We start from the raw sequence: 57,671 nt of genomic DNA, 5'->3' as shown, positions 1-57,671 counted from the left end.
GCCACAGCATCTGGCCGAGTCCGTCGCCGGTGCCGCCGGTCGGGAACCAGCCCAGCTTCACCGCGAACAGGCCCTGCAGCAGGACGGCCGCGACGAAGGACGGGGTGCCGACGGCCACGGTGGTGGCGACCAGGATGGTCGAGTCCACGGCGCCGCCGCGGACGGCCCCGATCCAGCCGAGGAGCACGCCGACGGCGACGACCAGGAGCAGCGCCATGGTGACGAGCAGGAGGGTGGCGGGCAGCCGGTCGGCCAGCAGCCGCGACACGTCGGTGCGGTAGGTGATGGAGCGGCCGAAGTCGCCGTGGACGATCTGGCCGAGCCAGCGCAGGTACTGCAGCAGGAACGGTTCGTCCAGGTGGTACTGGTCGTTGATGGCCTTGAGCGCCTCGGGGGAGGCGGAGCGGCCCGAGAGCAGGAAGCTGGCCGGGTTGCCCGGGGCCAGGTACATCGCGCCGAAGATCACGAAGGAGGCGCCGAGGAGGGTGGCCGCCATCTCGGCCAGCCGTCGTGCGGTGAAGCGCAGGAAACTCACGTGGAAGCCCTCACGTCCGGGGGCGGGGCGGCGGCCGGGAGGACCGGCCGCCGCACGGTGGATCCGGGAGACGTCACTGGGCCGAACCCACGTCCGCCGCCCACGGGTAGTACATGTAGGAGATGGTGGTCGGGGCGCCGGTGATCCTCTTGTTGAGGAACACGGCGGTGGGCCACTCGGCGACCGGGATCCACAGCAGCTGGTCGGACGCGGTCTTCTGGAGCTGTGCTTCGAGGGTGAAGCGCTCCGCCGGGTCGGCGGCGGCGGTCGCCTTGTCGACCAGGTCGTCGTAGGCCTGGTCGCTGTAGCCGGCGAAGTTCTGGTAGGCGCCGGTCTTGAAGTTGGCCAGCAGGTCCAGCGGGTCGGTGATGGAGTCGTAGTACGTCTCCGGGAACAGGTCGATGCCCTCGCGCGCCTTCGCGTCCGTGAACAGCGCGGTGAAGGCGTTCGGCGCGATCGTCTTGAGCTGGACGTCGAGGCCGATCCTGGCGCCGGCCGACTGGACGGCGGTGGCCAGCAGCGAGACGTCCTGGCCGATGGAGCTGGTCGCGACCGTGACGGTCTTTCCGGTGGCGCCGGCCTCCTTGACCAGGGCCTTGGCCCGGTCGATGTCCGGGGCGGTCGGGGTGAGCCCCTCGAACGCCTCCTTCCTGACGTCCGGCGGCGCCGCGGCCCAGGCCGCGCGGGAGGTGAGGGAGCCGGTGGCGCTGCCGGCGCCGGCGAGTCCGGTGCGCACGAAGCCGGAGCGGTCCAGGGCCAGCGACAGTGCCTTGCGGACGCGGACGTCGCCGAGCACGCCCTTCATGTTGGTGACGTTGACGTTGACGGTGCTGAGGCCCTCGCCGAAGTAGAGGGTGCCCACGCCGCTCTTGCTCAGGCGGTCGTAGCTCTCGGTCGGGATCAGGTAGCCGCCGTCCGCCTCACCGCTGATCATGGCGTTGACGCGCGCCGAGGGGTCGGTCAGGAAGCGGAAGTCGACCTTCGCGGACTTGGCCTTGGTGCCCCAGTAGGCGTCGAAGCGCCGCAGCTGGATGGACTGGCCCTTGTTCCAGGAGCCGAGCTGGTAGGGGCCGGTGCAGTCCAGGCTGCCGGAGGTGCCGTAGTCCTTGCCGGCCGCCTCGATGCCGGCCTTGGACGCGACGACGCCCGCGGCCGTGGCCATGTACTGGTTGAACTGCGAGTCGGGCTGCTTGAGTTTGACGGTGACCTGGAGCGGGCCGCTCTTGGTGACGGTGCTGACGTTCTGGAACTGCTGGGCCCAGGCCGCCGCGTTGTCGGGGTTCATCTGCCGGCCGAGGCTGTACACCACGTCGTCGGCGGTCATCACGCCGCCGTCGTGGAAGTGCACGTCGGGCCGCAGGTCGTAGACCCAGGTGGTGGGGTCGGGGCTGGTGGTCTTCGCCGCGAGCCCGGGAGCCAGGGTCAGCTGCGGGGTCCACCGCATCAGGCTCTCGCACACGTTGGACAGGATGGTGTTCTGCGGGTAGTCGAACGCCGAGATGTAGTCGAGGGTCGGCGGCTCGGCGTACACGGCCCAACTGAACGAGTCGAGCTGGCCCTTGGCGGCCGGGGTGTCGGCGGACAGCTTGTACGCCTGGTCGCCGCTGCCTCCGTCACCGGTCTTCGGCGGCCCGGCGCAGGCGGCGACCAGGGCGAAGGCTGCCAGGGCGGCGGCCGGCAGGGCGTATCGGCGGTGCGGGGATCTGTGCTCCGGGCGCTGGCTTCGTGGCATCGAGGGTTCTTTCTTCCAGGCTCAACGGGGGTCCGGCGGGCGGGGGGAGGGGGCGGCCCCGGCAGCGGGGGTTCGCTGCCCGGGCCGCCGCGACGGGCGGGGCTGCGGGCGGGGCTACGGGTAACGGGGCGGGCGGCTCAGGCGGTGGGCACCTGCTGGGTGATGCAGTGGACACCGCCGCCGCCGTAGGCGATCACCCGGGAGCGGACCCCGACGACCTTGCGCCCGGGCAGGGCGGCCGCGATGGCGGCGAGGGCCCCCTCGTCCTCCGGGACGTCGGCGACCGGGACGACGACGCCGCCGTTGGCGATGTAGAAGTTGAGGTAGCCGACCTCGACGTCGGTGCCGTTGACCTCGACGAAGGCGCTCTGCGGCACTTCGAGGATCTCCAGCTTGCGGCCCCGGGCGTCGGTGGCGGCCGCCAGGACGGCGTGGTTGGCGCGCATGCGCTCGTAGTCGGGGTGGTCGGGGTCGGCGGGCAGCTGGACGATCACCTTGCCGGGGGCGACGAACGCGCAGACGCCGTCCACGTGGCCGTCGGTCTCGGTGTCCAGCAGACCGCCGTACGGCAGCCAGATGATCGTGCTGACGCCGAGCTTCGCGATCAGTTCGGCCTCGATCTCCTCCTTGCTCATCCCCGGGTTGCGGTTCGGGTTGAGCAGGCACTGCTCGGTGGTGATCAGCGTGCCCTCGCCGTCGACGGTGATCGCCCCGCCTTCGAGGATCATCCGGGAGTCGATGCGCTCGACGCCCAGGCGCTCCAGCAGCCGTCCGGCGATCAGGTCGTCGGTGTCGTACGGGTGGTGCTTGCCGCCCCAGGCGTTGAAGCGGAAGTCCACACCGGCCCGCCGGCCGTCCTCGCCGAGGACGAAGATCGGCCCGGAGTCGCGGAACCACGAGTCGTCGATGGGGAGTTCGACGACCTCGACGCCCTCCCCGCACAGCTCCTGCGCCTCGGCGCCCCGGCCCGGCAGCGCGACCATCGTGACCGGCTCGAACCCGGCGATCGCGCGGGCGACCTGGGCGTACTCCCGCTTGGCCTCCTCGAAGGTCTCCCCCCAGAGGTCCGACCTGGTCGGCCAGGCCATCAGGCACCCGTCGTGGGGGGTCCACTCGGCCGGCATCTGGAACGTCATGACGGATCCTTCTCTCTTGTTCTAATTTTCAGTCAGGATGGGGTCGAGAGTGGCCGACCGAGGTGGTCGGCGGGGGCCCGGCCGTAGCTCGGCCGCGCTCGGCAGAGCTCAGCCGGCGGGCGGTACGGCGGGCTGCGACTGGGTGGAGCAGTGGATGCCGCCGCCGCCGCTCGCGATGTTGTCGATGTTGAGCTGGACGACGGTGCGGTCGGGGTACTTGGCCTGGAGGATCGCGTAGGCGACCCCGTCCGCGTAGCCGTCGCCGAACTGCGGCACGAGGACGGCGCCGTTGGCGGTGTAGTAGTTGGTGTAGCTGGACAGGAAGTCCTTGCCCGTCCCCCGGATGGAGTTGCGGTCGGGGCCGGGCAGCTCCGTGATGGTCAGGCGGCGGCCCTGGGCGTCGGTGGCGTTCTGCAGGGCCTGCCTGGTCTGCTGGTAGACCGCGACCCACCGGGGGTCGGTGCCCGGGCCGGGCTGGTCCAGCATGACCTGGCCGGGGGAGATGAAGCGGGCCAGGCAGTCGATGTGGCAGTCGGTGATGTCCTGGCCGGCCAGGCCCGGGACCCAGATGACCTTGTCCAGGCCGAGCGTCGACTTCAGCGCCTGCTCGACCTGGTCCCGGGTCATGCCCGGGTTGCGGTTGGGGTTCACCAGCGAGCTCTCGGTGGCCAGCAGGGTGCCCTGCCCGTCGGTCTCCAGCGAGCCGCCCTCGCCCACGAACGGGGCCTGGACGCGGGCGATCCCGTACTGGGACAGGAGCGTGCCCGCGGCCGCGGCGTCGTTGGCGTACGGCTGGTAGTAGGGGGTGCCGCGCTTGCCCCAGCCGTTGAAGTTGGTGTCCACCCCGGCGACGGCGCCGGGCGCGACGACGAAGGTCGGGCCGAAGTCCCGGATCCACAGGTCGTCGTTCGGGATCTCCAGGACCTCGATGCCGTAGTACGCGCCGGAGCCGCAGGAGTACCGGGCGTCGGCGGCCTGCCCGGGGCGGGCCAGCACCGCGACCGGCTCGTAGCGGGAGAGCTCGTACGCGACGTTCGCGATGTCCCGGCGGACGCCCGACAGCTGGTTGCGCCAGACCGAGGACAGGGCGGGCCAGGCCATGAAGGTGCGGGTGTGCCGGTCGGTCTCGGCGGGCATCCGCAGCGTGGCGCCGGACGGCGTCGGGGCGGCGCCTGCGGCTGCTTCCGTGGCTGCGCCTGCGGTTGCGCCTGCGGTTGCGGCGGCCGCCGGCGTGGCGAACGCGGTGCCGAGGGCCGCCGCGGGCAGGGCGGCGGCGCTGAATCTGAGCAGGCTGCGACGGGTGGGAACGGGCGTGTCCAAGAGGACTCCCTTGGGGGCGGGAGGTGTGGGGTGACGCACATCTTGGCTGCAACTAAAAATTCAGTCAATACCCGATACGTACGGTATCGCGGATTCCCCTGCCGCACCGGCCTGCTGTGTGCCTGCCGAGAGCCCGCCGTGAGCCTGCGTGAGCCCCGGGCTGGGGCTACCCGCCTGGCCATACGGGAGTTGGGCCCTGAAACTTTGATCAGGAATTCCTCCACGCGAGGCCCCGGCCCGGTATGGTTCTCGCTTGTGTCGGATCGTCGAACAGAGATACTCATCGCCGCCACCCGCGTCATCGCGCGGCGTGGCGTGCGCGGGCTGCGCGTGGGCGAACTGGCCGCCGAGGCGGGGGTGTCCACCTCGCTGCTGTACTACCACTTCACCGACCGGGCCGGGCTGCTCCGCAAGACCCTGGAGTTCATCAGCGACCGGGCGGACCGCTACACCGCCGAGGGCGACTCGGCGGGGTACTCCGACGATCCCCGGCGCGATCTCGAACAGGTCCTGCTCCTGGAACTCCAGGACACCCCGGACGTGCGGGAGAACAGCACGGCCTGGGGGGAGTTGAGGGCCAGCGCGGTCTTCGAACCCGATCTCCGGGAGGAGCTGGCACGCGCCACCCACGCCTGGGTGCACGACGTCGCGGACCTGCTCGGCCGCGCCCGCCCCGAGGCCACGGCGCCGGCCCACACGGCCTCCGCCGAACGCCTCACCGTCCTGATCGAGGGCCTCAGCGCCCGCTGGCTGACCGGTTCGATGCCGCTGGAGCACGCGCGGCACTTACTCCGGGAGGCGATCGAGGTGGAGTTGGAGGCGCTGCCGGCCGTCGTGCGGTGCCGCTGCTGACGGGTCCTCCACCTGCCCGGAGTTCGGTGCACCCCGCCGCCGGCGCCGGTGCACCCTGCCGCCGACATCGGTGCGCCCCGCCGTCGCAGGGACCCTGCAGAAACCCGTTTGGCGGACGAGGCGACCGCTGCTATGTTTCCGGAGGCCGTGCGAGAGAACGAGGAGGTGGTACCCGTGAACGCAGTATTCACATGGGTGCTCTCCTCCGGGGTCACGGTCGGGCGATAGGTCGTCCGGGAGCGCCGTATCCGAGCCCTCCCGAAAGGCACGACCATGCATTTCACTTCTGAACAGCGCCTCGACGACGGTGTCCTCGAGCGCGAGTTCACCCTCGGCGAGATCCCCGGCATCCTGTGGACGCCCGCATCCGCACCGGCGCCGACGCCGCTGATCCTGCTCGGCCACCCGCCCCTCGGACTGCGCAGGATGTACCCCCGACTGGTGGCCCGGGCCCGGCACGCCGCGGCGGACGGCTTCGCCACGGCCACCATCGAACTCCCCGGAAGCGGCGACCGGCCTCGTTGGCCCGCCGTGGAGCAGGCCCGCGCCGATTTGCGCCGGGCGCTGGAGGCCGGCGAGCCGGTCAGCGACGAGATCGTCGACGCCCTCATCCTCCCGCTGGTCGACAAGGCGGTCCCGGAATGGCGGGCCGCCCTGGACGCCCTCCTCGCGCTGCCCGAGGTCTGCGGCCCGGTCGCGTACTCGGGGGGAGTGATCTCCATCGGGGTCCGGCTGGCGGTGGTCGAGCCGCGCATCTCGGCCGCCGTTCTGTTCGCCGGCAGTTTCGTGCCCCGCTCCATGTTCGAGGAGGCCCGGCAGGTCACCATTCCGCTGCACGTCCTGCTGCAGTGGGACGACGAGGGGAACGACCGGCAGGCGGCCCTGGACCTGTTCGACGCCTTCGGCTCGAAGGAGAAGTCCCTGCACGCCAACATGGGCGGGCACACCGGCGTCCCGCAGTTCGCCGGGGACGCCGCGGCCCAGTTCTTCACCCGACACCTGAAGTGAGGCCGGGCCGTCCGCCCGGCGGCAGACGATAGCTGAGGCCGGCGGCCTGCCACTCGTCGAGGGGGCATGGCCGCCGGCCGTCGACAGCTCTCCGCGCCGTGGGCCCCTGCCGAACTCTCGGCAGGGGCCCGTGCCGTCTGAAGCCGTCAACTGTTCTGCGGAGCTTCGGGGAGACCGCGCACCTCGGCCGGTGCCAGGCAGAACCGCGCGTTCACCCGACGGCCGGGATGTCGTGGGTGGCGCAGTGGATGCCGCCACCTCCGGCGGCGATGTTGTCGATCTTGACGGGGACGATCTCGCGGTCGGGGAAGTGCTGCTTGAGGATCTGCTGGGCGCGGACGTCGGCGCGGTCGTCGCCGAACTTCGGGAGGTAGACGCCCTTGGAGCCGACGTAGAAGTTCATGTAGGAGGAGACGAAGGCGTCGCCGCGGCCGGTGATTTTGTCGGGGTCGGGCTGCTGGAGCTCGATGACGTCGAGCTTCTTGCCGCGGGCGTCGACGGCGTCCTTGAAGACGCCGCGGGCCTGGTCGGCGGAGCGGGACCAGACGTCGGCGGGTGAACCGGGGAAGGCCTGGTCGAGCAGGACTACTCCGGGGGCGGCGAAGCGGGTGAGGCAGTCGACGTGGGCGTCGGTGATGTCCTTGCCCCTGACGCCGGCCAGCCAGATCACGGTGGTGACGCCGAGGGCCTTCTTGAGCTCGGCCTCGACCTGGTCGCGGGACATGCCGGGGTTGCGGTTGCCGTTGACGACCGAGCTCTCGGTGACCAGCAGGGTGCCCTGGCCGTCGGTCTCGAAGGAGCCGCCCTCGGCGACCAGCTTCGTCTCGATGCGTTCCACGCCGTACTTGGCCAGGACGGTACGGGCGATCTTGCCGTCGTTGGCGTGCTGCTGCTTGTTGCCCCAGCCGTTGAAGTTGAAGTCGACGCCCTTGACCTTGCCGCCCTCCTCGACGAACACCGGCAGGGTGTCGCGGGCCCACAGGTCGTCGACGGCGATGGGGACGACCTCGACCGCGGAGCCGCACGCGCTCTGGGCGGCGTCCTTCTGCTCGGGGCGGGCCATCAGGACGACCGGTTCGCGGGCGGCGATGGCCCGCGCCAGGCCGGCGATGTCCTTCCGGACGTCGGGGAGCTGGTCGCCCCAGACGTTCTCCGAGGCGGGCCAGGACATCACGGTGCGGACGTGCTTCTCCCATTCGGCGCCGAAGCGGCGCGCGCCGGGCGCCGCCGGGGCCCCGGACGGCTGCGGGGTCTGCGTGGCGTCCTCGACGGGTTCGTCGAGGTCCGAGCAGGCGGTCAGGCCGAGGGCGAGGACGCCCGCGCCGCCGAGGGAGCGCAGCACGGTGCGGCGGGACAGATCACGGTAGGGCACGGGGAATCTCCGGTCAGGGGTAGCGCCGACATCGAGCTCGCCGTCAACACTTTCATTGACTGAAAAGTCAGTCAAGCTTGGAGGTCGGCCCGTCCGCTGATGACGGGCGCCGGAGACCTGCGACGGAGACCTGCAACGGGGACCTGCGACGGCCGCCCCACCGGACCCGTGCTCCGGTGGGGCGGCCGTCGCCCCGTCAGCTGTCAGCCGTCAGCTGTCAGCCGTCAGCTGTCGGAACGGAATGCCCCGTGGACCCGCAGGTCGCCGTTGATCGATACCTGCCCGTCGTTCGTGTGCACGATCCAGGCGTCTCCGGTGCGGACCGACAGGTGCCCGTTGGCGTTCACCTTGCCGTGGAACCGCGAATCCCCCTGGACGCGCAGGACGCCGTTGGTGGTGAGGTCGCCGGCGACGGTGACCGTGCTCGCGGCGAGCACCTCGCTCTCGGCGTCGAGGCGGCCGTGGACGATCAGCCGCGGCGGGCCGTCCTGCGTCTCCAGCACGTTGTCGACGGTCAGCCCGCCCTGGAGCGTGAGGCGTTCCCTGACCTGGGCGCGGTGGGTCAGCAGGTCGTTGAGGTCCGCCTTGTCGGCCGCGACGGTTCCCCACCGGTGGCTTCCGGCGCCCTGGTACACGTTCAGCCCGGCGGGTGGGAACTCGATCCATCCGTCGTCGGCCGTGCGGCCCTGGACCCACCTGGTGTTGATGCCGTTCAGGTCGGCCTTGTCGGCCGCGACGGTGCCCCAGTTCTGGTTTCCGTCCTTGCGGATGTTCACCCCGGACTGCGGGAACTCGATCCAGCCCTTGGCGCCGTCGCGGTCGCCCACCCAGGTGGTGTTGATCCCGCTCACCCTGAGCTTGTCCGCCGTGACGGTCCCCAGGTCGCTTCCCCCGCCGTGGCCGACCCTGATCCCGTCGGACGGGAACTCGATCCACCCGGCGTCGCTGTCGCGGCCCCGCACCGACCCGGCGGCCACGACGTCGACCTCCGCCCGGACGGCCGAGACGGTGCCGGCGGAGACGGTGCTCGCCGCGACTGTGCTGGCCGAGAGGGTCCCGGGCGTGTCGGAGTCGTCGCGGACCTGCGCGCCCTGCGGGGTGAAGGTGACCCGCCCCTTGTCCGTGGTGCCCCCGACCCACGGGGTGCGCACCCCGGCCGTCGCGGTCACGGCCTCGAACTCGGGGCTGCGCAGGTGGACGGTGGTGGTGAGGAAGTACCCCGGCTGCTGCTGGCCCTGGGCCGTGGCCGTCAGGGTGTACGTGGCGTCCCGCTTCGGCTCCGCACCCGGCAGCGGCGACCACTCCCAAGTGGTCGCGCCCTTCTTCGGCTGGACGGAAACCGGGGGGCCGTCCGGCCCCTGGATCTGGTACGTGAGGGTGTCGGGCCCCTCCCACTGCAGGACGACGTCCTTGCCTCCGGCCACCAGGGACGCCTTCGGGCGGAAGTTGCGCGGCACCTTGGGCAGTTGCTTCAGCAGGCTCAGGGTGACGGGGTTGCGCTGCACCCTGGCGCCGTTCGCCGCCCGCTCCGTCACCTGGAGCAGGACCGGCCCCGGCTTGCTGGAGACCGGGAAGCCCTCCAGCGCCAGGACCAGGGAGCCGGCCTCCCTGAACAGCGCGCCGGGCCGGGCGGTCACGGTGAGGACACCGGTGCCGTCGTTCCAGACGGCGGTCGGCTCCTCCGTCGTCTTCGTCGCGTCGTTCTGCGCGATCCGCGCCTTGATCGACTTCGGGTCGACCGTCAGATGACCGTCCTGCTGGCCGCAGGGCACCCGCACCTCGATGGAGTACCAGATCACCTCGTCCATGGTCGGGTTGGAGACGACGATGTAGACCGCCCCCTCGGACTCCTCGCCCGCCACCGGCACCTGGAGCGGCGCGGGGTCGGTGAGGATGTCGTAGTTCAGAGAAGCCACCACTGCCGAAGACCCCCTGTTGTCTGCTGTCCGGGCTCCCGCCTCCACGGGCGCAGCCCCTGTAGCACAGCACTGTCCCGCCGGACGGCACCTCTCGAACCCCGATTCGACGGGACCGGCGCGAACCGGACCTGCACTGGCCGAAACGGAATCATGGAGTCCCATTGGCCTCCCGCGCACCCTCGGCCCGCACCCGTAGTGCCCCTTCACCACGGCCTCACCAGGGCCTGTCCGGCGGTGCGGTGCCTGGCCTCGACACCGTGCGCGTCGTGGATCGCCGCTCTCTGAATTTGACTGAATTTTCAGTCTGGTAAAAGATGCGGTGGCACCCGGTTCCAGGACCAGCCCGCCGCAGCGCGGGCTCCGTGCCCCCTGGCGGCCCGTCCACCCCCCACGGAGGCGGGCCGCCAGGGCTTTCGCCGCGCACGCGTCGGCCGCCGCCCTACCCCACAGCCCCAGGAAGGACGACCGTGCAGGTCACCACCGATGACATCAGCGCCACCAGCCCGGTTGCGCACCGCGCTCCCCGCCACCGCTGGCGGTTCGCCCTCGTCCTGGCGATGGTCGTCGCCCTGTGCGGGGGCGGGATCGGGCTGTACCTCAACGAGCGCAACACCCGGGAGCAGACCCGCGAACTGGCGATCCCCACGGCCCAGGACTGGATCGAACTGGACATCACCGCCCAGGACGTGGACCCGGCGGCCCAGCAACTGACGCTCTACGTCACGCCCGTACCGCACGGCAGGCTCGCCGCCGGCGCCGACGGCCAGGCCTTCAGCCGCCCCGTCGAGATCACCGTCACCGGCACACCCAGGACGACCATCCGGGCCGCCGAGGGCGAGACCGCGGCGCCCCAGCTCGTCCACGTCAGCATGTACGACGGCACCATCACCGACTACCCCTTCGACCGCTACCGCATGGAGGCCGGCTTCACCGCCACCAGCGGCGCCACCCCCGTGCCGGTCGGCCTGGTCGTCACCGACACCGACCCGTTCTTCGTCCTGCGCCCGCAGGCCACGGCCGGAGCCACCGGCACCGTGGCCCTGGACGCGAAGATCACCCGCTCCCGCAGCACCTTCATCCTCGCCTGGTTCATGATCGCGGCGATGTGGGCCATCGCCCTCGCCGTCCTCGGCGCCGCCGAGGTGCTCTACCGCAAGCGCGAGGGCCTGGTGTGGCCCTCCCTGGGCTGGATGGCGGCCAGCCTGTTCGCCCTGATCGGCATGCGCAACGCCGCCCCCGGCTCACCGCCGATCGGATCGCTGATCGACTACCTCGCGTTCTTCTGGGCCGAGGGAATCATCGCCGCCAGCCTGGCCTGCACCGCCTGGTGCGGCATCCGCACCGAACACCGCCAGCGCCGCGAACGCGAGGCCGCCGCCGACCAGCCGTGAGCCCGCTGCCGACCAGCCGTGAGGGCCGGGCGCGGCGCGGGCGGAGAATGGCCGGAAAGTGCCGCAACTGCCTTGCGCAGCAGGATTGTTGGGGGCACCTGACGCGCCCATGCTGAATTCGCCCGGCCTGTGCCGGGCCGCCGGGTGGGCGGGCGGCTCAGGTACCCCACGCCCCGACGCTCGCGCGCCCCACCCTCACCCCCCACCTCAGGCTTCGCGGGAGAACCCTCATGGGAATGACCTCTGCTCTGCGACGTGCCTCGGTCGTGCTCGCCGGCGGCGTGGCCGCGGTCGGACTGTTCGCGCCGACCGCCGCGGCCGCGGACACCCCGGTCGTCCTGGCCTGCCAGGCGACCCCGCCGATCGGGTCGGCACAGACCTTCAACCTCAACGCCGGTGTCAACGCCGCCGCGCCCGCCACCGTCGCGGCCGGCAGCCAGTTCACCGTCACCCTGGCCCCCGACGCGCTCACCGTGCCCACCACGGTGGGCGGTTACAGCATCCAGTCGATCAGCAACATCGTCCTCACCGTGCCGGTCCCCGCGAACGCCACGCTGACCGGCGAGTCGCTGACCGGCGGCTCCGGCTACTCGGGCAGCGCGAGCGTCGCGGTGAACAACGGCAACGTCGTGCTCACGGTGAACGGGTCGGTCGGCGGCGGCGGCACCTTCACGCTCCCCGCGCTGACCCTGAACCTGGCCGCCGGGGCCTCCGGCAGCGTCATCAGCACCTCGGTGGCCGGTACGAGCTACACGGACCCGGGGCTGACCTTCACGGCGACCGTGCCCGTCTCGTTCTTCACCGTCGACGTGCCCACCGCCTGCTACCCGGCCACCGCGCAGGCGCTCAGCACCACGACGGTGAGCTGACCGGGGCCCGCACCGAAGGCGACCGAGGGAGAACAGCACCGGGGCCGGCGCACAGTGTGCGCCGGCCCCGGTGTCGGAAGTAGCGGGGACAGGATTTGAACCTGCGACCTCTGGGTTATGAGCCCAGCGAGCTACCGAGCTGCTCCACCCCGCGTCGGTGGTACCGACCGTACGGCACCGGCCGGCGATCACCTAATCGGTGACCGGCCGGCCGGGTGCCGGGGCACCCGGCCGTTGCGCCCGGTGCCGTCGTCCGAGCCCGCCCGCTTCCTACGGGTGGTGGCTGCTCCGGGTCCAGGAGGAGGCTGCGCCCTGTTCCTCCTGCGGTGCGTACGGCTGGGGGTAGGAGAAGGTGTGGTCGTCCGGCTGCGGCGGGGTGGGCCACTGCGACCAGGACTGGGACTGCGGCGACTGCGGCGCCTCCGCGCGGGGGTGTCCGGGGGCGGTGCGGCCGGTCGTACGGCCCGGGCGCAGGGGCCACCACAGGCTGCGGCCGAGGAGCGCGGCCAGGGCGGGCACCAGGACGACGGACAGCAGGAACGCGGAGAGCAGGATGCCGAGCGCGGTCGCGAAGCCGATCTGCTGGGTCGAGGGCTGCGGGGTCACGGCGAGGCTGCCGAAGGAGCCGGCCAGGACGAGGCCCGCCGTCGCGATGGCCGGGGCGGTGTGCCGGAGGGCGCGCGCGACGGCGGCCCGGGGCGGCCCGGGGTGTTCCATCTCCTCCCGGATCCGGTCGCTGATCAGGATGTTGTAGTCGGTGCCCAGCGCGACCACGAACAGGAACAGGACCAGCGGCAGCGTGAAGTTGACGCCCGGCTTGCCCATCGTGTGCTGGAACACCAGGGCGGCCGCGCCGAGGGTGGCCGCGAAGCCGAGGCCGACGGAGAGCATCAGGACGACCGGCGCGAGCAGGCTGCGCAGCAGCAGGAGGAGGATGACCCCGATCAGTGCCGCCGCGACCGGGAAGACCAGCCGCAGGTCGCGGCCGACGGCGGTGGAGACGTCGGCGAAGACGGCCGGGGTGCCGCCGACGTGCGCGCTCAGGCCGGCCGGTGTGCTCTGGGCGACGGCGGCGCGGATCGGGCCGGAGACCAGGTCGCGGGCCTGCTGGGACTGCGAGTCCGCGGTGAGGAACAGGTCGATTCTGGCGGCCTGCCGGTCCTCGCTCAGGACCGGCTTGGCGACCTGGCCGACGCCGGTGACCCGGGTGAGGCTCTGGGCGAGGCCGTCCAGCGCGGCGGGGGAGAGCGCGCCGGGGGCGAGGGGGCCGGCGTTCTTGGTCTCGACGTAGACGCTGGTCGGGTCCGCCACGCCGGCGGGCAGGGCGCGGGAGATCTCGACGGCGGTGCTCTGGGAGGCGGTGCGCGGTCCGCCGCCCAGGCCGTAGTCCATTTTGATCCCGGCGAGCCCGCCGGCCAGGGCGCCCAGGAGGGCGAGCGAGGCGAGGACCATGACCACGGGCCGGCGGGCCACCAGGTCGGCGAAGCGGGCGGTGGCGCCGTCGCGGGGCACGGCCCTGAGGGCACGTGAGGGCCAGAACAGTGCGCGTCCGCAGGCCGCGAGTACGGCGGGCATCAGGGTGAGGCTGGCGAGCAGCATGACCAGGACCGAGACCGCGACGGCCGGGCCGAGCACCCGGAACTGCCCGAAGCTGGCGACCCCGAGGGTGGCGAAGGCGGCGACGATGGTCAGCGCGGCCGAGGTGACCGCGGTGCCGACCCTGTGGCTGACCTCGGCGGCGGTGGCGCGGTGGTGGCGCTCGGGGTGGGCCCGCAGCTGCTCGCGGAAGCGGAACATCAGGAACAGGAAGTAGTCGATGCCGATGCCCAGCAGCACCACGCCGATCAGGCTCGGCACGGACGGGTCGAGCTTGATGCCGGTGAGCAGGGCGGTGCCCACGACGGCTCCGGCGGCCACGCCGCTGACGAGGGCCACCGCGATCAGCGGCAGCAGCGCGGCCAGGGCGCTGCGGAAGACGAGGATGTGGAGCAGGATGATCAGGCCGACGGCGCAGGCGGACGCGACGGTCGCGAGGGTCTTGCCGTCGTCGGCGGAGTCCACCTGGTCGGCGAGTGGGCCGGTGAAGCCGGTCCGCAGCCCCTGGGCGGCGAACTCAGCCCGGGTGCCGTCCCGGAACGCCCGGTAGGTGTTCTCCAGGCCCGGGTCGGCGGGGTTCCCGGTGAGGTTGGCGGAGAGCAGCTCGAAGGTCCCGTCGGGCGCGGTCATGGCCGGGCTGACCTGGGGGACCTGCGAGTAGTCCCGCTGAAGGGGCGCGGCGTCCTTGGGCGTGGGCATGGTGACCTTGAGACGGCTCAGCCGCTTCGCCCCGTCGCCGATCTGCTGCCGGTCCGCGGCGGTCAGCGCCCCGCCGTCGGCCCGCGCGACCAGGACGGTCACCGGATTGGCGTCGGGCTTCGTCCCGAAGCGGTCCTGGGCGATCTTCATGGCGGCGGCCGAGTCGTAGCTCTTCGGCAGGAAGTCGGCCGTCTGTGTCTGGGTCACCCGGTAGATCAATGTCTGGCTCAGGACGGTCAGGAGTATTCCCAGGACCGCCCATACGGCGATCACCTTCCACGGATTTCTGGTGGAGAATCCGGTCAGGGCGCGGATCACGATGTCCTCCGGCGGTGGTGCTGTCGCCGGGGATTTCCGGCACGTCTCCAGACCATCACGGCGTACCGGGCGTTCTCGTCCGAGCACGGGAGGAGAACGCCGTCGGGACCTGGGCTCGCCACCGGGCCCGGACCAGGACCATGGTCCTGGTCCGGGATCGGTCCCGGGTGCCGGTCCGGTGCCGGCGTGCGCAGGGAGAATGGACCGCGGACGCCCCCTTCCGGGACGCGCACGCCCCCCCCGGGGAACGAAGGCCTCCGTAGGGCCGGCTCGCCGGGTACGACGGCTGCGGTGAACGGGCGAAGGCCGGGGCCGACCGGCCACAGAAAGGACCACCACCAGCATGTCGACGCACGACCGGCCCCTGCCGCCGCAGCCGCCGTCGCCGAGATCCGACGGCCTGCCCTGGACGGCCAGTGACGCGCTGGTGGCCGTCGGGGCCGCCGGCCTGGACATCCTCGGCTACTCGATCGGCGGCCCGGACGGAAGCCAGCCGATCGCCCTGACGGCGCTGGTCCTGCTCGTACTGGGGGCCATGCCGCTGCTCACCAGGCGCCGCTACCCGCTGGCGTCACTGACGGCTGTGCTGGTCCTCGGCCTGGCCCTGAACCTGAGCGGGCCGGTGCCGCAGCACTTCAACTGCACGCTCTGCATCGCGCTGTTCGCGGTCGCCCGCTCGCGCGGCCTCGTGGTGGCGGTCCCGGCCGCCCTCGCGGCGGCCGCCGTACCGCTGCTGGGCCGGGGGTACCCGCTGCCGCCTCCGCTCCCCGGAGTGGCGGCCAACGTGCTCGCCGCGGCGCTGGTCATCGCCGCGGCCGAGGCGCTGAAGCGCTGGCAGCACGAGGTGGAGGTCAGGCGCAGGCTGCTGGCCGACCGCGCGGTGGCGCAGGAACGGCGCCGCATCGCACGGGAGTTGCACGACATCGTCGCCCACCACATCACCACCATGCAGCTGATGGCCGGCGGTGCCAGAGCCAACCTCGGGGGTGACACCGAGGTGGTGCGCGAAGCCCTCGTCACGCTGGAGGGCTCCGGGCGGATGGCGCTGCGCGAGATGCGCCAACTGCTCGACGTGCTCCGGGCCGGCGACGAGCCGGAGGAGTCCCCGGCCGAGCCGCAGCCCGGAGTCGGGCACCTCGGACGGCTCGTCGAGGAGTCCCGCAGGGGCGGCCTTCCCACCGAGTTCGCCGTCGTGGGGGAGGAGCGCCCGCTGTCGCCGAGCACCGGCCTGGCGGTGTTCCGGATCGTCCAGGAGTCCCTCACCAACACCCGCAAGCACGCCGGCCGGGCCCAGGCGCGGGTCCGGCTGACGTACCACCCGGACCGGATCACCGTCGAGGTGTCCGACAACGGCACCGCCGCGCCGGCCGACACCCTGGTGGGCACCCTGGCGGGAGCGGGAGGTGCGGCCGGCGCGAGGGCGGGCCGCACCGGGTACGGTCTGATCGGCATGCGCGAACGCGTCGCGCTGCAGGGCGGCAGCATGGTGGCCGGCGCCGTGGACGGTGGTGGCTTCCGGGTGATGGCCAGCCTGCCGGTGGCGCCGGCCGACGGAGAGGAACGGTTCGGATGACGGGAACCCCGGAGCGGATCAGGGTGCTGATCGCCGACGACCAGCCGCTGGTGCGACGGGGCCTGGCCCTGATCCTGGCACCGGACCCGGCGTTCGAGGTGGTGGCCGAGGCGGACGACGGCCAGCAGGCGGTCGAGCTCGCGCACCGGCACCGGCCCCACGTCGTGGTGATGGACATCCGGATGCCGGTGCTCGACGGCGTCCAGGCGACCGAGCGGCTCACGCGGGAACTGCCGGACTGCCGGGTCCTGGCGCTGAGCACCTTCGACATGGACGAGTACGTGGTCGCCGCCCTGCGCGCCGGCGCCTCCGGGTTCCTGCCCAAGGACGTCTCCCCGGAGGAGCTCTCGGCGGCCGTGCGCACCGTGCACACCGGGGAGGCGGCGGTGGCGCCGCGCCTGCTCACCCGGCTGATCTCCACGTACGTCACCGCGCCCCGCCTGCCGCCGGCACCGGTGCCGTTGCCGATCTCCGCCCTGGGGGAACTGACGCCCCGCGAGATCGAGGTGTGGCACCTGCTGGCCACCGGCCTGGACAACGCCGAGATCGCGTCGGCGATGGGCATCAGCGTCTCCACGGTCAAGAACTACATCACCAGCATCTTCGCCAAGCTGAGCGTCCGCGACCGCGCCCAGGCGGTGATCGCGGCCTACGAGTCCGGCCTGGTCGAGGCCCGGTCCGCGAACGCGGACGGCTGAGGCGGACTGATCCCGGCAGCGGTAGGTACTCCACAGACGGCCTCGCGGCCCCCGCCCACGGGAGCCGCGAGGCCGTCCGGCGTCCGGCCCCCGCGCGCGGGGGCCGGACCGAGGGGCGGGGCGGTCAGTGGCAGAGGGCCGAGTCCAGGGCGGCCGCCATGTGCTGCGCGACCTCCTCGTCCGGGACGGTGGTGACGGTGATGGTGGCGGCGCGGCCGTCGTCGGTGACGCCGCTGCGGGAGCGGTAGCCGGGGGAGGTGCCGCCGTGGCCCCAGGCCAGGCCGCCGCAGGAGAGCGGCCTGCTCTGCAGACCGAGCCCGTAGCGGATCCCCGGGCCGATGAGTTCGGCGGGGACGGTGGTGCGCATCTCGGCGAGCTGCGCCGGGGGCAGGAGCCGGCCGCCGAGGAGCGCGGTGAAGAACGTGTTGAGGTCGGTGTTGGTGGAGACGACCGCCCCGGTCGCCCAGGCCATCGAGGAGTCCATGTCGGTGTAGTCGATCGGGGCCGCGTCCGGCGAGGTGCGGAGGTAGCCGTGGGGGTGGGCCTCGTGGATGGTGGTGTCGCCGGGGGCGGGGAAGTAGGTGTGGCGCAGGCCGATGCGGTCGATGACGCGCTTGGTGATCTCCTCGCCGACAGGCCGTCCGGTGACCTTCTGGATGATCAGGCCGGCAACGACGAAGTTGGTGTTGCTGTACCCCCAGCTGGTTCCCGGAGGGAAGCCGGCCTTCTGGACGAGGGCGCCGTCGAGGAGGTCGCGGGGCTCGAAGTAGCGGTACTGGATGGGGACGAAGTCCGAGAAGGGGGGGACTTCCATGTAGTCGGGCAGGCCGCTGGTGTGCTGGAGCAACTGGCGGACGGTGATGTTGCGTCCGTCGATGCCGTCGCCGCGCAGCAGCCCCGGCAGGTAGGTCTCGACGGGCGCGTCGAGGCCGACCTTGCCTTCGGCGACGAGCTGGAGGACGACGACGGCGGTGAAGGTCTTGGTGTTGCTGCCGGCGCGGATCTGCCCGTCGACGGGGACCTTGGCGCCGGTGGCGGTGTCGCCGACGCCCGCGGTGTAGGTGCGGGTGCGGCCGTCGCGGCCCTTCACCGAGGCCAGTGCGGCGGGCAGGCCGTCGTCCTTGACCAGCGCGTTCAGGCTCTGCTGGACGCTGTCCGGCTTGCCGCCGGCGAACGCCGCGGTCGGTGCCAGCGCCCCGACCGTCATCACGCCGGTGGCCACGGCTGCCGCCACCATGTGCCGACTGCGGCGGCTCCGGGGGGAGCGGTTGTGCGGGACGTGCTCGTTCACGGAAGAACTCCTCTACGGGAAACGGGAATTGGCGAGGTGTGCGGGCGTGCGAGCGCGCGGGTTCCGCGCGCACCGAGGCGCGCGGAACCCGCGGGTCGTACTGGTGCGGACGCTCAGGCCGGACCGGGGAGGGCCTACGGGGTCAGCGGCACAGGGCCGCGTCCACCGCGGCCACGATGTGCTGATCGGCCTCGTCGCCCGGGATCGTGGTCACCGCGATGCTGGCGGCGCGGCCGTCGTCGGTGACGCCCCCGGTGGTCTTGTAGCCCGGGATGGTCCCGCCGTGGCCCCAGTACTGGCCGCCGCACGACAGCGGACGGCTCATCAGGCCCAGCCCGTAACGGACGCCGGGGCTCACCTCGTCGGCGGGGACGGTGGTGCGCATCTGGGCGAGCTGCGCCGGGGGCAGGAGCCGGCCGCCGAGGAGCGCGGTGAAGAACGCGTTGAGGTCGGTGTTGGTGGAGACGACGGCCCCTGCCGCCCAACCCCAGGACGGGTCGAGCTCCGTGTAGTCGCGGAGCGAGCCGTCGGCGTCCCGGTTGTAGCCCTTGGGGTGGGCCTCGCGGATGCCCGTGTCCCCGGGGGTGGGGAAGTAGGTGTGGCGCAGACCGATGCGGTCGACGATGCGCCGGTTGATCTCCTCGCCGAGCGGCCGCCCGGTGACCTTCTGGATGATCAGGCCGGCCAGCAGGTAGTTGGTGTTGCTGTATTCCCAGCGCGCACCCGGGGCGAAGTGGGCCTTCTGGGCCAGAGCCGCGTCGAGGAGCTCGCGCGGTTCGTAGTACCGGTTCGGGCTGGTGAGGATGGAGTCCTTGTCCACGTACTCGGGCAGGCCGCTGGTGTGCTGGAGCAACTGGCGGACGGTGATGTTGCGGCCGTCGATGCCGTCGCCGCGCAGCAGCCCCGGCAGGTAGGTCTCGACGGGTGAGTCGAGGCCGACCTTGCCTTCGGCGACGAGCTGGAGGACGACGACGGCGGTGAAGGGCTTGGTGTTGCTGCCGATCCGTACCTGCCCGTCGACGGGGGGCTTGGCCCCGGTGGCGATGTCGCCGACGCCCGCGGTGTAGGTGCGGGTGCGGCCGTCACGGCCCTTCACGGAGGCCAGCGTGGCGGGCATGCCGTCGTCCTTGACCAGCGCGTTCAGGCTCTGTTGGACGCTGTCCGGCTTGCCGCCGGCGAACGCCGCGGTCGGTGCCAGCGCTCCGACCGTCATCACGCCGGCGGCCACGGCGGTCACGACCGCCACCGCCCGGTGCCGGGCGCCCCGACGGGAGCGCGGGGCGCGGCTGTGCGGTGTGTTCTCGTTCACGAAGGAACCCCTCTGAGGAATGGCGCCGGTGATTTCCGGCCCTGATCAAGAGGACCATTCAGGGGCAGGGGAGTTCGTCCGTACCCAGGACGAACCGCACCCGGGAGCCGGCTCCGGGAGCCGCCCCCGACCAGGACCGTGCTCCCGGCAGAACTCCTGCCGGCCTTCCGGCGGAGCGGCTCTTCGAACGGGGGGTGTGTTGTACTGCTGCGGTGAGCGCTGAATACGAGCTTGGCCAGGTCATCGCCAGTCGTGAGCTGGCCTTTACCGCTCCGGACGGGACGCGGAGGCCGGTGCTGCTGGAGGTCGGGCTGCCCTGCCGCGACCCGGAGGGGCCGGACTGGTACTGCCCGTGCCGGATCACCGGACACCCGGACGTCGCCGACCGCGTGACGGCGATCTTCGGCGTGGACTCGTTGCAGGCCCTGCAACTCGCCCTGACCCGCTTTCGCGGCGAGTTCAGCGAGTTGAACGACGACGCCGGGCTGACCTTCCTGGGCGGGAGGGACTTGATGCTGGGGGGCGAGGGTTCCTGAGGGCGCAGACCGGGTGAGGCGTGACGGCGGCTGCGGGGGCGGCCGCCTCGGGCGGGGCGGGTGCCGGACCGCACACGTGTGGGCGGGCCCGGTCCGGTACCTGTCCGGTGTGCTGTCTCAGTCGCGCTTGGCGATGGTGAGGAGCACGGCCGAATCGTCTGCATGCTCCCCGGCATCCCGAACCGGGAGCCCGATGGGGCAGCATGGGTGACGGACCACCACCGGGATCCGTGGCACCTCCGCGCCTGCGCGGGCGCGCGTCCCCGCCCGAACGGAAGACATCTTCGTGACCGATACCGCCGCCGTCCCCACCGAGCAGATCCGGGCCCGTCTCGCCGGGTACGAGCGCCGGTTCGGCATGCTGGCCGAGCAGTACTTCCAGGACCTGGCCGCCGCCTTCGACGCCCCGTCGTCCAGCCGGTTCACCCCGGACTGCCTGGCCCTGCTGCGGGACCTCTCGCTGCGCGGCGGCAAGCGGATGCGGGTGGCCCTGCTCTTCGAGGCCGCCCGGCTGGTGACCGCCGAGCCCGTGGCGGGGCTGGACGACGCCGCGCTGAGCATCGAACTGCTCCAGACCCACGGGCTGGTCCACGACGACATCATCGACGACAGCCCCACCCGCCGGGGCGGGCCCTCCACCTACTACGCCTACCGGGAGCGGTTCCCCGACCGGCCGCAGGCCGCGCTCGGGCTCGCCGTCCTCGCCGGCGACCTCGCCCTCGCGCTGTCCCTCCAGGTCCTCCTCGACTCCCGGGCCCCGCTCCCGGTCCGACAGGCCATGGTCGAGGTGCAGACGCGAGCGGCGACGGCCACGTTCGTCGGCCAGATCGTCGACCTGGAGCGGGACTTCACCGCGGACCCGGACGAGGAGGTGCTGCACGACGTGGCCGACTACAAGACCGCCCGCTACTCCGTCCTCGCCCCGCTCCAGCTGGGACTGCTCGCCGCAGGCGTCCAGCCCGCCGCCCACGACGGGGAACTGCGCCGCTATGCCCGACTGGTGGGGATCTGCGGGCAGCTGCGCGACGACTACCTGGACCTCTTCGGCGACGCGGGGACGATGGGCAAGCCGACTGGAACGGACATCCGGGAGGGGCGGCGCAACTACACCGTCCGCGCCGTCCTGGCGGCGGCCACCGGCCCCGAGCGGGCCGTGGTGGAGTCCGCGCTCGGCGACGGGGCCTGCACCGAGGAGACCGTCGCCGCCATCCGCGACATCGCCCACCGCCACGGCGTCCCGGAGCGGATGCGGGTGGACATGCGGCGCTTCGCGCACGCGGCCGCCACGGAAGCCGCGGCCTGGCGCCCCAGGTGGCGGGAGGAGGCGGTCGCGTTCTTCGAGTACCTGCCGAGGTGGAGCGTCGAGCGAGTCCGGTGAGGCGAGCCCGCGACACGGAGGTCAGTTGGCTCCTGGCCCGACCTCGGTGGTGAGGACGAGCTTGCCGCGGGTGCGGCCCGCCTCGCCGCGGGCGTGGGCGGCCCCGGCCTGCTCCAGCGGGAAGGTCCGCTCCACCTCGACGGCGACCTCGCCGGCGTCGGCCAGAGCGCCGCGGTGCCGTTGAACGCGCTTCGCTCGTGGGTCGAGGACAACATCGACCAGGCCTTCCGCCCGGAGCCGGTCGCGGGGTAGTCCGGCATCGGCGACGACCGGCCATCGCCGCCGAGGGGCCGGCCGGCACGCCGCTGACGGTGGGCCCGCGGTCGGGCCCCTGAACTCAGGGCCGGCGCAGGCGGCGGCCCCGCTGGGCCTCCATCGCGCCGCGGGCGACGGAGCGGGCGTGGTCCTCGGCCTCCGGGTCGATGCCGAGCAGCCGGTTGTGGTGCAGGTGCACCAGGCCGGGCAGCTCGGAACCCCGGGGGGTGGCCGCGCGCAGCGCCTCGCCGTAGCGGGCGAGTGCACCGGCCCGGCGCTGCCAGCTCGCCAGCAGCTCGCCGCCGCCTGGCAGGGCGCGCAGGGCTGCCCGGTTGTCGGCGGGGTCGCTCAGCCGCACGGCCGCCGTCCGCAGGTCGCGCAGCTGGGCATGGACGGCGGACCTGGGATAGGTGGCCAGCAGCCACTCCTCCGCCCGCGCGGCGCCCTCGGCGGTGTCCCCGTGGACGTGCCGGGCCAGGTCGAGCATGTTGAGGGCGCCCAGCAGCCTCGGGTCCAGGCCGAGCCGGCCCGCCTCCAGCGCGTCGAGCTGGGCGAGCACGGCCGCGCTGTCCGCGCCGAAAGCGTCCTCGGCGGCGGTGGTCGCGGCCGGGCCCCCGTAGCGCTCCCACTCGGGCTCGTAGGTGTCGAGCACCAGTCGCCAGGCCAGTCCGGAGCGGCGCAGTTCGGCGAACCAGTCGTGGCAGTTCGGCAGCAGCTGCCGGTTCAGCGCCGCCGGATCGCCGTGGAAGCGCAGCCGTAGGTGCGGTTCGGGGTCGCGGTAGCGCAGGAAGAACCAGCGGTCCACCTCGGCGGGCAGTGCGGCGAGCAGGCGGGGCAACGCTCCGACGAGCAGTTCGTTCTGACGTCGCGTCGAGCAGTAGACCTTGGCGTAGAGCCATTCGCCGCCGGGCGGCCGGACGCGGAGCGCGGGCGTCGGGCGCACAGCGGGGCGCGGGCGCGGGCGCGGGCGGGGTCGGGGACGGGGGCGCGGGATCGGCGCGTCGGCGAGCAGCGGGAAGACCACCTCCGCGGTGTGCGCGCCCGCCGGGCCGGACAGCCAGCCGTACGCGTCCTCGCCCGTGGGTGCCTCGCGCAGGACGGCCTCCGGCCACCGCGCGACGTCCTGGCGCAGCAGTCGGAGGTGCAGCCCGGCGGAGAGGTCGAGTTCCAGGCCGCGATCGGCGACGCAGAGCAGCACGTCGTCCGGTACGCTCCAGCGCTCCCGCCAGCGGTCGAACTCCAGCCGCCACTCCCGCTCCGGCATGGCGGTGTCGGCGAAGAACGGCGCGGACGGCCGCCAGCGTGCCGGGGCGAGCACGGTGCGTCCGTAGCGCACGCGCGGGGTGTACGGCGCCTGCTCCAGCGGGCCCCAGTCCCAGGTGAAGCCGGGCCGGACACCCGACAGGCGCAGCTCGCGCAGGAAACGCCCCACATTGCCGACCTGGGCCTGTGGGTTGAGCATGTTCCAGGTCAGCGGGACGATCCGGCGGCCGCTGCTCAGCCGTACCAGCTGGAGGCCGGTGAGGTCGGCTCCCACGGCGAGGTCGTCCAGCGGCACCGTGCCGGGGGCCGTGCGGTCGGCGAAGGCGCCGACCACGATCTGCCGGTCCAGCAGACGGCGGACCTGGTTGAGGTTGGCCGACCGCGACCGGGAGGCCCGCAGGACGAGTTGGGCGGCCTCGACGCTGTCGTCGCCAGTCGCGCTTTCGGCGTCCGCGCTTTCGGCCGCCGCGCAGGCCGCCGCGATCCGCTGCGCGGCGTCCGGCAGCAGGTGGGAGAATCTGCCGATGGTCGCACCGGCGTGGTCCGCGCCGGTCTCCGGGGTCAGCCAGAGTCGGAACCGGCCGCGCGCCAACGCCTCGGCGGAGCCGGCCAGTACCCGGGCGTAGAGCTCCAACGAGGCGGGCGGGGGCAGAGCGGTGTCGGGGCTGAGGCGCGCGAGCAGGCCGTCGTCGAGGACCACCTCGGATGCGCCGGCCATGGCGGCGGCCTGGGCCAGCTCGATCCGCAGCGCGTCCGCGGGCGAGGGCTCGGGCCTGGCGGGCTGCTCGCGCTCGCTGGGCGGCATCAGGTAGCCGGCGGGCGCGCCGAGACCGCGGTCGGGGTCGAGCAGTTCGGTGAGGGGGACCAGCCGGTCGGTGCCGTAGCGTTCGACGAACTCGCCGTGGTACTGGGCCAGATGGGACGGCGCGCTGCGGGCGCGGGAGACCCGCCACAGTGCCTCGGCGGCGCGTGCGGCCTCGGCCGCCACCTCGGCGGGCAGCGTCACGTCGGCGTCCAGGGCCAGATCCACCTGGAGCCGGCGGTCGGCCTCGTGCAGGCGTCGCATCCGGCGCAGGACGGACGAGTAGTCGGTGCCGGGCCGGGCCGCGCCCAGTTCCCGGTGGACGGCGGCGAGTTCCGCCCGCTCGGGGCCGGCGGGCAGGCGGTCCAGGACGTGCGTCAGCGGGTCGGTGGCAGTGGTCGGCGGGCGCAGGTCGGTGAGCAGGAACTCGCGCTCGACCAGCTGCCCCAGCAGGCCGTTCACACGGTGTTCCGGGGTGCCGGGGAACCGCTCGCACAGCCGACGGCCCAGCTCGGCGAACTGGACGGGCTCCGCCGTCAGTTCCAGGACGGCGCGCACGGCGGGGGTGTGGCGGATGGAGACCTCGATGACGGTCCGGCCGGCCGTGGGCTCCGCGGCGTGGCGTTCGGGCACGTAGGGCAGGACGAGACGGTCGCCGCGGACGAAGGTGAGCTCGTTGGCGACGACCCGCAGGGCCGCCAGGGTGTCGGGCCTGGTCTCCAGGCCGGCGAGCAACGCGCTCAGCCAGCCCATGTCGGGCCGGGCGACGGGACGGTGGGCGGTGCCGAGCCGTGCGCTCGCGTCACCGGGCGCGGTGTCGGCGGGTGCGGGTACGGCGGTCGTGGGTGCTGCGGGTGCGGCAGTCGTGGGTGCTGCGGCGGTGGCGGCCGTGGGTGCGGAGGCCGCCACCCGGACGGCGGCGACGCCGGCGAAGAGCCCGAAGGGTGTGGGCCGCGCGGCCATCCGGAGCTGGTAGCGGCTCAGCGAGAGCACGGCCTTGCGCAGGCGCTTCGGCTCGACGGCGCCTCCCTCCCGCACCTTGTCCACGAGACGTGCCAGCGACGGGCTGGCCAGGGCGACGGCGGCCCGCAGCTCGGGGTCGGCACCGAGCCGGGCGAGCTGCCGGGACAGCTGTTCCGGCTCGTCGGCCGCCTCGGCGGGAAAATCCGCGAAGGTTTCCTCGATGCGGTTCCGAGGAAAGACCGGAGCCCGCAACAATGCGGTGTCCGCGCAGCGGAACAGTGGAGTTCCAGCCCCTCGGAAAGGTGCGGTTGCGGGCATGTGGGAACTCCTTTTTCAAACCCTGGAAAACCTGGGGAATTTCCCGTCCTGAATACCGCCCCGGGCGGGCCGAAATCCCGCCCGGGGCGCTGTGTGGCGACGGCTCAGCAGGGGAAGCCGTGGCTGCAGAAGCAGGTGCCCAGCGACGGGTGCTGCACGGCAGCGGCCTCGTCGCCCTGGCCGACGGTCTCCTTCAGGTCCAGGTCGAAGGCGTCGAACTGCAGCTCGGCGTCGGCGAAAACAATGTTCTGCATGATTTTCTCCCTTTCGGAATCAGCCGGTCCGTCCGGCTCGTGAATGACGCTACGAGGCTTTTCGATTTCCGTCAACCGAAGCCCCGTGGGGAATCTTCCGAGATTTGTGGCAAGGTGTCTTCGGGCATGCCGGAACCACGATCCGAAAGAAGGACATGGCATGGAGAATTCCATGACGGAAAACCGGGGGAAAGGCGCCGTCGAGCGGACGGCGGCGGAGGCGGTGGAGTCGGTCGCGCGGCTGCTGCGCGATCCCGACCGGGCGCCCCGAGTCATGGCGGCCCCGGGGAACGCCGATCCGTACCTCGGGGTGAGCCCGTGGTCAGCGACGTCGCTCGGCGACGGCTACCCGGGCATCGCGCTGCTGTTCGCCCGGCTGGCACGGCAGGACCGGTCCTGGCGTCCGGTGACGCACGCCCAGCTGTCTTCGGCGGTTTCCCGGCTGGGCGGGGGGAGCGCGGCGGACAGCCTCTACCAGGGCGCGCCCGCGCTGGCCTTCGCGGTCCGTACGGCGGTCGCCGGCCCGGGGGACTACGCCGGGCTGCTCGCGGCCCTGGACCGCCGGGTGGCGGAGCGGGTCCACGCGCTGCTGACGCTGGAGCGGGCCCGGCTGGCCACGGGGGAGCGGGGGCCGGCCATGGCCGCGTACGACGTCATCGGCGGTCTGGCCGGGCTCGGCCGCTACCTGCTGGCCTGCGGTGACGGCCAACGGCCGCTGCTGGTCGCGGTGTTGGAGTATCTGGTCGAGCTGAGCCGGCCGCTGCGGATCGGTGGCCGCACGGTGCCCGGCTGGTGCGTGCCGGGGCCGCCCTCGCCCGGAGCGGATGCGCGGTTCCCCGACGGTCACCTCAACCTGGGCCTGGCGCACGGCGTTCCGGGGCCGCTGGCCCTGCTGGCGCTCGCCCGCCGCGAGGGAGTCGTGGTGCCGGGGATGGCCGAGGCCGCGCACCGGATGGCCCAGTGGCTGCTGGCACACCGCCGCCACGACGACGAGGGCGCCGACGGCCCCGACTGGCCGGCCTCCCTCACCCCCGGGCACGAACACCGGCCCGGTGGGGACCGGCCCGGCGGAGTCGACGCCCCCCGGGCCAGGGCCGCCTGGTGCTACGGAACGCCGGGCGTCGCCCGCTCCCTGCAACTGGCCGGGCAGGCGTTCGACGAGCCCGACTGGGAGGCCGCGGCGGTCCGTGCGCTCCACGCCGTGCTGGACCGGCCGCGCGAGCGGCGGGGCCTGCACGACGCCATGCTCTGCCACGGCACCGCGGGTCTGCTCCAGGTCACCGCCCGGGTGGCCCGGGACAGCGGTGACGCGCGACTGCTGGCCCGGCTCGGACCGCTGGCCGAGGAGGTCATCGCCCACTACGAACCCGAGGCCGCGTTCGCCTTCCCCTGCCCGCCCCCGCCCGGCGCGGTCACACCTGGCCCGCTCCCGCCCGGCGCGGTCACACCTGGCCCGCTCCCGCCCGGCGCGGCCACACCCGGCGGGGAGCGGCCGACCTGGGCGCGTGACCGGGCAGGGTTCCTGGAAGGAGCGGCCGGCGTCGCGCTCGCCCTGGTCGACCACCTGGCGGGCGGCGCCGAGGAGGCCGGCGCCCTGCCGTGGGACGCCGCGCTGCTGCTCGCGTAGCGGTCGGCCCGGTGCGGGCGGGTCGGTGCGGTCTGCCGTCGGCGGGCCGCCCGACCCGTCCGTCCGGAGCGGGTGTCGGGGCGCCTGCCCGAGCTGCGTGCAGGCGGAACCGGTCAGGATCATCGGAGGGTGTCTCGTTCTTCGGGGCACGTGAGATGCCGCCGCCGGCGCGCCGGTCAACCGGCGCGGGCGGTACGGGCGGTGCGGACGAGTGGCGAACCACCCCGACCCCGGGCAGCACGGACTGCCGCCCGGATCAGGGCAGTTGGCGCACGTCGGGCCGGAGTCTCAGGCGTGCACGATGGTGAGGGGAGTGCGGCGGTGACACGTACTATGACCGGGTTTCATCGCCCACCTCCCTCGGTTGCGCGCGGACAGGGCAGCGCCGGGCCGTCATCGGCCCCTGCTGCCGGGTGGCGACACCCCTCACGTAAGAGCTTCGGCACTGCACGGCGTATCCCCACCCGAGCGGGCGGGAAGCCACTTCGGGCCACCCCTTAAGCCGAGGAGACCTGTCCTGACCCTGGGCGTCTCTCGACGTCGTCGGATCAGTGGCCTGTATCCGTGCAGACGCCTCACCGAACGAGGAGTCGCGTCGACAAGTAGACGCGCCCCCCGACCAGGGTGTCAAGCCGCTCCGACCCCCCGTCAGAACCGCCCGGACCGCCCGTCACCAGCGCGTTTCCTCCGCGGCACAAACTGTTCGCCTGCGGTGCGGGCCCCGGTGGCCACTGACCGACAGAGGCCCTGCCGGAGGTGTCTCCGGCAGGGCCGCTGGCTTTCGGCGTGGGTCAGCTCCTGTGGCGGGGGAGCCGGTGGGACTCGACCGGTCGTCCGTCGGCGAGGTGCTCGGTGACGATGCGGCCGGCGACGGCCGGGTCGATCCTCCCGTACCAGATGTCGTCCGGCTGCACGCTGACGACGGGGGCCTGGTTGCAGGGGAACTGGCACCCCGTCTGGGTGACGAGCACGTCGTCGTCGCCGAGGCCGCGCTCGGTCAGCTCCTGTACCAGGGCGCGCAGTCCCTCCTCCGCGCCCTGGGCCGCGCAACGCGGGCCGCGGCACACCAGGACCTGGTGCCGGTGGCCGGGGACGTCCTCCCAGGCCGCGGACGTGAGGCCGGGCTCCTCGCCGGTGATGGCCTTCGTCACCGCGGCCACCGCGGGGACCGCGTCCGGTGAGTCGGCGAGGCGGGTCGCGACGAGGAGTTCGGGGCGGTGGCCCGCGCGCTCGCGCCACCAGTGCGCCGCGATCCGCCGTAGCCAGGACTGGCCCGGGCCGGAAGCCGCGAGGCGGACGCCGATCACGACCACGGTCTCGGTGCCCGCGTCGGCCAGCCTGGTCAGCTCGGCCGACAGGGAGGGGTCCGCCTGCTGCAGGAAAGCGATCGAGGCCCGGTGCGACGCCGCTGTCCGGAGGAGTTCGTCACGGCGGACGGCCTCCCCGATCGACATGCCGACCAGGAGCGTGGCACTGCGGCGGGCGGGTGCGCCCGGGGCGGGGAGGGTCATGGTGATGTCCCTTCGGGGAGCAGTCCGTTCCACCGGATGTGCGGCCTGTCGTGCCGGGGGTGTCGTTCCACGGTCACGTCGACGCCGTAGACGTGCGCGATCGTGGGCGAGGTGAGCACGTCGGAGCTGGGCCCGTGGGCGACCAGCCGGCCGTCGAGCAGCACGGCGACCTCGTCGCAGTAGGCGGCGGCGAGTTCGAGGTCGTGCAGCGCGGCCACCGTGGTGACGCCCAGCCCGCGTACGGCGCCGAGGAAGCCGAGTTGGTGGCGCAGGTCGAGGTGGTTGGTGGGCTCGTCGAGCAGGAGCACGCCGGGCTCCTGCACCAGTGCCCGCGCGAGCTGGACCCGCTGCCGTTCGCCGCCCGACAGCGTCGGCCAGGCCCGGTCGAGCAGGTGTCCGACGTCGGCCGCGGCAACGGCCTCGGCGAACACGGACCGCTCGTGGGCGTCGGCGGCGGAGTCCATCGGCACGGGCCAGCGGCCGCGGTACGGCGTGCGTCCGAGCTCGATGACCTGACGGACCGGCAGCGACAACCGGGTGTCCGCCTGCTGCTCCATGAAGGCCACCCGTCGTGCCCGTCGGCGGGCCGTGAGGGCGTGGAGGTCCTCTCCGTCCAGGACGACGCGCCCCGCGCTCGGCCGGGTCAGTCCGGCGACCGCGCGCAGCAGGGTGGTCTTCCCGGCGCCGTTGGGCCCGAGCAGGCCCGTGATCCGGCCGGGGGCGAACGCGAGCGAGACCGCGTCCAGCAGGGTGGCTCCGCCGATGCGCACGCGGAGCTCCTCCGCGCGCAGCTCGGCGGGGGGCGGCACGGTCACTGCGGTCCCCCCTCGGCCCGCCCCTGGCGCCACAGCAGCCAGGCGAAGAAGGGAGCTCCGAGCCCGGCCGTGATGACGCCGACGGGGATCTCCCGGTCGGGCAGGACCGAGCGCGCCACGATGTCGCTGCCCACCAGGAGGGACGCACCCACCAGTGCCGACACGGGCAGCAGGAGGGCGTGGCGCGGGCCGCAGACCAGTCGGACCACGTGCGGGACGACCAGGCCGAGGAACCCGATGACGCCGGTGTTGGCGACCAGGCACGCGGTCACCAGCGCGGCGGTGGCGACGAGGAGCCAGCGGGTGCGCTCGACGTGGACGCCGAGGGAGCGGGCGGCGGTCTCGCCGAAGGCGAAGGCGTCCAGGTCGCGGGCCGAGGAGGCCAGGACCGTGACACCGACCAGCGCGACCGCGGTCAGGAAGACGGCGGTGGGCCACCGCACGCCGGCGACCGAGCCCAGCGTCCACTCCATGACGCCGCGCGCCGCGTTGCGGTCCCCGAGGACCAGGACGACGAACGAGGTGTAGGCCCCGCACATCTGCCCCACCGCGATGCCGGCGAGCACGGTCCGGGTGGTCGGTAGCGACCGGGTGCGGGCGCCGGCCAGTGCCAGGACGACGACGGCGGCGAGCAGGGCACCGGCGAAGGCCGCCGTCGCCACCGCGCCGGTGCCCACGGCGCCGGTCACGCCGACGCCGAGGACGATCACGGTGACCGCGCCGGCGGCGGCTCCGTCGGAGATCCCGAGCAGGAAGGGATCGGCCAGGTCGTTCCCGGTCAGGGTCTGCAGCACCGCGCCGCAGACCGCGAGGCCTGCGCCGGTGGCAGCCGCTCCCAGAACCCGGGGCAGCCGCAACTGCCAGACGATCTGGTCGTCCAGCAGCGTGACGTGCTGGCCGCCCAGCCCGAGACGGCGCGCCACGACATCGATCACCGTCCGGACCGGCTCGGGTTGCGAGCCCACGGCCAGGCCGAGGAGCACGGTGGTCAGCAGCAGGGCCGCACCGATGGCCAGGGCCGCCGTCGCGCGGCCCGGACCGGGGGGCCGCACGACGGGGCGGGGTTCGGTGGTCATGAACCCGGGTGCAGCTGGCCCAGTCCTGCGGACACCCGGGCGGCACCGTCGGCGAGCCGCACGCCGGGAGTCGACTCCGAGAACGGCACCACCACGAAAGCCTTGCGCTGCACGGCGGTGAGCTTGCTCAGCACCGGGTCGTTCTCCAAGTAGTCGATCTTGGACTGGGCCGTGTCCCAGCCGGCGTCCGCGACCACGATGGCGTCCGGGTCCGCCGCGACGACCTTCTCCCAGCTCACGTTCTGCCAGCCACCGGGCAGGTCCGCGAAGACGTTGCGGGCGCCCACGGCATCGAGCACGAGCTGAGGTCCGCCGTGGCCGGCACCGACGAACGGCGACTTGGTGTCCGAGTCGTACCACAGGACCTTCAGGCCCTTGCCCGCGGCCGTCGCCGTGAACTGGGCGAGCTGCTGCTCCTGCTGCTGCTGGATCGCGGCGGCCCGCTCCGTGACACCGAAGACCTTGGCGACGTCGTTCAGCTCGCCCCACACCGCCTGCCAGGTCGTCGGCGGCACCTGGCTCTTGTCCGAGCAGCCGAACGGGGACAGGTACGACGGGATGCCCTGGCCGCGCAGCTCGTCCCGGCTGCCCGCGACCTTGTCGGTGAACGCGCTGGAGTAGGAGGCGTACAGGAAGTCGGGACGGGCCGCGAGGAGCTTCTCCTTCGTCGGGTAGTCCTTGGAGAGCACCGGGACGGAGTCGTAGGCCGCCTTCCACTTCTCCGGGACGGAATCGTCGAGGTAGGCGGTACCGGCCATGCTGGACTGCAGGCCGAGGGACAGGGCCACCTCGGTGGCACCCTCGTTGAGCGTCACCAGCCGGGCGGGCGGCGCGCCGACCGTCACGGTGGTCCCGCAGTTGTCCACGCTGACCGGCGCGGCACTTCCGGCCGCCCCGCCGGACGTGGCGGGCGCGGGGGCGCCGGTGCAGGCCCCGAGCACGCCGGTGAACAGGACGGCCGCGACCACCCGGCCGACACGTATCGGACCTGTGGGACGAACGGCACATATCGATCGAAACGGATACAGCAGACCGCTGGGCACGTGTTCTCCAAAACCCTCGTGGAACATGTCGCGCCGTGGCCGGTCTCCTGGCTTCCGCATCAACACGCCGCAGCCGACCTTCCCGGACGGCTCTTCCAGCCCGCCCAGTGGCCCTGACCGCTGGAAAAGCCGGTCAGCGAGGGCCGCGGAACTCCGCGGCAACAGTGGCGAGGGCCGCACCGGACTCAGACCGGTTTCCCGTACACCACGGCGATGGCAAGGTATCAGGCGTGGTCAGGTCGGTGCCGACCGGATCGAGGACGCCCACCGGCCACGCGAAGCGCCGGCAGCGGCAGCGCCTTGACGGAGGTGTGAGTTCGGCCTGCCGGCGCGCTGTCACACAGTGACGGTGGCAGCTTCGGTGGCTCCGCCAGTTGAGGGTGACTGGAGGGAGCAGGCCGAGATCCGGGCCGCGAGCCCCTCGTAGTCGACGGGTTCGCCACACAGCCGGCGTACGGAAGCAAGGCCCAGGCTGGCTTGTCCGGTGGCCTCCACGAGAGCACGGGAAGCGACGTGGAAGCGCCACTGGCCAATGTCGAGCGGGTCGTAGTCGGCGTGGGTGAGCGCGGTATGGAGGGCGAAGACGTAGACATCCGCGTTGTAGGACTGCTCTGCGGCGTCACCGTCCTCGGGAGTCCAGGTGCGTCCGCGCAGTCGGGAGAAGCGAATCTCCGACAGCTGACGCTGCCCCCAGGCTTGGAGGTAGGCGCTGGTCTTGACCTCGATCCTGAGCCCGTCAGGTGTCAGGACATCGAAGCTGTCCCATTCCATGTTGCGTGCCACAGCGCCGACGGCGCGGTGGACCAGGAATTCCGCGAGCAGGCCCCGGGTGGTGTTGGTTCGCAAGTCGGGCATCGCGTAGCGCCAGAAGTCCAGCACCGTCCCGGCATCGGTGCCGCGGAAGGCCTCGTTGCCGTCGAGCGGCGCCAGTTCGGCCGGGGTGTGCCAGTCGTTGGGGGCGGCGGAGTCGGAGAGCATTCCCCCAGCCTGACACGGGCGCCGGACGGGGAGGGCGGTATTGGGGGCAGCGCTCAAAGTCCACGGCGCTGTGCCCTCGTGCCCTCCCGGGCTGGAGGACTGCTGTTTCCGTAGGTCAGAGGCCTGATCGCGGCTTTGAAGTGTCGCAGTTCCTCAGCGGCCGCGAGCGCAGCTGCGGCGAGTCCGCGGGACTCGGTCTGTGCCCGTGTGTTACTGGGTACGGAGGGGATCGGCGGGGGAGTGGGTCGCGAGTGGCGAGAGGTCGGAGCCGGGGCGTGAGTGGTGAACTGCGGTATGACGATCTGGTGCGGCCGCTGCCGGAGTTGCTGAGGAGGCACGCCGAGCGGTCGGGGGACCGGGTCGCGTTCCACGACTTCTCGCGCGGTGTCAGCTACGCCGAGTTGGAGCGGCGGACCGGGCGGCTGGCCGGGTCGCTCGTGCGGGCGGGGGTCCGGCGCGGGGATCGGGTGGCGCTCTGCCTGGGCAACTGCGTGGAGCTGGTGGAGGGTTGCCTCGCCGTGCTGCGGGCGGGGGCGGTCGGTGTCCTGCTCAACCCCCGCTCCTCCGACGACGAACTCGACCACTACCTGCGGGACAGCGGCGCCTCGGCCATCATCACCGACCCCGCGCACCTCACGCAGCTGCGCCGCCTCGGCGCCGGGTACCGCGGCCTGTACACCGTGCTCACCGGGGCGGGCCCGATCCCCTCGAACGCCCCCGACGGCACCGTCCTCTTCGAGACTGCGGCCTCGACCGGGGGCGGGCCCGCGGCCCCCGACGACCTGGGGCTCGACGATCCGGCCTGGCTGCTCTACACCTCCGGGACCACCCACCGCCCCAAGGGCGTGCTCTCCACACAGCGCAGCGCACTGTGGTCGGTGGCGGCCTGCTACGCGCCGCTCTTCGGGCTCTCCTCCGAGGACCGGCTGCTGTGGCCGCTGCCGCTGTTCCACAGCTTCGGGCACTCCCTCGCGATCCTGGGCACCACGGCCGTCGGCGCGAGCACCGCGATCGTCGGCGAACTGCCCACGCCCGGCGAGGCCTTGACGCCCGGCGACCTGTGGCGCACGCTGCGCACCCCGAGCGCCGCCCTCGGCGGGCCGTTCACCGTCCTGGCGGGCGTCCCCACGACGTACCACCGGTTGACGGCCTCGGCGAAGGACACCCCGCTCCCCGCGCCGCGGCCCGGGCTGCGGCTCTGCGTGACGGCGGGCGCGCCGTGTCCGCCCGAACTGCGCGGGGCGGTGGAGGAGACGCTCGGCGCGCCGCTGCTCGACGTCTACGGCAGTACCGAGACCTGCGGCGCGATCGCGGTGGCACGCCCGAACGGCCCCCGGGTCGACGGCTCCTGCGGACTGCCGGTACCCGGCGTCGAGGTCCGCGTCGTCGATCCGGACAGCGGGGCCGACGTCCTCGCGGGCGGCGAGGGCGAGATCTGGGTCAGCGGTCCGAATCTCATGTCGGGCTACCACGACCGGCCGGAGGCGACGGCCGCCGCGCTGCGCGAGGGCTGGTACCGGACCGGGGACCTCGGCCGGCGCGCCGAACACGGCCACCTCGTCCTCACCGGCCGGGTCAGCGAACTGATCATCCGGGGAGGGGAGAACATCCACCCCACGGAGGTCGAGCACGTCCTGCGGGGCTGCCCCGGGGTGCGGGACGCGGTGGTTCTCGGTCTGCCGCACGCCGTCCTCGGGGAGGTCCCGGTCGCCTTCGTGGTGCCCGGCCCGGAGGGCCTGGACCCGCGGCTGGTGCTCGACGTCTGCCGCTCGCAGCTCGCGGACCACAAGGTCCCCGTCGAGGTCCGTGAGATCGCGGCCGTCCCGCGCACGCCGTCGGGAAAGATCGTCCGCCATGCGGTGCTCAGCGACCCGGCTGCGGCGCCGGCCCCGGCCCCGGTCGGCGGCTCCCTGGAGCGCGGGCTGCTGTCGCTGCCCCGGGAGGAGCAGGAACGCGCGCTGTGCGAGAGGGTGTGCGCCGAGACGGCCCGGGTCCGGGGCCGCGCGCCGGAGGCGGGGCTCGACGCGGACAACTCGTTCGCCGACACCTCCTTCGCGGACCTCGGGCTGACCTCGCTCGGCGCCATCGAGCTGATCGACCGGCTCGCGGCGTCGACCGGGCTGAGCCTGCCGACGACGCTGGTCTTCGACCACCCCACCCCGGCCGCCGTCGCCCGCCACCTGCACACCGAACTGTTCACCGCCGAGCCCGCCGAGCCCGCCGAGCCCGCCGCACCCACGGCCGAGGCCGGCACGACCCCCGCACCGCGGACCGCCGAGCCGGAGGAGCCGTACGACCGGGACCCGGTGGTGATCGTCGCCATGGCCTGCCGCTACCCCGGTGACGTGGAATCCCCCGAAGGGCTCTGGGAGTTGGTGTCGCAGGGCAAGGACGCGATCTCGGACCTGCCGACCGACCGGGGCTGGGACCTCGCCGCCCTCTACGACCCCGACCCGGACCGGATCGGCACCTGCTACACGCGCAGCGGCGGATTCCTGCACCGCGCCGCGGAGTTCGACGCGGGCCTGTTCGGCATCTCGCCGCGCGAGGCGCTCGCCATGGACCCGCAGCAGCGGCTGCTGCTGGAGGTCACCTGGGAGGCGTGGGAGCGGGCCGGGATCGACCCGGTGTCCGTCCGGGACAGCGACACGGGCGTCTTCCTCGGCGTGATGTACGGCGACTACGCCTCCCGCTTCACCGCGCACGAACTGGAGGCCCACCTCGCCCTGGGCTCGGCGGGCAGCGTGGCCTCCGGCCGACTCTCCTACGTGTTCGGCCTGCGCGGGCCCGCGATCACCATCGACACGGCGTGCTCGTCCTCGCTGGTCGCCGTGCACCAGGCGGCCCAGGCGCTGCGCTCGGGCGCGTGCTCGCTGGCGCTGGCCGGCGGCGTCACGGTGATGGCGACGCCCAACCCGCTGGTCGCGTTCAGCCGCCAGCGCGCCCTCGCGCCCGACGGCCGGTGCAAGTCCTTCTCGGCGACGGCGGACGGCACCGCCTGGGCCGAGGGCGCCGGGATGCTGCTGCTGGAGAGGCTGTCCGACGCGCGCCGCAACGGACACCCGGTGCTGGCCGTGGTGCGCGGCAGCGCCGTCAACTCCGACGGCGCGTCCAACGGCCTGACCGCGCCCAACGGCCGCGCCCAGCAGCGCCTGATCCAGCTGGCGCTGGCGGACGCCGGGCTGCGTGCGCACGAGGTGGACGCCGTGGAGGCGCACGGGACGGGCACCGCGCTCGGTGATCCCGTCGAGGCGCGGGCGCTGCTCGCCGGCTACGGCCGGGGCCGGGGGCCGGGGGACCCTCCGCTGTGGCTGGGCAGCGTCAAGTCCAACCTCGGGCACACCCAGGCCGCCGCCGGAGTCGCCGGGATCATCAAGATGGCCCAGGCCATGCGGCACGGCGAGCTGCCCAGGACCCTGCACGTGGCCGCCCCCACCCCGCACGTCGACTGGTCCGCGGGCCGGGTCGAGCTGCTGACCGCCGCCCGGCCGTGGCCCGCGCCCGCCGGTCGGCCGCGCCGCGCCGGTGTGTCGGCCTTCGGGATCGGCGGCACCAACGCGCACGTGATCATCGAGGAGCCGGCCGCCGCCGACCGCGCCCCTGGCCGGCAACCCGCGCCGCAGGAACCCGCGCAGCCGGGGCCGGCCGTGCCGTGGCTGGTCGGCGGGGCCGACGAGGCGGCCCTGCGGGCCCAGGCCCGACGGCTGGCCGACCACGTCGAGGCCCGGCCGGGCCTGTCGCCGGCGGACATGGGTTTCTCGCTGGTGGTGTCGCGGTCGGCGCTCACGCACCGGGCGATGGTGCCGGCCGCTGACCGCGAGCGCATGCTGGCCGGACTCCGGGCGATCGCCGACGGCACGCCCGGCGCCGGTACCCCTGGCGCGGGGTCGTTGACGTGCCTGGCCGACCCGCGCACCCGCACCGCCTTCCTGTTCACCGGGCAGGGCGCGCAGCGCCCGCGGATGGGCGAGGAGCTGCGGGAGGCGTTCCCCGTGTTCGCCGAGGCCTTCGACGAGGTCTGCCACGCGCTCGACGGCGAACTCGACCGGCCGCTGCGCACGGTGATCCGCGCCGAGCCGGGCTCGTCGGACGCCCTGCTCGACCGCACGGACTTCACCCAGGCCGCCCTGTTCGCCTACGAGGTGGCGCTCTTCCGGCTGGTGGAGTCCTGGGGCGTGCGGGCCGACGTCCTGGCGGGGCACTCCGTGGGCGAGTTGGCGGCCGCACACGTCGCGGGAGTGCTGGACCTCGCCGACGCCGTACGCCTGGTCGCGGCGCGCGGGCGGCTGATGCGGGCGCTGCCCGACGGCGGGGCGATGGTGGCCCTCGACGCGGCGGAGCACGAGGTCCTGCCCGAACTCGCGGACGTGGCCGACCGGGTGGCGATCGCGGCGGTCAACGGACCGCGCGCGGTGGTGGTCTCCGGCGCGCGGGACGCGGTCCTCGCCGTCGCGGCGCGGTTCGAGGCCCGTGGCCGCCGCTGCACGCGGCTCAAGGTCGGCCACGGCTTCCACTCGCCGCTCGTGGAGCCGGTGCTCGACGAGTTCCGCCGCGTCGCCGAGACGCTGGAGTTCCGGCCGCCGCGGATCCCGGTGGTCTCCACCGTGACGGGATCCCGGGTGGCGCCCGAGGAACTGGGCTCCGCGGACTACTGGGTGCGGCACGCGCGGCTTCCCGTCCGGTTCGCCGAGGCCGTGGAGTGGCTGGGCGCCAACGGCGTCGGGGGCTTCCTGGAGCTCGGCCCGCAGCCCGTGCTCACCGCGTACGCGCAGGAGTGCCAGGCCGTCCAGGACGGCGGCGCGGTGTTCGCCTTCGCGGCCCGTGACGGCGAGCGGGAGCCGGACACGCTGCTGGCGGCCGTGGCCCGGCTCCACGTGCGTGGCGCCGGCGTCGACTGGCCCGCGGTGTTCGCGGAGCGCGGCCTGCGGCGCGGGCTGCGGCGCGTGGAGCTGCCGACGTACGCCTTCCAGCGCCGGAGGTACTGGCTGGACCCGTCGCGCCCGGCCGGGGCGGGAGTCGGGGCCCGGCCGGGCCTTGGCGAGCATCCGCTGCTCGGCCCGCCGTTCGAGGTGCCGGGCACCGGCCGTACGGTGCTCTCCGGCCTGCTGTCGGCGAGCGCCCAGCCGTGGCTCGCCGACCACGTCGTCGGCGGGGTGCCGCTCGTGCCGGGGACGGCGTTCGTCGAGATGGCCGTGCGTGCGGGCGACGCGACCGGCTGCGGCACGCTGGAGGAACTCGTGATCCTGCGGCCGCTGGCCCTGCCCGCCTCGGGGGTACGGGTCCAGGTCGTGGTGGGGGCGGTGGACGACTCCGGCCGGCGGTCCGTCGAGATCCACGCGCGACCGGTGGAGACCGCCGAGACCACCGAGGCTGCCGAGGCCGCCGGGACCGCCTGGACGCCGCACGCCACCGGCCTGCTCGCCCGCACGCCCGAGCCGGGGACGGCACCGGAGGGGCACGGCCTGACGCAGTGGCCGCCGCCCGGCGCCACGGAGATCGATCCCGCCGACGCCTACGAAGCCGCGGCGGAGCGCGGTCTGGCCTACGGGCCCGCGTTCCGCGGCGTGCGCGCGCTGTGGCGACGGGGTGCGGAGGTGTTCGCGGAGGTCCGGTTGCCCGAGCCGTGGACGGCCGAGGCGGACCGCTACGGCATCCACCCCGCGCTCCTGGACGCCGCCGCGCACGCCTCGATGCTCGCCGCGTCCGCCCAGGAAACCGGCCCGGACGCGGACACGGACGCGATCGGGGGCGCGGGCGGCGCCCGGGTGCCGTTCCAGTGGAGCGGCGTGTGCCTGCACGCCGCCGAGGCGTCGACGGTCCGGGTGCGGATCGCGCCGGTCGGCGAGGCAGGCCCCGCCCCGGAAGGCGGTGCGTTCTCGATCACGCTCGCCGACCCGGCGGGCCGCCCGGTGGCCCGCGTCGACTCCCTCTCCACCAGGGAACTTCCGGCCGGGGACGGCGATCCCGGGCCGGACATCGCCCGGCGTGCCCTGCTGCGCCCCGACTGGGTCCCCGTCGCACTGCCCGACCGGGCACCGCAGTCGGCGGGCTGGACGGTCCTCGGGCCGGACCAGCTGAACCTCGCCGCCTTCGTCCCCCTCGCCGGCCCCTCCTCGCCCGTGAACGGCGCGGCGGGCACGGACGCCACGGCCCCGCCCGGCCACCTGGTGCTCACCGCCGTCGGTCCGGAAACGGACGGCGGCCCGCTGGCCGACGTCCACCAGCTGACCACGCGGGTGCTCAAGGCCCTCCAGGACTGGCAGGAGGATCCGGCCACCGCGGGCTCGCGGCTCGTGGTGGTGACGCGGAACGCCACCGCACCCACGCCGGACCTGGCGGGAGCCGCGGTCTGGGGGCTGGTGCGCACCGCGCAGTCGGAGCTGCCGGGCTGCGTGCTCCTGATCGACGTGGACGAGGACCCCGCCTCCCTGCGCCTGCTGCCCGCGGCGGCCGCCAGCGGCGAGCCCCAACTCTCCCTGCGCGCCGGTCGGGCGACGGTGCCACGGCTGGTCGGCGTCCCGGCGGCGGCCCACCTGCCCGAGCCCCGGCCGGCCGAGAGCACCCCGCCCCGCCGCTCCGGCACCCTCGACCCGGACGGCGCCTTCGACCCGGACGGCACGGTGCTGATCACCGGCGGCACCGGAGCGCTGGGCGCGGACCTGGCCGGGCACCTGGTCGACGCGTACGGGGTCCGCCACCTGCTGCTGACCGGGCGGCGCGGCCCGCACGCACCGGGCGCCGACGCCCTGCGCGCGAGTCTGGCGGAACGGGGCGCGCAGGTCAGGATCGTCGCGTGCGACGCGGCCGACCGGGCCCGGCTCGCCGAATTGATCGAGCAGTGCGACCCCCCGCTGACCGCCGTCGTGCACGCCGCCGGGGTCCTCGACGACGGAGCGCTGGCCGCGCTGTCCCCCGAGCGGCTGGCGGCGGTCCTGCGGCCGAAGGCGGACGCGGCCTGGCACCTGCACGAGTTGACCCGCGACCGGGGCCTGACGGCCTTCGTCCTGTTCTCCTCGGTCTCGGGCGTGCTGGGCCGGGCGGGCCAGGGCAACTACGCCGCGGCGAACTCGTTCCTGGACGCGCTCGCCCAGCACCGGGCCGCCGCCGGTCTGCCCGCCGTCTCGCTGGCGTGGGGCATGTGGGGCCACGACGCGGGCATGGCAGCCCAGTTGACCGAGGGGGTGGGGCACCCGAGGTCCGACGACGTGGTGCGGGCGTTCACCCCCGCCCAGGGACTGGCCCTGTTCGACGCGGCACTGCGGACGGGAGCCCCCGTGCTCGCGCCGGTCCTGCTGGACCGGGCCGCGCTGCGCACCGCCGCAGGGCGACTACCGGCCCCGCTGCGCGACCTGGCGCGCCACGGCCGGCCCGCCGCCGAGGCGCGGAGCGGCGCGACCGAACCTTCCCCGGGCGCCCGGGAGGGCTCGGAGCCCGGAGCGTGGCGCACACTGCTGGCCGGGCTGCCCGCCGAGGAGCGCGAGGCCGCGCTCGCGGAACTGCTGCGCGGCGACGTGGCCGCGGTGCTCGGCTACTCCGGCGCGCAGGACCTGCCCGCCGGCCGGACCCTGGCCGAGCTCGGCTTCGACTCCCTGACGGCCGTCCAGTTCCGCAGCCGACTGAGCGCGGCCCTGCGCGTGCGGCTGCCCGCGGCCGTCGTGTTCGAGCACCCGGCGATCGAGGACCTCGCCCGTCACGTCCTCGACCTGCTCGACGACCTGCCAGGCGACCTGTCCAACGACTCGCCCGACGGCACACCGCAGGCGCGCCCCGGCCTCCGGCCCGCACCGCCCGCCGGCCGCCCCGCGCAGACGCTCGCGGCGCTGTACCGCGCGCTCTGCGAGCAGGGCCGGTCGGCGGCCGCGATGCACCTGGTGGTCGCGGCGTCCTCGGCCGCCGCGACGTTCGGCGCCGACGACGCCGCGGAGCACGCCGTGCCGCCGCTGCGCCGGGCCCGGGGCCGCGCCGGCTCCCCGGTCGTGGTCTTCTTCCCCGACCACCGCCCGTTCTCCGCCTTCCCGGGCGGCGGGTTCGCGGCCCTGCACGCCTGCTTCGAGGGCGAGTTGGACGTCTTGGAGCTTCCGCACCCGGGCATCGGCGCGGGGCACGCCGTTCCGGCCGACCGGGAGACGCTCGCCCGCCTCCACGCCGAGACGGTGCTGCGGCACGCCGGCAACCGGCCCGTCGTCCTGGTCGGTGCTTCCGCCGGGGGCGCCGTCGCGCACGCCGTGACCCGACACCTCGAACTCGGGGGATCCGCCCCCCTGGGACAGGTGCTGATCGACACATATCTCGTCCACCAGGGCAACCACGCCACGGACTGGCTGACCGCCCTGGCCGCCCCACCGGCCCCGGGCCTCGGCGCGGACGTGAGCGTGGAGGTGAGCGCGGACGTGTACGCGGACGGGTCCACCGGCGACGAGGACGCCGCCGTCGCGGCCATGGGCGCCTACACCGGGCTCTTCCTGGACTGGCGCCCGGAGCCCGTGGACACCCCGACCCTCCTCGTCGGTGCCGCGCGGCCGACCCCGCTGATGGCGGCGCGCGCGGACGGCGACTCCTGGCGCACGACCTGGCCGCTGCCGCACGAACGCGTCGAGGTGCCCGGCGACCACCTCTCCCTGGCACGGGAGGACGCCGCCACCACGGCAGCCGCGATCCGCACCTGGATCGACTCCCTCGCCCGCACCGGCGCCCCATCGGAGGCCACCACCCAGTAGAGGCAACCAGGGCCGTCCTCGCGCCGTCCCCCGGCGAGGACGACGCCGACGGCCGGCGTGATCAGGTCCGTGACGGTGACGCCCGTCCGCCAACAGGTCATCAGTGATCCATCAGGGAACTGTCAGGGACCCGGGGCGCGGCGTTCGGGCGGACCTAGCATCCGAGCATCGGCCCTTCCCCACGGGCGAACTTCAGCACTCCCAGTGATCGAGGTACTTCGGCATGCGCGGTCTCTCCCGCCGGTCCCACACGCTCGCCCAACGCGCCGTCGCGGGCGTCCTGCTGTCGGGCCTGGCCGTTGCCGGTCTGATGGTCTCGCCGCAGCGGGCCGCCGCAGCCGACTGCGACGGCCAGAGCAGCGTGGGCGGCGGCAACTGCACCACGGCTCTGATCAACTCCATCGGTGCGATGATCGGCGGCTTCCGCAGCGCGGCCCTCCAGGCGCAGGCCGACAACGCCGCGTTCACCCAGGGGATGGCCAGTCAGCTGAGTGCTGCGGCCCCCGGCTACAACGTGATGGTGTTCAAGTACGACGGCACCGACCTCTACGACACCGTCTGGTTCCGCAACGTGTACGAGGCGAACATGAACGGGGTGCTGGTCGACACGACCGTCAAGCTGCAGCACCACGACTCGCAGGGCGGTCCGGCCGGCTACGACGACTTCCGCATCTGGGTCTTCGCGGGTGACTCGACCTTCACCAACAAGGGCGACGGCGGGTACGGGAACTGGGCCTTCGTCGGCTCCGACTCCGACCGGACCGTGAGCACCACCAGGTCGTGCGTGCTGATCCGCTGCGTCGACAGCAAGCGGATCATCCACTTCCCCGCCCGCGACATCACGGTCCCGGGCGTCCCCAAGGGTGGTGGCACCCCGATCACCGACACCCCGGGCACCCCCGGCATCCCCGCGCACGACGACGGCGATGACGGTGACGACGGCAACGACGACGGCAACGGCAACGGCAACGACGACGGCGACGGTGGCGACACCAGCACCACCCCGGCCATCCCCGCGCACCAGGGCGGCGGCAAGGGCGGGGGCGGCAAGGGCGGCAGCGGTGGCGGTGCCGGCGTCGCCGGGCTGCACCACCCCAAGGTGAAGAACGGCCGGGGTCCGGTCGTCACGGGGTCCTCGATCCTGGCCGCCGCCGGCGGCGCCAAGAACTCCGCCTGGCAGTTCACCGCCCTGGGCAACGGCCGGTACAAGATCACCAGTGCCGTCTCCGGGCTCGCGCTGACCGAGAACACCAAGACCTTCTTCGCCGAGGCCAAGCCGTGGACCGGCGCCGACGCGCAGAAGTGGCAGCTCGTCAGCGCGGGCGGCGGCCAGTACCAGATCCGGATCACCGACCAGGACTGCCTGACCTACGACGAGGACGCCAAGGCGCTCGGCGTCTGGACCTGTAACAACGCCTGGAACCAGGAGTGGAAGCTCCAGTAGCGGTCACCCGCGCACGCTGACCCGTCTCACCCCGACCCGTCTCACCCCGACCCGGCACCCGCCCGGGCCGGGGTGAGGCGTATCCGAACAGTGCCCGGTGGCCGCCGGTTCCAGCCTCCGATCACGCGGCGGTGTGGCGGGCGATCAGTTCCAGCAGGCGGTGCACGGCCTCGTCCACTCCCGGGCGGTGCACGGCGACCACGGCGGTCTCCAGGTGGGGCGACTCTCCCCGCAGCGGGACGTAGGCGACTCCGGGAACGGGGAAGTCGCGCAGGCGTTCGGGGACGAGGCTGACGCACAGGCCGGAGGCGACGTAGCTGAACAGTCCGGTGAGGTCGTCGGCCACCGCGCGGCTGCGTGGTGTGAAGCCCGCCTCGTGGCAGGCGAGTTGAACCTGCTGGGCCAGGGTCGGCAGTGCCGTGGCGTCGGGCAGGACGAAGTCCTCGCCCCTCAGGTCGGCCAGGTCGATCCCGTCGGCCCCGACCAGCGGGTGATCGTGCGGCAGGGCCGCGGCGATGCGCTCGACGGCGAACTCCCGGCTGGCCAGGTCGGCCGACAGGGGTGACGGGTCGCGGAGGAAGCCCAGGTCCAGTTCGCCGGAGCGGACCATGTCGGCGACGGCGACCGACGAGTCCTGATGCAGGTGGATGCGCAGCCCCGGCAGTTCCTCGGCGGCCGCCCGAAGGAGACCGGGCAGGTAGTGGTGACTGAGGATGCTGACGTAGCCCACCCGGACGTCCCCGTCCAGGCCGCTCGCGACCCGCCGGACCCGGTCGATCGCGGCGGACTGGGCATCGAGCAGGCGCCGCGCGTCGACGGCGAACGCCTCGCCCGCCGCGGTCACGGACACCCCTCCGGGGCCCCGTCTGAACAGCTGCACCCCCAGGCCCCGCTCCAGGCGCTGAATCGACTGGCTGAGTGGCGGCTGGCGCATGGAGAGGCGCTCTGCGGCGCGGCCGAAGTGCTTCTCGTCGGCCACCGCCAGGAACTGTTCGAGCAGGCGCTTCGTGAGATTAATATCCTCAGCCATATGAATCACGACTCAATCATATATTGGACAGGCCTCCATCGAGAGGCGTCCAATGGTCAGCGGGCGCTCGGCCAAGGGCGTGGCGCCCTTCCCCCGACATGTCCGATGCGGGAGAGATCGGCGTGATCCCTCCGGGCGCGGAGCCGCAGACCCCGCGGTCCCGGTGACACGCCCCTCTCCCTGGAGGCCAAGATGCTCAAGCAGGATGTCGCCCGGCTGGTCACCACCCCGCTGGACTCCCCGGCCTACGCGCCCACCCGGTACCGCTTCACCAACCGCGAGTACCTCAACGTCGTCTACCGCACCGACCCGGACGCGCTGCGCCGGCTGGTCCCCGAGCCGCTCACCGTCACCGAGCCGCTGGTCCGCTTCGAGGTCATGCGGATGCCCGACACCACCGGCCTGGGCGACTACACCGAGGCCGGCCAGCTCATCGCCGTCGAACACGAGGGCGAGGCGGGCGAGTTCAACCTCGCGATGTACGTCGACAGTGTTCCGGCGATCTCCAGCGGTCGCGAGCTCAGCGCGTACCCGAAGAAGGGCGGCTCACCCGCGCTCTACGTCGACTCCGACACCCTGGTCGGCACGCTCGACTACGGCACTCTGCGCGTGGCCACCGCCACCATGGGCTACAAGCACCACCCCATGGATCCCGAGGAGGCGCGGGCGGAGATCTGCTCCCCCAACTTCATGGTCAAGACCGTCCCGAACTACGACGGCACTCCTCGCATCTGCGAGCTGGTCCGCACCCGGATCACCGACGTCACGGTCAAGAGCGCCTTCACCGGCCCCGCGCGCCTGGCGCTCTTCGCCCACGCGATCGCCCCGCTCGCCGATCTGCCCGTCCTGGAGATCGTCGGCGCCAGCCACATCATCACCGACCTGACCCTCAACCCCGTCGAGCCTGTCCACGACTACCTCGCCGACTGACGTCGGCAGCGGCCGGCCGAGTCCTCCCCCCCTCGGCCCCCCATCGGCACCCCCCGTCGGCACCCGCTCCATCGGCACCCGCGGAGGACAAGCCGTGCACCCCCTCCTCAAGAAAGCTCCGAGATCATGACTTCCGCATCCGAGCCCGCTCACGTCACGGCCACCCGCGAGGACGGCGCCGCGGCCCCGGACTCCTACCAGCGTGCCGCGATCATCGGTGGTGGCGTGATCGGCATCTCCTGGGCCGCGCTCTTCCTGGCCCACGGCCTCGACGTCGTCATCAGCGACCCGCGCCCCGACATCGAGGAGCTCGTCCTGGCGGCCCTGGACGAGATCACCCCGACGCTGGCCGAGCTCGGCCTGCCCACCGAGAACCTGACGGACGGGCTCACCTTCGAGGCCGACCTGGCCACCGCCGTCGCCGACGTCGACATCGTCCAGGAGAACGGCCCCGAGCGCCTCGAACTCAAGCAGCGGATCTGGCAGACCATCGAGCAGGCCGCCCCGGCCCGAGCGCTGCTGGCCTCCTCCACCTCCGGCATCCCGGCGACCGCCATCGCCGAGGCGATGCGGCAGCCCGAGCGCCTCATCGTCGGCCACCCGTTCAACCCGCCGCACCTGGTGCCGCTGGTGGAGATCGTGCCCGGTGAGAAGACCTCGGAGGGCACCGTCCAGCAGGCCAGGGCCTTCTACACCGCGCTCGGCAAGGAGCCCCAGGTCCTGCGCAAGGAGATCCCCGGCTTCGTCGCCAACCGCCTGCAGTCCGCTCTCTTCCGCGAGTGCGTCCACCTGGTGGCCCAGGGCGTGGTGACCGAGCAGGAACTCGACGACGTCGTCACCGCCTCGATCGGCCTGCGCTGGGCCGTCGCCGGCCCGTTCCGCACCTTCCACCTCGGCGGCGGCCCGGGCGGCCTGCCCCACTTCATCGAGCACCTCGGCCGTGCCATGGAATCCGAGATGTGGCCCGCCCTGGGCAACCCCACCTTCGACGACGCCACCGTCGCCCTGCTCGCCGGCCAGGCGCGCGAAGCCTTCGGCGAGGGGACCGTCGCCGAGCTCGCCGCCGAGCGCGACCGCGCGCAGATAGCCCTGATGCGCGCCCTCGGCGGGACGCCGGACTCCGCCGACACCCACCGCGCCTGATCCGCCCTGATCCGCCTGGATCCGGCCCGCTCCGCCCGGATCCGCCTACGCCCACCTCGACACACGTGAGAAACGAGGACGTCATGTCCCTCACCGAAAAGATCACCAAGGCCATCGCCGGCCCGGCCACCGACGACGCGTTCGACGTCCACGCCGAGACGAACGAGGTCCTCGCCGGCATCGGGCTCAAACCTCAGGACACCGGCGGCGAGATCACCTTCGAAGGTGCCGACCCGGTGGTACCCAGCACGCTGCGCCTGGGCGCCGCCTCCGGCATCGCCATGGTCGCCAAGTCCGCCGCCATCGCCGCCCTGTGGAAGGACCGCACCGGCCGCGGCCAGGACATCCACATGGACCTGCGGGTGGGCCCGCACCGCCTCTGCCCGTTCTACGAGCAGAAGTGGGAGCTCCTCAACGGCTACACCGGCGGTACCCCGTCGATCATCAACATGGCCCTGGCCAACAACTTCTACCGCACTGCTGACGGCCGTTGGATGATGCCGTTCAACATCTACCCCAACATCAAGGTCGCCGCCGAGCGGCTGCTCGGTGTGGGCGACGTCCCCGAACACGTCGAGGCCGCGATCGCGAAGTGGAACGCCCGCGAACTGGAGCAGGCCGGCGCCGAGGCCGGGTGCGTCATGCCGATGGTGCGCACGCCCGGCGAGATCCTGACGGAGCGTCAGTACGCCGATGTCCTGGCCGGCCTGCCGCTGGTGGAGATCACCCGCATCGGTGACAGCGAGCCCGAGCCGCTGCCCGCCAACCCCACCGCCCCGTTCGACGGCGTGCGAGCCCTGGGCATGGGCCACATCATCGCCGGCGCCGGAGCCGGCCGCGCCATGGCCCTGCACGGCGCGGACGTGCTGAACCTGTGGCGCCCCTACGAGCTGGAGCACGACGTCACCTACCTCACCACCGGCGTCGGTGTCCGCTCCGCCACGGTCAGCCCGTACACCCCCGAGGGCCTGGCCCTCATCCACAAGCTCCAGGCCGGGGCCGACGTCTTCTACGCCAACCGCCGCCCCGGCTTCCTGGACCGCATCGGCCTGTCCGAGGACGAGGCCGTCGCCCGGCGCCCCGGACTGATCCACGCCACGGTGTCGCTGAACGGCAGGACCGGCCCGTGGAAGGACTACCTCGGCTTCGACCAGACCGCCGGCGCCCTCACCGGACTGCTGCACCTGGAGGGCGACGGCGACAAGCCCGCCCTGCCCCCGATCACCGTCGTCAACGACTACCTCGTCTCCTGGTTCATGACGGCCGGCATCGCCGAGGCCCTGCGTCGTCGCGCCGTGGACGGCGGCAGCTACCGCGTCCACGTGTCCCTGTCCCGGGTCGCCCTGTGGATCCTGTCCATGGGCATCTTCGACAAGGGCTACGCGCAGCAGACCGCCGGCACCGGTGAGCTCCACGCCTACCCGGACCCCGAGGTCTTCACCGCCGAAACCCCGCTCGGCCACTACCAGGGCATCACCGATCAGGTGAGGATGTCGGACACCCCCGGCGCCTACCGGCAGATCCTCGTACCCCGCGGCTCCCAGCGCCCGGCATGGCTGCCCACCGCCTGACACCGCAGCCGCTCTCGTCATCTGGCTCCGCACATGATCGCCCGGACAGCTCCGCCTGGTACTCCGGTGAGAGTTCTCCGTCGGGCCCCGCTCACCAGGTCACGGGCAGTGACCGCATCCCGTAGATGAACGACTCGGTACGGAACTCGCGTTCGCCGGCCGGCCGCAGCCCCGGCAGCCGGCGGAACAGCGTCTCCAGGGCGATCTGGAGTTCGGCGCGGGCCAGCGGCTGGCCCAGGCACTGGTGCACGCCGAAGCCGAACGCCAGGTGCCGCCGGGCGTCCCGGTACAGGTCCAGCTCGTCGGTCGCCCGATGGTCGGCGCCGCCGAACACCGCCTCGTCCCGGTTGGCGGTGGAGAGCATCGCCATCACGCCCTCCCCGGCCCGGACGGTGACGCCGCCCAGTTCCACGTCCTCCAGCGCCACCCGGGGCAGGCCGGTGTGCACGATGGTCAGCAGCCGCAACAGCTCCTCCACCGCGCCCGGCAGGGTGGCCGGGTCGGCCAGGCCGGGGATCTGCTCGGGGTGCTCCAGCAGCAGCGCGGTCGACAGCGCGATCATGTTCGCGGTCGTCTCGTGCCCGGCGACCAGCAGCAGCACGCTCATGGCGGCCGCGTCGTCCGGGGTCAGGTCGTCCCGCGCCGCGAGTCGGCTGAGGACGTCGTCCTGCGGCTGTTCGCGCTTGCGGGCCGTCAGGTCGCGCAGGTAGTGCAGGATTTCCTCCTGGGCCTCCCGGAGCTGCTCCACGGTGCTCTCCTGGCTGAGCATCGTGCGGCTCAGGCTCTGGAAGCGGTCGTGGTCCTCGTACGGCACGCCGAGCAGCAGGCAGATCACCAGCGAGGGCACCGGCAGCGCGAAGTCGGTGACCAGGTCGGCCGTGGTCCGGCCCTCGGTCATCCGGTCCAGTGCCTCGTCCACGATCCGCTGGATCTCCGGGCGCAGCGCCTCCACCCGCTTGACCAGGAATTCCCCGGTGAGCATGCGGCGCTGGCGGGCGTGCTCGGGGTCGTCGAGCCGCAGGAAGTCCGGATTGTCGGTGATCAGCTCGCGAGCGCCGGCGATCAGCAGCGGGAAGGTCGGGTGGCGTATGTCGGCACTGAACCGGCGGTCGGACAGCACGGTGCGGACCTCGGCGAGGCCGGTGACCAGCCAGCAGAGGTCGCCGTCGGGCAGCTTGGCCCTGGTCACCGGCCCGGTGGCGGCGGCCTCGGAGTACGCGGGCGGCGGGCCGAACGGGCAGCCGCCGGAGTGTTGGGCCGGCAGTGGGAGGACGGGGGTGGTGGGTGCGGTGGTCAAGGCGGGGGTCTCCTCACGTCGCGGGTGTTCTCGTGGGGTTCGGGGCCCGGGAAGGTTCCCGGCTGCCTGCGGGGCCGGCGGCGGGGGTCCGTCAGGCCCCGGTCCGCGCGGGCTCGTCCCCGGTGACGGTGATCGCCCGGCCCGGGCAGAGCTCGGCGGCGAGTCTGACGTCGTCGAACTGCTCGGGCAGCAGGACGGTCTGACGGAGCTTCACAAGACTGTCCCGGTCGTCCTGGTCGAAGACCGCGGGGGCGTTCATCACGCACATGCCGGAGCTGCAGCAACGGTCCCGGTCGACGCTCACCTGCATGTCGGGCACCTTTCGCCAGGGCGGCGCCGGCTGCCCGGCGGCCGCCTCTCGTTGTCACGGTCAACCTAGCCGTCGCTGGTCCGTTTACGGAGGGGTACGGTGGCCGGGCCGAGAATGGCTGATTCGGCCCCTGTGTGTGAACCCCCTTTGCGGCGCGGTGCGTTGAAACCCGCGGTGCTTCGCCGGACGGGTCGGCGGACCCGGCCGCGCGGACGGCCTCACAAGCCTTCGGCGGTGGCCAACTCCCGTACGCAGGGCGCCGTGTCGGCCTCGGCGGCGCTCTTGTCCGGCCGCTAGCGCACCACCCGGGCGAACCGCAGGGCCGGGCCTGCGGGGTGGCGGGGCTGCGCCGGAGGCCGTCGAAGGCGACCTCGACGATCAGTTCCGGCCGGACCAGCACCGTCCGGGTGTCCCGCCCGGTCTCCCGGGCGAGCAACTCGGCGGCCTGCCAGACGAACGTCCGGTCGGTCAGCCCCTTGAAAGTCTTGCCGAGCAGCCGTTCCCGGCACAAGCGAACCGATGAACACCGCGCGCAGGGCAGGCACTCGGCTATCGAACTCCCATCCCGGGCTGTCGATCGAGGTCCATCCCGCCCGGAGCGGGGTACTACCCCTGCCGCGCGGCGGGTACGCGCTGCGCCCCCGGGTGCGGCGGGGACAGCACCGCCCCTACCAGCCGAACAGAGAAAGGACGCTGACCATGGGGGACGCGAACAAGGGTGGACCGAACGACGGCAAGGGCGGCGGGCACGCCAAGCCCGGCTCGCCGGCCATCGGCCCGAACCCCTCGAAGGACGGCCGGCAGCCGACCCCGGCACCGAAGCACAAGAAGAGTTGACCCCCGAACAGCAGCGGGCCGCATTGGTGGCGGCGCTCACCGACGCCGGTTCCCTGCCCACCGAATGGGCTCCGGCCGTGGCGGCCGTGCCCCGACACGCGTTCCTCCCCGACACCATCTGGGCGGACGAGGACGGCGGCGACACCGAGTGCAGCCGGACCAAGGAACCCGAGCGGTGGATGCGGCTCGCCTACAGCGACCTGCCGATCGTCACGCAGTGGGACGACGGTGTCGAGGACGGCGGCCGGCGCACTCCCACGTCGTCGGCATCCATGCCCACCATGGTGGCCGAGATGCTGTCCGACCTGGACGCGGTCCCCGGGCACCGGGTGCTCGAAATCGGGACGGGCACCGGCTACAACGCGGCCTTGTTGGCGCATCGCCTGGGCGCCGAAACGGTGTCCACCATCGAGGTGGACGCGCAGGTCACCGCGCAGGCCCGCACCGCACTTCGCAGGACCGGCTACACCCCCGAAGTCGCGTGCGGGGACGGCTCGCTCGGGTGGGGCGTACGCGCCCCGTATGACCGGATCATCTCCACCGTGTCACTGCGGGACATCCCGCCCGCCTGGGTCGCTCAGACCCGGCCGGGCGGGGTGATCGTCAGCCCCGTCTCACCGCTGCTGGGCGGTGGGGCGATCGTGCGGCTCACGGTGGGCGACGACGGGACGGCGAGCGGTCCGTTCACCCGGTCGGCGGCGTTCATGATGCTGCGCCAGCAGCGCTACCAGGGCACTCCGGTGGACGACTACCTGCCCGGTGAATGGCCGGGCGACTCCGCGCAGTCCTGGACGAGCCTCGACCCCGAGGCCATCGGGGGCGACTGGCTCGCGCAATTCGCCTGCGCCCTCGCCCTGCCGGACGTGTACTACCGGCGCAACGAGTTCGGTGACGGCGGCTGGACGTGGTGGCTGTTCGACACGGCCGTCACGTCCTGGGCCACGGTCGACTCCGTGCCCGGGGAACCCCGGTTCGAGGTCCGCCAGTCCGGGCCCCGGCAACTCTGGGACGAGACGGAGGCCGCGTACGCCCGGTGGACGGCCGCCGGACGCCCAGGCTACGAGCGGTACGGGCTCACGGTGACACCTGCCGGACAGACGGCTTGGTTGGACAGGCCCGGCAATCCCCTCCTGCGACACCGCGAGTAGAGCGACAGCCGCGCTCCTGCTTGCGCTCCTGCTTGCGCTCCTGCTTGCGCTCCTGCTCGCGCTCCTGCTCGCGCTCCTGCTCGCGCGGAGCGGGGATCGGCTCCAGGTCGGGTCAGCAGTTCGGAACGGGGTCGGTCTCGCTGGTGATGGCGGTGTCCTTCATGAAGCCGAGCTGGCCGTTGTCGGCGACGGTCATCAGCCAGCGGGTCGGGTGCGGCCCGCCGACCCAGGCCTGGTTGTCCTCCTTGCAGTAGAACCAGCTGGGGTTGGAGTTCATGTACCCGACGACGGTGTCCGGGTCCGGGTAGACGTGGTTGTTGCCGACCACGCCGTACACGGGGGAGCCGGGCACGTTGTGGCAGTACCACCGGTTGCTCTCCCCGGGCCAGCAGTTGTCGGTCGCCGAGGCGGACGGCGCGGCCACGACGCCCAGGCTGACGGCGAGGGCGGTGGCGGCAGCGGCGGCGGTGATCCTGGCGGCATGCACGGTGCTGAACATGTCTCACTCCTGGAGTTGTGCCTGCGAGTCGACCCGGACCGCAGCATGCCCAGCAGTCCAGGCATGTCACACATCCGACATGATTGATGACGCAAAGTAGCCAACTCTCGGGGGTTCGTGGCCGAACGTCTTCGATCGCACGCACGGACGCCGGGGCGCGTGTTCGCCCCTGCCGCACCACCTGCCGACGAAGGACTGCCCGGCGGGGGCGGCCGCCGGGTAACCGATTAGGCGATCGCCGCCTGGTGCCGTACGGTCGGTACTACCGACGCGGGGTGGAGCAGCTCGGTAGCTCGCTGGGCTCATAACCCAGAGGTCGCAGGTTCAAATCCTGTCCCCGCTACCACGAACGCCGAAGGCGCGGACGCGCACGGCGGTTTCTAGCGGTCGTTGCAACACGTGGTCGGTTGTCTAGGCCGCGAGGAGTTTAGCCAGACGCTCGGCTGGGGTTTCCCAGCCGAGCGTTTTGCGTGGGCGGCGGTTGAGCTGGTCGGCGACGGCGGCCAGGTGCTCGGGGGTGTGGACCGAGAGGTCGGTGCCCTTGGGGAAGTACTGCCGCAGCAGGCCGTTGGTGTTCTTGATTTCGTCGGGTCATTTGGGGGCCACTGCTCCGGGGTGAGTGGGGGCCAGGCGTGGGCTGTCCGTGTCGGTGGCGTACTCGATCGTGCCGGGTGTTCTTCCGTGAGTTCGAATATGCGGGCCGTCGCTGTCTCGGGTTCCGTTGCCGAATTGGCCGGTGGCCGACAACGAAACCTGAGACAGCCCGGCCACCGTCTGCTACGTGGCTTCGTTCACTTCAGGCGCCAGACCGTGACGGTGAAGGCCTTCGGGGTGGGCACCGCCCGGAGCGCGCACGAAGCCCCGCACCTACGAGATGACCTCGGTAACGGTTCCATTCGCCACGATTCCCGGGCCGTGCTGGAACGAGAAGCACAGGCCTTCCACCAGGACGATCTCGTGGTCCAGAGTGGCGGTCAGATCAGTAGTCTCACCGGGCATTGCCCTTTCAATCCCATCCGCCAGCTTGATGGATCCGTCGATGATCCTTTTGCGGATGACGAACTTGGGCCGATAGCCGGAGGTGATGGAGATGTTCCTGCCGCCTTCGTCTGCGCTCAGCACGTAGACGCTGGCCTTGAAGGTGGTGCGTGCGGTGTAGCTGCCCGGCTTGGCCAGGACCTGACCCACTTCGATGTCCTTGGCGGCGTCACGCAGCAGCACGGCCACGGCCTTCCCGTCCTGTTCTCCCCTTGCCGTACGGTCCACCTCGACCCCTGCGCATTTGGCAGCCAGGGACTTGCCGGCGCCGACGATCTCGACGTCGTCCCCCGCCTTGACGCTGCCGCGTTCGATGCGGCCCAGCAGAACGGTCCCGACCCCCGGGGAAGACTGAACGTCCACGATGGACATCAGGAACGGTTCGTCGACTGCCGCCCCGGCTGTCTCTTCTGACATAGGTGGCTCCTCCTCGTGTGAGCGGTCTGTGCAGACTGCCGACGGAATGGGCGGCAGCACCGGGCCGCAGGAGCTGCGGAGCGAATGCTCACCGCCTCGCGCATACTGGCGGTCCGTCAGGGTTTTCAGATCCTGCCTCCAACAGTATTGCCTTGCGGTGGACCAGACCGGCCGAAACGACGACCGGCGTCCGTGCACGGACACGATCAGCGGCAACTGAATCCGAAGCACTCGGCGGCAAACCCGTCCGAGCGACAGCGGGATGTGAGACCAATCAGCTTGCCTGGTCTCACATCCCGTTGCATCAACCCAGTTCAGGCGCCATTCCACCGACAATGATCACTTGAGGCAGGACAGCGAAGCTGAGACCAGGCGACCGTGATCGTTCTTGTCCCCTCCCGCTCGATCTGATGCCTCTCTTGGATGATCTGGTCCGATTAGCCTGCCGTTTCAGATGATCTGGCCGGGCCAGTGGGTGACTGTTCAGACGAATCTCGCTTCTGAACTTGCCGAGTCTCGAAGGTTTTTCCCTCCTCCGAGCGGTTTACGGGCGCTCAGCTTGGTAGCGGGCTGCCGGTTGTGGCTTGCTCGAACCAGTTCGAGCCGGCGCTCCCGCGCGGCCGACTTCCCCGATGAGAGGATGGAAACAGTCCATGACCCTTCGTGTGTTGTGCAGGACATCGCTGGTCTCACTGGCCACCCTGGCTTCGATCGCTGGCGGTGCCTTGGCCGCAACGGCTGTCCCGGTGCCTGCGGGCGTGGCATCGCCGGCAGTACGGACTGTCCAGCAGGAGCGCTACCCGATCGGGTTCTCTGTGTGGCGTGGGCGTGACTCCGCGTCGTTCCGGGGGGAGCTCACGTGGACGGGTGACGGCTCCTACGCGATCAGCGGGCTCCTGGACGTGTCCTGCGAGGACACCTCACGGACGACGGCGTGGCTCCAGTACGGGGGAGCGAGCCAGTCCTGGAAGGACACCGCAGAAGTCGAGTGCAGGGGCGAGGGCGTGTCCGATACCAAGGAGATCAACATCGCGGGCAAGCTCACCAAGCGCGAGAACCTGCAGATCCGCCTGGGCACCTGGCAGTCCAGCTTCCCCGCAGGCACCTGGGAGTACAGCGGCAAATACGAACGCGACATCTTCTCCTGACAGCACGCCTGCAGCTCCCCCCGTGACTCAGGCCCCGTTCCTCCGTGGACGGGGCCCGGGCCAACAACCCCTCCGCCCGGCGCAACCGGCGAATCTCGGCCCAGTCCTCCACACGGATCGCCCTCTCTTCCTCCTGCCCCCATCGAGCCGGCGACCTATCCCGAAGCCGTTGTCCTCACTGGATTGTTGGTCTCACCGTACGGGCGAGATCATCCCCAGTTGCCCGCAGAAGCGGCACGGCGTCTTGGCATCTCTCCCCGGGCAGCCGATCACACTGGTGACACCCCTGCCGGTGAGCAGGTAGCTTGCGGCAGGACAGAGAGAAGAGTTCGCATGGACTCCCGGATCGCCCGCATCCGACGCAAGCTCGCCGAGGTGCCCTATGCCGCACCGCGAAGCTACTCCTTCGGCGAAGAGAAGCACGGGTTCCGCCTCGAACCCCCGTTGCCGGACGCGAAGGTCGCCGAGTTCGAGGCCGACCACCACGTCGAACTGCCTGACCCCTACCGCAGCTTCCTGACCACACTGGGCGGGAGCGGAGCCTCACCGTTCTACGGCCTGCTGCCGTTGCAGTCGTGTCGGCTGTTCACGATGGACCCCCGAGGCGAGCCCGGCCGCCCTCGGGGGTTCACGTTCGCCGGCGGCCCGTCTCACCGAGGTGACCTTTTCCTGCACATCATCGAGGCAGGGTGCACCGACCTGGTGCTTCTCGGCATCACCGGCCCCCTGGTCGGCCGCGTCGTCACCGGAAACGCCGACGGCTTCTGGGGCCCCAACGTCTCCTCGGCCACCGACTTCCTGGCCTGGTACGAACGCTGGCTCGACCACATGCTCGACGGCCGCGACAACCGCGACCTGGAACTGACCTCACCCGCCCTGCGAGCTCCGGTCGACCGCCTCCTGAGACAGCACCGGAACCGCGCCGGAAGGGGCCATGCCGCGTAGAGCGCCGGCATCACTTCGATCGCGCCAACGATCATGGAGTAGTCCATGGGTGCGCTACCGCGATGTCCCGCGCGTGTCAGGACCCGCAAGCGCTGCCATCCGCTGCTTGGAGCGCGATCGACTGATTCCCGGCGTCGTCGCCACGGCCGTGAGCGTGTGGTCCGCCCGAGTCCACGGGACCAAGCGACGTTGGCAGCCATGGGAGGCCGAATTCACCTGCCTCTGCTGCGGCGAAGGCTGGGCCCGCGACAAGCTCGAAGAGGTTATCTTCATGCTGCCGCCCCGAGCCGCAGGCGAACTACGAGCACGGGTCGACGATCTGGACGCGGTGTTGCTGCGGCGGACCCATCACGAACCGAGGACAACTTCCGAACTGGCTGTCCTGTCCGATCTGAGTTGGTAGCTGTCACGGCTCTGACCTGCGGGGCTGCCAGATGATTCGGGAACGGGATCGGGCATCGCCCTCAAACGTCCCACCGACGATGCTGCGGCGCGAGCGATCGAGCAGTGAGCTTCTGCCCCAGTGGTCAGCGGCACCCGCGAGCCGAGGTGTCGCCCTTCCTGGCCCGTGCGGTCGGGGTAGACGATCCGCTCGACCTGTGCGACATCCGGAAGGACGGCGGGCGGACGTGCCGTTCGTGCCTGACGAATCCCCGAATACCTGCAAGGCGCCGGCCGATCAAGCCCACTTGCCTTAGCGCCCTGTAAGGGGGGACCCCGGCCGCGGCGGCCGGGGTCCGCTGGTGTTCTGGAACTGCTGTCGGAAATCGGTTCGCCTCGGGCCGTGCCCGCCGGGGTGGGTGCGGCGGCGCCTACAGCCAGGTGACGTCGTCGCCGTCGACGATCAGGTTGTCCCAGGCGGGGATGCGGTAGAACTTCTTGTTCTCGCCGCCGCCGAGGACGGCCTTGCGCCAGACGCCGATGCCGTCGGTGAGGGTGTAGCTGCCCTCGTAGACCTTGTCGTAGGCGGGTACGAAGGTGCCCTGCTCGCAGGTGATCTCGGTGGACCACATGCCGTGTCCGTCGGAGTTCTCGTTGTACCGACGCGGCATGGCATCGCGCCGGTACTGGCCGACGTACTCGGGCTGGGGTTGGGGGTCGGCTTCGCTGGCTGCGGCGGTCACCACGGCCAGCGGTGCGCCGGCCAGGCGGGCGGGAGTGGATGCCTCCTCGGCGTCGGGGGCGATCACGGTGCAGGTGTGGTCGGAGTAGGCCACGCACACGGTGCCGTCGGGGGCGACGGTGATGGCCGGGGCCCCGTCCGGGGCGCTGGGGAAGGTGCCGGCCTCGGTGAGGTCGGCGGCGTTGAGGATGCTGCCTGCACGGTCGGCGTGGACGGCGTAGAGGAGGGTGCCGTCCGGTGACAGTGCGAGGGCGGTCGGGGCGGGGCCCTGGGCGCGGGCGGTGACGGTCATGGTGGCGGTGTCGATGGCGACCAGCGGGTCGGCCTGATGGGGCACGAACGCGTACAGGGTGGCGCCGTCGGCACTGAGGAGCACCCGGACGGCGCGGTACTTCTCGGCGGGGGCGGCGATGTCGACCGCCTGCCCCGGACCAGGATCGGTCTCCACCGCGTTGTCGTCCTGCGCGTTGGTCCCTTCCTCGGCCCGCTCGGGGACGTCCATGGCCAGCACGCAGGGCGTCTCCTTCCGGTTCGAGTTCTGACCGTGCCTGCCCAGGTAGAGGCGTTTGCCGTCCGGGGACAGCGCGATGGTCTCCCATGAGCTGAAGACGGGCTCCTGGGGGACGGGGTGGTCCCCCTCCTCCTTCCCCGAGGCCGCGTCCAGCTCGAACACGACCAAGCCCTGGGCCAGGAACAGACGGCTGCCGTCGGCATTCACCGCTGCGTCTGTTGCCGAGGGACTCTCCTGGTCGGAGTAGAGGGTGTCCGCCTCCAGGGTCCGGGTGTCGACCGTGCTGACGTTGTAGCCCCCTTCGGACAGGGTGTACAGCTTCGTGGCGGCGCCGCCGGGCTGGGCGGCCAGGCCGCGGTTACCCATCAGGGCCTGGGTCGTCCTGATCCGGCCGGTGGCCGCATCCAGCACCGCGATGCCGCCCGGCTCCGGCCCCGTCTGCCGGTAGGCGATGTAGAAGTGAGACACACCCGACTGCGTCACGCGACGTTCCTCCCGAACGGCGAGCGGCCCCGGCCGCCCCATGCGCCCGTGCGCTGCCACCCGCCGCCACGCAGAGTAGCCACTCCGCCACTCGTCCGGGAAGATCACCAACCCACCTATGCCTGGCATCCGGCCTCATTCGACCGGAAACCGACTCCCCCACCACACCAGTCACGTCCCGGAGGCCATCGGCCGCGGGGAAGCAGCTGTCGTTTGTTGCGCCGCTTGGTGATGTCCTGGAAGTACGGGCAGCGGGTGCGTCGGAGCAGGTTGCCGGCGGTGGTGGCGAGGTTGCGCAGCTGCCGGGACGCTCCCGACAGCAGGGCCTGGGACAGCGCGGGATAGTGCAGCCGGACCACCGTCTCGTCCAGCGGCGACGGCGCCTGCGCGTCGAGGTCCGTCATGGCGCTCGGCCGGCCCTTCGCCGCCTCCGCGAGCATCCCGACCGCCGAGCAGAGCTGCCGAGGGGCCCGGAACCACCGGTTCGGCCCCGTGCGGCGGCCGCGCGGTCCTTACTTGTCTTGGGCGCCGACCAGGGGTAGTGTTCCCTAGTCGCTCGGCAGGGAGCACCGGACACGCATCGGCGCGGACGGTCCCGGGGCGGCCAATCCTTTTGAAACACCATTTCCTGGTTCGGGCTGGG

General features: G+C 72.6%; 42 protein-coding genes, 2 tRNA genes, 2 pseudogenes and 2 riboswitches (1 of these 48 running past the window's edge). Of the genes and pseudogenes, 20 read left to right on the top strand and 26 right to left on the bottom strand.

The window, feature by feature from the left end; all coding sequences use genetic code 11:
- The 4 genes from ACFVTF_RS34835 to ACFVTF_RS34820 form a co-directional block, all read right to left on the bottom strand.
- A protein-coding gene (locus ACFVTF_RS34835) for an ABC transporter permease (RefSeq protein ID WP_387818024.1) crosses the window boundary here: on the bottom strand, positions 1-535 show its 5' portion. Its footprint begins 425 nt before the window's first position; the window shows 535 of its 960 coding nt (coding positions 1-535); it begins with the start codon at positions 533-535; its stop codon lies off the left edge, out of view.
- 73 nt (positions 536-608) lie between these two features.
- Entirely contained in the window at positions 609-2,267 is a 1,659-nt protein-coding gene (locus ACFVTF_RS34830; RefSeq protein WP_387818022.1) for an ABC transporter substrate-binding protein, read from the bottom strand.
- Positions 2,268-2,404: 137 nt separating this feature from the next.
- Positions 2,405-3,403, bottom strand: coding sequence for an agmatine/peptidylarginine deiminase (locus ACFVTF_RS34825; protein WP_387818021.1), 999 nt, complete (start codon positions 3,401-3,403; stop codon positions 2,405-2,407).
- Between the two features lie 108 nt (positions 3,404-3,511).
- Positions 3,512-4,723: an agmatine/peptidylarginine deiminase gene (locus ACFVTF_RS34820; protein ID WP_387818020.1), complete on the bottom strand. Its 1,212-nt coding sequence runs from the start codon at positions 4,721-4,723 to the stop codon at positions 3,512-3,514.
- 255 nt (positions 4,724-4,978) lie between these two features.
- Between ACFVTF_RS34820 and ACFVTF_RS34815 the strand changes: the two genes are divergently transcribed.
- Both ACFVTF_RS34815 and ACFVTF_RS34810 read left to right on the top strand, forming a co-directional pair.
- A complete protein-coding gene (locus ACFVTF_RS34815; RefSeq protein WP_331744689.1) occupies positions 4,979-5,575 on the top strand; it encodes a TetR/AcrR family transcriptional regulator in 597 nt (198 codons plus the stop codon).
- 273 nt (positions 5,576-5,848) lie between these two features.
- Positions 5,849-6,583, top strand: a complete 735-nt coding sequence (locus ACFVTF_RS34810; RefSeq protein WP_387818019.1) for an alpha/beta hydrolase — start codon at positions 5,849-5,851, stop codon at positions 6,581-6,583.
- A gap of 211 nt (positions 6,584-6,794) precedes the next feature.
- Here ACFVTF_RS34810 and ACFVTF_RS34805 read toward each other — a convergent pair whose 3' ends face one another.
- Positions 6,795-7,955, bottom strand: coding sequence for an agmatine/peptidylarginine deiminase (locus ACFVTF_RS34805; RefSeq protein ID WP_387818018.1), 1,161 nt, complete (start codon positions 7,953-7,955; stop codon positions 6,795-6,797).
- Between the two features lie 224 nt (positions 7,956-8,179).
- Positions 8,180-9,871, bottom strand: a complete 1,692-nt coding sequence (locus ACFVTF_RS34800; protein ID WP_387818017.1) for a hypothetical protein — start codon at positions 9,869-9,871, stop codon at positions 8,180-8,182.
- A gap of 470 nt (positions 9,872-10,341) precedes the next feature.
- On the opposite strand from ACFVTF_RS34800, the gene ACFVTF_RS34795 reads away from it, so the two are divergent.
- A complete protein-coding gene (locus ACFVTF_RS34795; protein WP_387818016.1) occupies positions 10,342-11,265 on the top strand; it encodes a DUF4436 family protein in 924 nt (307 codons plus the stop codon).
- A gap of 236 nt (positions 11,266-11,501) precedes the next feature.
- On the top strand, positions 11,502-12,134 hold the full coding sequence (locus tag ACFVTF_RS34790; RefSeq protein ID WP_371523119.1) for a cyclase: 633 nt from the start codon (positions 11,502-11,504) through the stop codon (positions 12,132-12,134).
- Positions 12,135-12,214: 80 nt separating this feature from the next.
- Here ACFVTF_RS34790 and ACFVTF_RS34785 read toward each other — a convergent pair.
- Both ACFVTF_RS34785 and ACFVTF_RS34780 read right to left on the bottom strand, forming a co-directional pair.
- A tRNA-Met gene (locus ACFVTF_RS34785) sits at positions 12,215-12,288 on the bottom strand.
- 116 nt (positions 12,289-12,404) lie between these two features.
- Positions 12,405-14,636, bottom strand: coding sequence for an MMPL family transporter (locus ACFVTF_RS34780; RefSeq protein WP_387818015.1), 2,232 nt, complete (start codon positions 14,634-14,636; stop codon positions 12,405-12,407).
- Between the two features lie 454 nt (positions 14,637-15,090).
- On the opposite strand from ACFVTF_RS34780, the gene ACFVTF_RS34775 reads away from it, so the two are divergent.
- Positions 15,091-16,320, top strand: coding sequence for a sensor histidine kinase (locus tag ACFVTF_RS34775; RefSeq protein ID WP_387818014.1), 1,230 nt, complete (start codon positions 15,091-15,093; stop codon positions 16,318-16,320).
- Positions 16,317-17,018 carry a response regulator gene (locus ACFVTF_RS34770; RefSeq protein ID WP_387818013.1) on the top strand — a complete coding sequence of 234 codons (702 nt, stop codon included), beginning with the start codon at positions 16,317-16,319 and terminating at the stop codon, positions 17,016-17,018. Before ACFVTF_RS34775 ends, ACFVTF_RS34770 begins: the two co-directional genes overlap by 4 nt.
- Before the next feature lie 124 nt (positions 17,019-17,142).
- On the opposite strand, the gene ACFVTF_RS34765 is transcribed toward ACFVTF_RS34770, so the two are convergent.
- Both ACFVTF_RS34765 and ACFVTF_RS34760 read right to left on the bottom strand, forming a co-directional pair.
- Positions 17,143-18,309, bottom strand: coding sequence for a serine hydrolase domain-containing protein (locus tag ACFVTF_RS34765; RefSeq protein ID WP_387818012.1), 1,167 nt, complete (start codon positions 18,307-18,309; stop codon positions 17,143-17,145).
- 142 nt (positions 18,310-18,451) lie between these two features.
- Positions 18,452-19,618 (bottom strand): serine hydrolase domain-containing protein, encoded by a 1,167-nt coding sequence (locus ACFVTF_RS34760; protein WP_387818011.1) that lies wholly within the window; start codon positions 19,616-19,618, stop codon positions 18,452-18,454.
- A gap of 212 nt (positions 19,619-19,830) precedes the next feature.
- On the opposite strand from ACFVTF_RS34760, the gene ACFVTF_RS34755 reads away from it, so the two are divergent.
- Both ACFVTF_RS34755 and ACFVTF_RS34750 read left to right on the top strand, forming a co-directional pair.
- The gene (locus ACFVTF_RS34755; protein ID WP_387818009.1) at positions 19,831-20,154 is read left to right on the top strand and encodes a DUF6968 family protein; all 324 of its coding nucleotides are present in this window, start codon (positions 19,831-19,833) and stop codon (positions 20,152-20,154) included.
- Positions 20,155-20,512: 358 nt separating this feature from the next.
- Complete coding sequence (locus tag ACFVTF_RS34750) at positions 20,513-21,532, top strand: polyprenyl synthetase family protein (RefSeq protein ID WP_387818029.1); 1,020 nt, start codon at positions 20,513-20,515, stop codon at positions 21,530-21,532.
- Between the two features lie 21 nt (positions 21,533-21,553).
- Here ACFVTF_RS34750 and ACFVTF_RS34745 read toward each other — a convergent pair whose 3' ends face one another.
- From ACFVTF_RS34745 to ACFVTF_RS34735, 3 genes are all read right to left on the bottom strand, one after another.
- Complete coding sequence (locus ACFVTF_RS34745) at positions 21,554-21,754, bottom strand: zinc-binding dehydrogenase (RefSeq protein ID WP_387818028.1); 201 nt, start codon at positions 21,752-21,754, stop codon at positions 21,554-21,556.
- 115 nt (positions 21,755-21,869) lie between these two features.
- Complete coding sequence (locus ACFVTF_RS34740; RefSeq protein ID WP_387818008.1) at positions 21,870-25,067, bottom strand: lantibiotic dehydratase; 3,198 nt, start codon at positions 25,065-25,067, stop codon at positions 21,870-21,872.
- A 170-nt stretch (positions 25,068-25,237) separates the two neighbouring features.
- Entirely contained in the window at positions 25,238-25,387 is a 150-nt protein-coding gene (locus tag ACFVTF_RS34735) for a hypothetical protein (RefSeq protein WP_387818007.1), read from the bottom strand.
- A 172-nt stretch (positions 25,388-25,559) separates the two neighbouring features.
- Between ACFVTF_RS34735 and ACFVTF_RS34730 the strand changes: the two genes are divergently transcribed.
- Complete coding sequence (locus ACFVTF_RS34730) at positions 25,560-27,014, top strand: lanthionine synthetase C family protein (protein ID WP_387818006.1); 1,455 nt, start codon at positions 25,560-25,562, stop codon at positions 27,012-27,014.
- A gap of 416 nt (positions 27,015-27,430) precedes the next feature.
- A riboswitch (M-box (ykoK) riboswitch) is annotated at positions 27,431-27,608 on the bottom strand.
- A gap of 197 nt (positions 27,609-27,805) precedes the next feature.
- Here ACFVTF_RS34730 and ACFVTF_RS34725 read toward each other — a convergent pair.
- The 5 genes from ACFVTF_RS34725 to ACFVTF_RS34705 form a co-directional block, all read right to left on the bottom strand.
- Positions 27,806-28,525 (bottom strand): ferredoxin, encoded by a 720-nt coding sequence (locus ACFVTF_RS34725; RefSeq protein WP_387818005.1) that lies wholly within the window; start codon positions 28,523-28,525, stop codon positions 27,806-27,808.
- Entirely contained in the window at positions 28,522-29,340 is an 819-nt protein-coding gene (locus ACFVTF_RS34720; protein WP_387818004.1) for an ABC transporter ATP-binding protein, read from the bottom strand. The genes ACFVTF_RS34725 and ACFVTF_RS34720 overlap by 4 nt, the downstream gene beginning before the upstream one ends.
- Complete coding sequence (locus ACFVTF_RS34715; RefSeq protein ID WP_387818003.1) at positions 29,337-30,416, bottom strand: FecCD family ABC transporter permease; 1,080 nt, start codon at positions 30,414-30,416, stop codon at positions 29,337-29,339. The genes ACFVTF_RS34720 and ACFVTF_RS34715 overlap by 4 nt, the downstream gene beginning before the upstream one ends.
- Positions 30,413-31,384 carry an ABC transporter substrate-binding protein gene (locus ACFVTF_RS34710; protein WP_387818002.1) on the bottom strand — a complete coding sequence of 324 codons (972 nt, stop codon included), beginning with the start codon at positions 31,382-31,384 and terminating at the stop codon, positions 30,413-30,415. The genes ACFVTF_RS34715 and ACFVTF_RS34710 overlap by 4 nt, the downstream gene beginning before the upstream one ends.
- A gap of 94 nt (positions 31,385-31,478) precedes the next feature.
- A riboswitch (cobalamin riboswitch) is annotated at positions 31,479-31,684 on the bottom strand.
- A 111-nt stretch (positions 31,685-31,795) separates the two neighbouring features.
- Positions 31,796-32,437, bottom strand: a complete 642-nt coding sequence (locus tag ACFVTF_RS34705) for a hypothetical protein (protein ID WP_387818001.1) — start codon at positions 32,435-32,437, stop codon at positions 31,796-31,798.
- Between the two features lie 275 nt (positions 32,438-32,712).
- Between ACFVTF_RS34705 and ACFVTF_RS34700 the strand changes: the two genes are divergently transcribed.
- Positions 32,713-41,154, top strand: a complete 8,442-nt coding sequence (locus ACFVTF_RS34700; RefSeq protein WP_387818000.1) for a type I polyketide synthase — start codon at positions 32,713-32,715, stop codon at positions 41,152-41,154.
- A 223-nt stretch (positions 41,155-41,377) separates the two neighbouring features.
- Entirely contained in the window at positions 41,378-42,598 is a 1,221-nt protein-coding gene (locus ACFVTF_RS34695) for an RICIN domain-containing protein (RefSeq protein ID WP_387817999.1), read from the top strand.
- A gap of 121 nt (positions 42,599-42,719) precedes the next feature.
- Here the strand turns inward: ACFVTF_RS34695 and ACFVTF_RS34690 are convergent, their stop codons facing one another.
- Positions 42,720-43,628 (bottom strand): LysR substrate-binding domain-containing protein, encoded by a 909-nt coding sequence (locus ACFVTF_RS34690; protein WP_387818027.1) that lies wholly within the window; start codon positions 43,626-43,628, stop codon positions 42,720-42,722.
- Between the two features lie 192 nt (positions 43,629-43,820).
- Here ACFVTF_RS34690 and ACFVTF_RS34685 point away from each other — a divergent pair, with 192 nt between their 5' ends.
- The 3 genes from ACFVTF_RS34685 to ACFVTF_RS34675 all read left to right on the top strand — a co-directional run bounded on the left by ACFVTF_RS34685 (position 43,821) and on the right by ACFVTF_RS34675 (position 47,272).
- Positions 43,821-44,558, top strand: a complete 738-nt coding sequence (locus ACFVTF_RS34685; RefSeq protein WP_387817998.1) for an acetoacetate decarboxylase — start codon at positions 43,821-43,823, stop codon at positions 44,556-44,558.
- Positions 44,559-44,684: 126 nt separating this feature from the next.
- Positions 44,685-45,701, top strand: coding sequence for a 3-hydroxyacyl-CoA dehydrogenase NAD-binding domain-containing protein (locus tag ACFVTF_RS34680; protein WP_387817997.1), 1,017 nt, complete (start codon positions 44,685-44,687; stop codon positions 45,699-45,701).
- Positions 45,702-45,784: 83 nt separating this feature from the next.
- A complete protein-coding gene (locus ACFVTF_RS34675; RefSeq protein ID WP_387817996.1) occupies positions 45,785-47,272 on the top strand; it encodes a CoA transferase in 1,488 nt (495 codons plus the stop codon).
- A gap of 91 nt (positions 47,273-47,363) precedes the next feature.
- Here ACFVTF_RS34675 and ACFVTF_RS34670 read toward each other — a convergent pair whose 3' ends face one another.
- Both ACFVTF_RS34670 and ACFVTF_RS34665 read right to left on the bottom strand, forming a co-directional pair.
- Positions 47,364-48,569, bottom strand: a complete 1,206-nt coding sequence (locus tag ACFVTF_RS34670; RefSeq protein ID WP_387817995.1) for a cytochrome P450 — start codon at positions 48,567-48,569, stop codon at positions 47,364-47,366.
- A gap of 91 nt (positions 48,570-48,660) precedes the next feature.
- Positions 48,661-48,879, bottom strand: coding sequence for a ferredoxin (locus ACFVTF_RS34665; protein WP_387817994.1), 219 nt, complete (start codon positions 48,877-48,879; stop codon positions 48,661-48,663).
- 699 nt (positions 48,880-49,578) lie between these two features.
- On the opposite strand from ACFVTF_RS34665, the gene ACFVTF_RS34660 reads away from it, so the two are divergent.
- Positions 49,579-49,716, top strand: a complete 138-nt coding sequence (locus ACFVTF_RS34660) for a hypothetical protein (RefSeq protein ID WP_331744608.1) — start codon at positions 49,579-49,581, stop codon at positions 49,714-49,716.
- Positions 49,713-50,864: a methyltransferase domain-containing protein gene (locus tag ACFVTF_RS34655; protein WP_387817993.1), complete on the top strand. Its 1,152-nt coding sequence runs from the start codon at positions 49,713-49,715 to the stop codon at positions 50,862-50,864. The genes ACFVTF_RS34660 and ACFVTF_RS34655 overlap by 4 nt, the downstream gene beginning before the upstream one ends.
- A 112-nt stretch (positions 50,865-50,976) precedes the next feature.
- Here the strand turns inward: ACFVTF_RS34655 and ACFVTF_RS34650 are convergent, their stop codons facing one another.
- Positions 50,977-51,363: a hypothetical protein gene (locus tag ACFVTF_RS34650; RefSeq protein ID WP_387817992.1), complete on the bottom strand. Its 387-nt coding sequence runs from the start codon at positions 51,361-51,363 to the stop codon at positions 50,977-50,979.
- A gap of 269 nt (positions 51,364-51,632) precedes the next feature.
- Between ACFVTF_RS34650 and ACFVTF_RS34645 the strand changes: the two genes are divergently transcribed.
- Positions 51,633-51,709: transfer RNA gene (locus ACFVTF_RS34645), tRNA-Met, on the top strand.
- A 65-nt stretch (positions 51,710-51,774) separates the two neighbouring features.
- Here the strand turns inward: ACFVTF_RS34645 and ACFVTF_RS34640 are convergent.
- Both ACFVTF_RS34640 and ACFVTF_RS34635 read right to left on the bottom strand, forming a co-directional pair.
- A pseudogene (locus ACFVTF_RS34640) lies at positions 51,775-51,942 on the bottom strand (transposase); the annotation flags it as partial.
- 288 nt (positions 51,943-52,230) lie between these two features.
- Complete coding sequence (locus ACFVTF_RS34635) at positions 52,231-52,818, bottom strand: EF-Tu/IF-2/RF-3 family GTPase (RefSeq protein ID WP_387817991.1); 588 nt, start codon at positions 52,816-52,818, stop codon at positions 52,231-52,233.
- A 1,004-nt stretch (positions 52,819-53,822) separates the two neighbouring features.
- On the opposite strand from ACFVTF_RS34635, the gene ACFVTF_RS34630 reads away from it, so the two are divergent.
- From ACFVTF_RS34630 to ACFVTF_RS34620, 3 genes are all read left to right on the top strand, one after another.
- Positions 53,823-53,966, top strand: coding sequence for a hypothetical protein (locus ACFVTF_RS34630; RefSeq protein WP_387817990.1), 144 nt, complete (start codon positions 53,823-53,825; stop codon positions 53,964-53,966).
- Positions 53,967-54,299: 333 nt separating this feature from the next.
- Positions 54,300-54,911, top strand: a complete 612-nt coding sequence (locus tag ACFVTF_RS34625; protein ID WP_387817989.1) for an SMI1/KNR4 family protein — start codon at positions 54,300-54,302, stop codon at positions 54,909-54,911.
- A 106-nt stretch (positions 54,912-55,017) separates the two neighbouring features.
- The gene (locus tag ACFVTF_RS34620; protein WP_387817988.1) at positions 55,018-55,314 is read left to right on the top strand and encodes a hypothetical protein; all 297 of its coding nucleotides are present in this window, start codon (positions 55,018-55,020) and stop codon (positions 55,312-55,314) included.
- A gap of 409 nt (positions 55,315-55,723) precedes the next feature.
- Here the strand turns inward: ACFVTF_RS34620 and ACFVTF_RS34615 are convergent, their stop codons facing one another.
- Together ACFVTF_RS34615 and ACFVTF_RS34610 are read right to left on the bottom strand one after the other, a co-directional pair.
- Positions 55,724-57,157, bottom strand: coding sequence for a PQQ-binding-like beta-propeller repeat protein (locus ACFVTF_RS34615; RefSeq protein WP_387817987.1), 1,434 nt, complete (start codon positions 57,155-57,157; stop codon positions 55,724-55,726).
- 77 nt (positions 57,158-57,234) lie between these two features.
- Positions 57,235-57,384, bottom strand: a pseudogene (locus tag ACFVTF_RS34610) (FAD binding domain-containing protein); the annotation flags it as partial.
- Between the last annotated feature and the right edge of the window lie 287 nt (positions 57,385-57,671).

Origin of the sequence: Kitasatospora sp. NPDC057940 (assembly GCF_042887425.1) — a bacterium.
Classification (GTDB): domain Bacteria; phylum Actinomycetota; class Actinomycetes; order Streptomycetales; family Streptomycetaceae; genus Kitasatospora.
The sequence above is the reverse complement of the archived record's forward strand: the minus strand, read 5'-3'. Positions and strand labels throughout refer to the sequence as shown.

Coding starts and splice junctions, on each gene's coding strand:
- ACFVTF_RS34810 (WP_387818019.1), top strand. CDS start 5,849: ATGCATTTCACTTCTGAACAGCGCCTCGACGACGGTGTCCTCGAGCGC.
- ACFVTF_RS34735 (WP_387818007.1), bottom strand. CDS start 25,387: ATGCAGAACATTGTTTTCGCCGACGCCGAGCTGCAGTTCGACGCCTTC.
- ACFVTF_RS34825 (WP_387818021.1), bottom strand. CDS start 3,403: ATGACGTTCCAGATGCCGGCCGAGTGGACCCCCCACGACGGGTGCCTG.
- ACFVTF_RS34650 (WP_387817992.1), bottom strand. CDS start 51,363: ATGTTCAGCACCGTGCATGCCGCCAGGATCACCGCCGCCGCTGCCGCC.
- ACFVTF_RS34685 (WP_387817998.1), top strand. CDS start 43,821: ATGCTCAAGCAGGATGTCGCCCGGCTGGTCACCACCCCGCTGGACTCC.
- ACFVTF_RS34665 (WP_387817994.1), bottom strand. CDS start 48,879: ATGCAGGTGAGCGTCGACCGGGACCGTTGCTGCAGCTCCGGCATGTGC.
- ACFVTF_RS34705 (WP_387818001.1), bottom strand. CDS start 32,437: ATGCTCTCCGACTCCGCCGCCCCCAACGACTGGCACACCCCGGCCGAA.
- ACFVTF_RS34675 (WP_387817996.1), top strand. CDS start 45,785: ATGTCCCTCACCGAAAAGATCACCAAGGCCATCGCCGGCCCGGCCACC.
- ACFVTF_RS34635 (WP_387817991.1), bottom strand. CDS start 52,818: ATGTCAGAAGAGACAGCCGGGGCGGCAGTCGACGAACCGTTCCTGATG.
- ACFVTF_RS34770 (WP_387818013.1), top strand. CDS start 16,317: ATGACGGGAACCCCGGAGCGGATCAGGGTGCTGATCGCCGACGACCAG.
- ACFVTF_RS34730 (WP_387818006.1), top strand. CDS start 25,560: ATGACGGAAAACCGGGGGAAAGGCGCCGTCGAGCGGACGGCGGCGGAG.
- ACFVTF_RS34660 (WP_331744608.1), top strand. CDS start 49,579: ATGGGGGACGCGAACAAGGGTGGACCGAACGACGGCAAGGGCGGCGGG.
- ACFVTF_RS34750 (WP_387818029.1), top strand. CDS start 20,513: ATGCTGGCCGAGCAGTACTTCCAGGACCTGGCCGCCGCCTTCGACGCC.
- ACFVTF_RS34775 (WP_387818014.1), top strand. CDS start 15,091: ATGTCGACGCACGACCGGCCCCTGCCGCCGCAGCCGCCGTCGCCGAGA.
- ACFVTF_RS34615 (WP_387817987.1), bottom strand. CDS start 57,157: ATGCCAGGCATAGGTGGGTTGGTGATCTTCCCGGACGAGTGGCGGAGT.
- ACFVTF_RS34690 (WP_387818027.1), bottom strand. CDS start 43,628: ATGGCTGAGGATATTAATCTCACGAAGCGCCTGCTCGAACAGTTCCTG.
- ACFVTF_RS34725 (WP_387818005.1), bottom strand. CDS start 28,525: ATGACCCTCCCCGCCCCGGGCGCACCCGCCCGCCGCAGTGCCACGCTC.
- ACFVTF_RS34830 (WP_387818022.1), bottom strand. CDS start 2,267: ATGCCACGAAGCCAGCGCCCGGAGCACAGATCCCCGCACCGCCGATAC.
- ACFVTF_RS34790 (WP_371523119.1), top strand. CDS start 11,502: ATGACCTCTGCTCTGCGACGTGCCTCGGTCGTGCTCGCCGGCGGCGTG.
- ACFVTF_RS34715 (WP_387818003.1), bottom strand. CDS start 30,416: ATGACCACCGAACCCCGCCCCGTCGTGCGGCCCCCCGGTCCGGGCCGC.
- ACFVTF_RS34680 (WP_387817997.1), top strand. CDS start 44,685: ATGACTTCCGCATCCGAGCCCGCTCACGTCACGGCCACCCGCGAGGAC.
- ACFVTF_RS34625 (WP_387817989.1), top strand. CDS start 54,300: ATGGACTCCCGGATCGCCCGCATCCGACGCAAGCTCGCCGAGGTGCCC.
- ACFVTF_RS34695 (WP_387817999.1), top strand. CDS start 41,378: ATGCGCGGTCTCTCCCGCCGGTCCCACACGCTCGCCCAACGCGCCGTC.